Below are 57671 nucleotides of genomic sequence, written 5' to 3' on the forward strand. Positions count from 1 at the left end.
TCCTTCAAGGTCCTCATCAAGGAGATGCAGTCGCTGTGCCTGAATGTCGAGGTCCTCTCGAGCGACGGCATGTCCATCGAGATGCGCGACACCGATGAGGACGTCTTCCGCGCGGCGGAAGAGCTCGGTATCGATCTGTCCCGGCGTGAGCCGAGCAGCGTGGACGAGGTCTGATCGATCATCCGGGGGAGGGCGCGCCGCCGGGCACGTCATCGGGCACGCCATCGGGCGTGCCCCTGAGTGCGTCGGCGGGCGCCCCGCCTGGGCGCACCGCCGGCGACGCCGCCCACCCTCCGCGATCACCACGCTGATGACGCGTTTCATCCTCACCGGCACTCCCGGTGCGGGAAAGACCACGATCCTGCACGGCCCGGCCGCGCGCGGCCACGCCACCGCCGAGGAGGCGGGCACCGCGCTCATCGCCGCCGAGCAGGCGCGCGGCGACGCCGCGCCGTGGACCCGCCCCTCGGTCATCGGCAAGGTCGCCGAGCTGTAGCGGCGCCGGCAGGAGCAGGCCGGCGGCGGAGTGCGGTTCTTCGACCGCTCGCCGGTCCGCACCCACGCACTCAGCAGGCACGTCGGACACCCCGTGCCGCCCTCGCTCACCGCCGAGATCGAGCGGATCACCCGCGAACGGGTCTATGACCGGCACGTGTTCTTCGTCCGCAACCTCGGCTTCCTGGAGCCGGCCGACGCCCGCAGGATCGGTTTCGAGGAGTCCCTGGAGTTCGGACGCCTCCACGAGGAGACCTACCGGGCGTTCGGCGACCACCTCATCGACGTGCCCGCAGGGCCGCCGGACGAGCGGGTCGCGCTGGTCGAGGAGCCGGCGTACCGGCCGGCGGGCGGCGCGGGCCGCCTCGCCTGCTCGTAGAGGTCCCTAAGGGACGCCCGGCGTCATGGGGTCACCGGCGCGGCCTGGCGGACGGCGGGGGAGAGCCACGACAGTGCGAGCGCCGTCGTGGCGGCGGCGAACGCGGTCAGGATCGGCAGCACGGAGGCGACCTCGTACAGCGCGGTGCCGAGCAGCGGGCCGACGATGAACGTGGCGCCGATCGTGGCGTTGATCAACCCCGCCACGGAGGCGTGCTGCCCCGGCTCGGCCACCAGCGTCGGCGCCGCGGTGAAGCCGGGAGCCGCCAGCCCGAGGCCCAGCCCCAGCACCACGAACGAGGCGACGATCAGCCAGAGCGTGTTGGCCGTGGCGAGCATCGCGAACGCGACGGCCGTGATCGGGGTGCCCACCCGCATCAGCCGCAGCACCGGCCAGCGCAGCACCGGGATGAGCGCGCCCTGCACGGCGACGAGGATCAGCCCGGCCGCGACCAGCGTGACGCCCACCGCCCCGGCCGTCTCCTGCGGCCCGAGGTGCAGGCGGTCGGAGACCAGGAAACCGACGACCACCTGCACCAGGCCGAGCGACAGGTAGAGGCAGAAGCCGATCGCGAGCAGCGGCCACATGCGCGCGTTCCAGGGACGCAGCTTCGCCGGGGGCCGCTCGGGCGGCGGGTCCGGTGCCGCCGCCGGCGGGCGCACGGTGGCCAGCACCCACGCCGTGAGCAGCAGGCAGATGACGGGCGCCAGATAGACCGGCAGCATGAGCGAGACCACGGCCAGCGCGCCGCCCCCAGCCGGGCCGAGCACCAGCGAGAGGCCCTGAGCCGCGCCGATCAGGCCCGTGGCGCGGGTGCGCTCGGCCTGGGTGCTGGTGGTCGCGGCGGCGACGGCGAGCGTGGCCACCGGCAGCGCGGCCAGCCCCGCGCCGAAGATGAGGCTGCGGGTGACCAGCAGCAGGCCGAACAGCAGCGGGGACGACAGGCGGCCGTCGAGCCCCAGGGCGGCGACGACACCGAACCCGGTCATGCCCGCCGTCGCCAGGCCGAGCCCGCACACCAGCACCAGGCGTAACCCGAGCCGCCGCAGCGCGAGCCCCCACAGCGGGCTGGAGACGGTCAGCGCCGTGGCGGCGGCGGTGACGACGAGGCCGAGCTGGGTCTCGGTCAGGTGCAGCTCGCGGGAGAGCGGGGCGAGTACGGGAGTCAGAAGTTGCTGGGCCGAGAAAACCACCAGAACGGTGAGAAGTAACGGGATCAGGGCCTTGCGCACCAGATGGTCCTTTCTCCGAAAGGTCAGGGACAGCGTACGTGTGCGCAGGAATAACGACAATCATTTCCCGACATGGTGGTGTTCATCAGCACAACACCATTTACGGAAAAAATGGGAAATGGGGTTTTTCATTTGGCGCGAAAACTCAGGGCTTGCGCGGGCTGCTCCGGAGTCCGCTTCCCGGACCTCGGCGCGATCCCACGACGCCGCCCCGCTGCGATGGGGTGGCGTGTCCGTGGGGTGATGAGGTGGCGCGTCCGGCGTGCTGGGGTGGCGTGTCCGTGGGGTGCTGGGGTGGCGCGTCCGGTGTGATGGGGTGGCGTGTCCGTGGGGTGCTGGGGCGGCGTGTCCGGGCGTGATGGAGCGGCGCGTCCGGGTGTGATGGCCGCGGGACGAGCTGGGGAAGGATGCCGCGTATCGCCGGGGTGGTGAACGCGCGCGGCACCCCGTTCAGGGACGCTGGCAGGACGATGGCGCCCCACGCAGAAGCATCGCGGCGACGGCGCCCCGCGTGTGCGATGAAGAAGAGGCGGAACGACCGCTGCCGAAGAGGCGTGGACACCAGGGCCGTCTGCCACGCCGGTCGATCTCGCCGTCCACCGAGGCATCGTGAACGGTGGACGGCGGGATCGATGGTTTGTGCCGGGCGTTCGTCAGCGGCCGTTCAGCACGTTGAGGAAACGCTGCTCGAAGGCGGCGGTGTCGGCCGTCGTGGCGTACTGGATCACGCGTCCGGTGGGGGAGAGGACCGTCCGGCCGGCGGAGGGGCCGTCCGTCACGACGTCGATCCTGCCCCGCGTGAACCCGACGTGCCCGGGACGGACGGCGCTCATCGCGGCCAGCGGGTCCCACCAGTACAGCAGCCGGTCGGCGATCAGCGGCCGCACCTCGGGATGCGTGACGATCTCCAGGACGGTGTCCGCGGCCGGCGTGCCGTGGTCGGCCGCGAGCCGGTCCAGGAACGCGTCCGTGATGAGCACCTCGTTGGCGGCGTCCAGGGACACCATCCTGAACGCGCCCGTGCCCCGCGTGATCGCCGCGCGCGCCGCCGCCGGGTCGAGCCAGTAGTTGAACTCCTGCGTGCCGTCGAACTCCGGCGGCGTGCCGCAGCACAGGTTGCCCGGCACGTGCACCGCGCCGCCCATCGACGTGAGCCGGGCGGGGGAGTACGGCAGCGCGGCGGCCAGGTTGGTCAGCGGCCCCGTGGCGATCACCTGGATGCCGGGGTCCTCCCCTACGAGCCGCCTGATCAGCTCGGGCGCCCGGATGCGCGACGGGCTCTCGTCACCGGCGCATCCCGGCGTCGCGGCCGTCAGCACCCGGTCGAACAGCGCGCGCAGATCGGCGGGGAAGAAGTTCGGGCCGGTACGGGAGTCGTCGGCGATCACCACCCCGCGCAGGCCCAGGCGGTCGGCCAGGCACCTGGCGTGCCTGATCGCCCGGCCCGGCAGGCCCGCGCCGGCGCTCGTGACCGTGATCGCGCGCAGCTCGATGCGGCCCGCCCGATGCTCCTGGGAGAGGTAGGCGAGGGTGGCCGCGTCGTCGAAGTCCATGTCGGTGTCGAAGATGACGGCGGGCGGGCGGGGGCGTGCCGCCGCCGTCGCAGGTGCCGTGAGAGAGGTCAGTGTGAGGGTCAGGGTCAAGACGAGCAGGAGACTTCTCATGGCGCTCCCGTGGTCGGAGACGTTGACGTCCAGTTGAACCGAGCACGATCAGCTTGTGGAGGCGTGATCCCGCAGGGCTCCGAAGCCCACGCTCCACCCGTGCGGGGAGCGGCGCCGCCCGTCTGCTCCACCGTGAGGGCGGCACGCCATGCCCCACCCGTGCGGGGGCGCGCCAGGAGCCGGAGGGTCAGCGGGCGGCCCAGGTGGTGTCGTCCAGCGGCCGGCCCGTGGAGAGGGCGGCGAAGAGCTTCTCCCAGAGCGGCATCACGACCTCGGGCGTGTAGCCGTGGGCGGTCTCCGCGGCGGCGGCGCCCAGGCGGAGGCGCAGGTCGCGGTCGCCCATCACCTGGCCGAGCGAGCGGGCGAGCGCGTCGACGTCCCTGGGCGGCACAAGGATGCCGTCCTTGCCCGGGGTGAGCACGTCGGCGGGACCGGTGGGGCAGTCGAAGGCGACGATCGGCAGGGCGTGGCCCATGGCCTCGATCATGGCCATGGGCAGGCCCTCGATACGCGAGCTGAGCGCGTAGACGGACGCCTTCGCCAGCTCTTCGTGGATGCGGTTGCTGCGCCCCATGAGCTTGATGCGGTCGCCCATGCCGGTCTCGTCGATGTGTTCCTGCAGCCGCTGCTTCGACGGCCCCGTGCCGAAGATGCGCAGCTGCCACTCCGGATGCTCGGCGGCCGCGGCGGCGAACGCCGGGATGAGCATGTCGAAGCCCTTCTGCGGCACCAGCCGCCCCACCGCGATCACGACGGGGTTGCTCTGGTCGGAGTGCTTGCGCCGCTCCATGCTGACGGCGTTGGGGATGCGGACCACCGGCGTGCCGGGCACCAGCTCGCGATATTCGCGGCGGCTGGTCTCGGTGAGCACGGTGATGGCGTCGAAGCGGCCGTAGTAGCGGCCGATGTGCTCGCGCACCGCCTCGTGGTAGGAGGCGAGGTTCATGTGCTCCTGCGCCACCCTGATCACGCCGCCCGTCGCGCGGCGGGCGGAGATCAGGTTGAGCGCGGGGCGGGTGGTGACGAGGACGCCGTCGCGCAGGCCGGAGACGTAGTCGATGGCCGCGCCCTCCACGCGTTCGGTGAAGTATTCGGCGGCGAACTCGCCGTACGGGACGATCTTGCCTCTGGCGCGCCGCCACACCTTGCGCACCAGCGAGTCGGCCGCGACGCCGCCGCGCTGGTCGACCAGCGTGGACAGCCGCACCCGCGGGTCGAGGGCGAACTGCGGCTCGTCACGGCGGCGGACCACGCTGACGATCTCCACGTCGTGGCCCGCCTCGGCCATCGCGCCCGCCTGGTTGAAGACGGTGCGGATGGTGCCGCCCATGCCGTACGCGTGCAGCAGCATGTAGCGGATCTTCACGGGAGGTACTCCCAGGTCCTGCACATGTCCTTGAGCACGTCGGGGATCTCGTCGGGGGAGGGAAGCTCGCGCCCTTTCTGCACGGTGCCGGACTGGATCTTGTCCTTCCAGTCGCCGAGGCCTTTGACGACCACTTCGGGCTTGCCGTACGTGAGGATCCGCGGCGACCAGGGCACCGACAGGAACTCGCAGATCTCGCGCCCGACCCGCTCCGGCTCCGCGGTCAGCTCCTCGTAGCGCACGGTGAGGCCCGGCAGTGCCCTACGGGCCCGCTGCACGGCCTTCATGTACCGCAGGGCGTCGGCCGCGGCCTCCTCGCGGGTGCGCTTGCCCGGGCTGGCCTCGTACCAGGAGGCCGCGATGGAGGCGGGATGGCGCAGCAGGAACACGAACCGCGCGTCCGGCCAGCAGGCCGCGAGGCGCTCGTACGCGAACGCGTTGGCGGGGGTCTTCTCCACGATGAACCGCTTGCCGCTGCGCACCAGCTCGCGGTGGAGCACGCGGTCCCACAGCAGATGTTCGAGGTCGGCCTTGGTGTGCCCGAGGGCTTCCATGGCCTTCTCCGCCAGCGAGGTATCGAATTCCACGCGCAACCGGCGTACGTGCAGCTCATGCGGGGCGTGCAGGTCGGGGTGCGCGTTGAGCATCGCCCGCAGCAGCGTCGAACCCGACCGGACCGGAGAGATGATGAACACCGGCTGCTTGACGAGGCGATCGGTCTCCGGATCCGCGGGCGGCCGGAACGGGGTCTGCGGCCGCTTCTGGGGTGCCGGCTTCGACGGCTTTTGCCCCGGTTTTCCTACTCGGTTGAGCTGGAATCCTGTGTACCTGGCCAGCGCTCCGTTGATAGTGCGCTGCCACTTCATGCCGAGCGAGGCTACCTGTCTTACCTGGGGATTGCCTGAAGGAAAGAAGGGGTCGCCTCCAGATTACCCGCTCGCCGTCGGGCACGTCTGGCCTGGTCAGGGCCTGTGAGGGCGATGAGGAACGGCCTCCGGCGGGTGCAAGGTCCGGGCGTCCCGCCGGTCGGAGCCCGGTCGGATCACTGAGCGCGCCCGGTCACGGAGTGACCGCGAACCACACGACCTTGCCGTTGTCGGTGGTCGTCACGCCCCAGTCGTCGGCTATCGCGCCGACGATCTGCAACCCCCGCCCCGAAATGGCGTCCATGTCCGCCGGCCGCGGGCGCGGCACGCCCTCGCCGGGGTCGAACACCTCCCCGTACACCTGGCCCTCGCGCTTCTCCAGGCGCAGGGCGTAGGCGGAACCCCCGTGGCGTACGGCGTTGGTGACCAGCTCGCTCACGATGAGCAGGCAGTCGTCAACGACGTGCGTGAGTCCCCAGTCGGTCAGATCGGTCCTGATCAGCTCCCTCGCCCTGCTGACGCCCGAGGGGACGGAGGGCAGAAGGTACTCCACCGTTCGCACCGGTGGGGCCGACAAGGACCCTTGTCGGAGGGCCATACGCATCACATCTCTCGCGTCTTGGGAGCGCTCCCAAACCCACGATAAACGTTCGCCCTCACTCTTGGGAATGCGCGCCGGAAAAGTTTGCCAAACGAGACTTGCGGTGTATCAGGGGATGCGGGCAACGGCTCCGTAGTTGCCGGACTTGCTGGGGTCGTCCTGGCAGGCGAGATCGTCGCCCATGGGCCGCCACTCCGGCACCCAGACCAGGCCGGGCGCCACCAGATCGAGTCCCGCTAAAAGGGCCGCCACCTCGTCCCGCGACCGTACCGCGAGATGGGGCAAGGTCATCGCGAGCGTGTCGCCGATGGCGGGCAGCAGCTCCTGCGGGACGCCGTCGAACGTGGTGTGCAGAAGCGCCAGGAAACTGCCCGCGGAAGCCGAGTGACGGAGTCGCTTGATGACATAGTGGGCATACTCCTCATCGTGGAGGCTGTAGGCCGACAACAGGAGCACCGCCACCGGTCGTTCCCAGTCGATGAAGGTCGTGACGACGTGATCGCTCAGGATCTCGTCGATCTCCCGTACGTCTCCCTCCACCACCCGCACCAAATCCGTGAACGGCTCGATGGTGGCCTGGGCCAGGGTCACCACCATCGGGTTGTTCTCGACGTACAGCACTCTGGGGTACGGGCAAGCGGCGTGTTTCGCCATGTCATGCAGCCCCTGGCCGGCGGACAGGCCGCTCGGGATCCCGCTGCCGACGATCACGAATTGCTCCACGTGTTCCTGGACCGCCAGATAGCGGATCACCCGCGAGCAGAATTCGAGAACCGCGCGGGCGGCGTTCGTCAGGGTGGGGGCCGCTTGATCAAAATGGCGCACCGCGTCCTTGTCGGCCTGGAAGTTGTTCTTCCCGCCGGCGGCGGCGTCGAAGATACGCGTGATCCTGGCCTGCGTAGTCTCCAACTTCGCCAAATTTCGGACGGCACGCTGATGCATGAGCGTTGCCCCTTTCCCCTCGCCGCTGACCCTTTTTCGCGGTAAGCGATCTTTGGACCTCACTCAGGACTCGAACCATATGTTCCAACAATTCCAGTCAATGACAACCCGATAGACCCGTTATCTTGGGAAATGTTTGTTACCAGAATCATCGTGGGAAGAAGCGTCGAGTGCGGCGTGATGCCCCGAATGTCGGGGTTCCCGCGAGTCAACGGGTCCATGAACTGGGCGGATGTGGATATCGCGCCCTGTTCGGCCGGTCGCCGGCCCTGCTGAGAAGATGAGCCCGCCGCACCGAGGTCCCCTTCCGAGGCCAGGCCAGGTTAGTCGTGCTGTGCCGGTCGGAGGGGCTGAATGTCGCGGATGGGTTTAGCTAGGTGGCGGCTGCGCAAAATGTCGGCCTTGGTTGTTTTGTTGCGTGCGCCGAACGGTGTGGCTGATGAGACGCATGCGCGCGCTGGGCACACGGAACGAGGCCGGCGGGGCGCACCGACCGTGGGCGCTGGGCTGTGCGCGTCGGTCGATGGCCGTGGTGGTGCGGGGCGCGGGCCGCGCGTGCCCGGTCAGTGGCGGGGTGGTGCGGGGTGAGTGGCGGTGCGGTCTGGGGCCGTTGGGTTGTGCGTGCCGGTTGGTGGTGGGGTGGTACAGGGCGCGGGGCTGGGATCGTTGGGTGCCGAACCGCATGGCAGAGCTTGTCGCCGTGCCGGGCTACATGGCGGGGCGGGCTGTCCCCGGGTGGGAAGGTGTGCAGGCGGGCCGGGACGGTTGGGCTGGTCGCGCCGGGTGGTGGCGCGCGTGGTGGGGCAGCGATGTCTCGGGTGGTGGGGCTGTCGGCGCAAGAGCCGTGCGGGGCGGGAGGCGGGCGTGGTGTGCCGGTCCTGCGGTTCGGGAGACGGGCGTGGTGTGCGTGTCCGGTCCGGTACGGGCCGGGATGGACGGTGGTGCGAGAGCCGGGCGGGAGACCGGTGGTGGTGGATCTGTCGGGCGACGCCAGGTGGGGCGGACGACGACGGCCGGGCTCCCGTGGGGAACCCGGCCGGTGGTCGGTGACACCGAGCCCGAGCGGAGGCCGATCGGGCTCGGCTGCCGAACGAGGTCGGCGGCGGCGCTCGGTGTCCGGATGGCGACTGGTCAGTCGGTGCCGGACTCCATGGCGGCGTGGTCGAGCAGCTCGTCGTCCTCCGGGACCTCCGAGTGGGAGATCGCCTCGCCGCGGGCGGCGATCGCCTCGGCGCCGCCCTCCGTGAGGGAGCCGATGAGGCCGCTGGCGGCCGTCTGCGTGGTCGTGCCGAGGAGCGCCTGGTGGGGGCTGCCCACCATGCCGAGCCCCGCGTACTGCTCCAGCTTGGCGCGCGAGTCGGCGATGTCGAGGTTGCGCATGGTGAGCTGGCCGATGCGGTCGAGCGGGCCGAACGCGGCGTCCTCCACGCGCTCCATCGACAGCTTGTCCGGGTGGTAGCTGAACGCCGGGCCGGAGGTGTCGATGATCGAGTAGTCCTCGCCGCGCCGCAGGCGCAGCGTGACCTCGCCGGTGATGGCCATGCCGACCCAGCGCTGCAGCGACTCGCGCAGCATCAGCGCCTGCGGGTCGAGCCAGCGGCCCTCGTAGAGCAGCCGGCCGAGCTTGCGGCCCTCGGTGTGGTACGCGGCCACGGTGTCCTCGTTGTGGATCGCGTTGACCAGCCGCTCGTACGCCGCGTGCAGCAGCGCCATGCCGGGAGCCTCGTAGATGCCGCGGCTCTTGGCCTCGATGACGCGGTTTTCGATCTGGTCGGACATGCCGAGCCCGTGCCGGCCGCCGATGGCGTTGGCCTCGAGCACGAGGTCGACGGCGGAGGGGAACTCCTTGCCGTTGATGCTGACCGGGCGCCCGCGCTCGAAGGCGATGGTGACGTCCTCGGCCGGGATCTCGACCTCCGGGTCCCAGAAGCGCACGCCCATGATGGGCTCGACGATCTCGATGCCGGCGTCGAGGTGCTCGAGGGCCTTGGCCTCGTGGGTGGCGCCCCAGATGTTGGCGTCCGTGGAGTACGCCTTCTCCGTGCTGGCGCGGTAGGGGAGGCCGCGGGCGAGCAGCCACTCCGACATCTCCTTGCGCCCGCCGAGCTCGCTGACGAACTCGGGGTCGAGCCACGGCTTGTAGATGCGCAGCGACGGGTTGGCGAGCAGGCCGTAGCGGTAGAACCGCTCGATGTCGTTGCCCTTGAAGGTGGAGCCGTCGCCCCAGATCTGCACGCCGTCGTCGAGCATGGCGCGTACCAGCAGCGTGCCCGTGACGGCGCGGCCGAGCGGGGTGGTGTTGAAGTACGTGCGGCCACCGGACCGGATGTGGAACGCCCCGCAGGCCAGCGCGGCCAGACCCTCCTCCACGAGGGCCTCCCGGCAGTCGACCAGGCGGGCGACTTCGGCGCCGTACGCCGCCGCGCGCCCGGGCACCGAGGCGATGTCGGGCTCGTCGTACTGGCCGATGTCGGCGGTGTAGGTGCAGGGCACCGCGCCCTTCTCGCGCATCCACGCGACCGCCACGGAGGTGTCGAGGCCGCCGGAGAAGGCGATCCCGACCCGTTCGCCTACTGGGAGGGAGGTGAGCATCTTGGACACGAGTAGAAGTATATACACACCAATGCATGATCATTCAAAGTCCGCCCCATGAAATGGCGTGTCCGGGGCGCGTCATGCCTGGTCGGTGGTCGTTTGCGGCGGTTTGGTGGGCTCGCCGTTCCGGGCGCATCCGGCAGGCGGTCGTCTCGTCTCCTGCGGCGTTCTTCGGGGCCGCGCCAAGCGCGTGCCATGGCCGGGCAAAACTTAAAGCAGTTGCTTGACTTACGTTCACCGGCTTGATTCTCTGAAGGTGTCCGAACCCGACAAAATCGGGTCAGAAGGCGTCAACCCTCGAGTGAGGTGACCGTGGTCGCCAGGACGGCCCGCGCCGAGCGCGTCAACGCCACCCGCGAGCAGATACTCACCGCCGCCGAGCGGCTCTTCGCCGAGCGCGGCGTGTACGCGGTGTCCAACCGCCAGGTCAGCGAGGCCGCGGGCCAGGGCAACAACGCCGCCGTCGGCTACCACTTCGGCACCAAGGCCGACCTCGTGCGCGCGATCCTGCGCAAGCACTCCGGCCGGATCGAGGAGCAGCGCCGCCGCATGCTCGCGGAGGTGGAGGGCTCGACCGAGGTGAGAGACTGGGTGGGCTGCCTGGTCCGCGCGCTCACCGGGCACCTGGAAGCCCTCGGCAACCCCACCTGGTACGCCCGCTTCGCCGCCCAGCTCATGGCCGACCCCGCGCTCCGCCAGATCGCCCGGGAGGAGGCGCTGACCTCGCCCGCCTTGACGCGCATCATGGAGGGCCTGCGGGGCTGCCTGCCCGAGCTGCCCGCCGACGTACGCGCCGAACGCCACGAGATGGCGAGCCAGCTCCTCGTCCACATGTGCGCCCAGCGGGAGCGCGCGCTCGCCGAGGGCCTGCCCACCCCACGAACCACCTGGCACGACGCCGGGACCGGCCTGATCGACGCGATCGCCGCGATCTGGTCCGCCCCGGTCACCAGAGAAGCCAAGGAAGGAAGCGCCTCATGAAGGTCACCGTGGACCGGGACAAGTGCTGCGGCGCGGGACAGTGCGTGCTGCTCGCGCCCGACGTGTTCGACCAGGGAGAGGACGACGGCATCGTGCTGCTGCTCGACGCGGAGCCGCCCGAGTCGCTGCACGCCGCCGTACGTGAGGCCGCGGCCGTCTGCCCGGCGGGCGCCATCGACGTGAGCGAGGACGCATGACCGACACCGTACGCGAAGCCGCAGCCGGGACCGAGATCCCGCGGTTCCCCGGCGTCAGGGCCGCGAAGTGCCCCTTCGACCCGCCGCCCGAGCTGCGGGCGCTGCAGCAGGAGGGGACGCTGGCCAAGGTGCGGCTGTGGAACGGCAGCACCCCGTGGTTCGTGACCCGGCACGCCGCCCAGAAGGCGGTGCTGAGCAACCCGAAGGTGAGCGCCGACATCACCAGGCCCGGCTACCCGATCCACACGCCCGCCGCCGGCGCGGGCGGGATCAGCTTCATCCTCATGGACGACCCCGAGCACGCCAGGCTCCGCCGCATGGTGCAGGCGGCGTTCACGGTACGCCGGGTGGAGACCATGCGCCCGGCCATCCAGCGCATCGTGGACGACCTCATCGACCAGATGCTCGCCGGGCCGAAGCCGGTGGATTTGGTGGAGGCGTTCGCGCTGCCGGTCCCCTCGCTGGTCATCTGCGAGCTGCTCGGGGTGCCGTACGACGACCACGACTTCTTCCAGCACAACAGCAAGACGATCATCAGGCGTACGGTGACGCCGGAGGAGCGCGCGGCCGCCTTCGGCCGCCTGTACGACTACCTGGACGGCCTGGTGGGGCGCAAGCTCGACGCGCCCGCCGACGACCTGCTGTCGAAGGTGGCCGCCCGGGTCGAGGCCGGCGAGCTGACCCGCGACGAGGCCGCCAGGATGGGCGTGCTGCTGCTCATCGCGGGCCACGAGACCACCGCGAACATGATCGCCCTCGGCACGCTGGCCCTGCTCCAGCACCCCGATCAGCTCGCCCTGCTGCGCGAGAGCGACGACCCCAAGCTGGTCGCGAGCGCCGTGGAGGAGCTGCTGCGCTACCTCAACATCACCCACAGCGGGCGCCGCCGCGTGGCCCTGGAGGACATCGAGATCGGCGGGCAGGTCATCCGTGCCGGCGAGGGCATCATCATCCCCAACGACATCGGCAACCGCGACCCCGAGGTGTTCCCCGACCCCGACCGGCTCGACGTGACGCGCGACGCCCACCGGCACGTCGCCTTCGGCTTCGGCGTGCACCAGTGCCTCGGCCAGTCGCTGGCCAGGGTCGAGCTGCAGGTCGTGTACGGCACCCTCTACCGGCGCATCCCCACCCTGAAGGCGGCGGCGCCGATCGAGGAGATCCCGTTCAAGCACGACGGCCAGGTCTACGGCGTCTACGAGCTGCCCGTCACCTGGTAGCCGGCCGTGCCGCCGATGATCTGACCGCCGATAATGAGGGGGCCGGGCGGGTGAACGGGGGTGCGCGATGGGCGCGGAGCTGGTCGAGCGGGTGCGCGGGCTGTGCGAGGGCGAGGATCGGGTGCTCGTCGGCATCGCCGGCTGCCCGGGCGCGGGCAAGTCGACGCTGGCCTCGTGGCTGGCGGCGGCGCTCACCGAGGCCGGGCTGCCCGCCGTCCACGTGCCCATGGACGGCTACCACCTCGCCGACGCCGAGCTCGAACGCCTCGGGCGGCGCTCGCGCAAGGGCGCCATCGACACCTTCGACGCCCACGGCTACCTGGCGCTGCTGCGGCGCGTGCGCACCGAGACCGGCTCGATCGTGTACGCGCCGTCCTTCGACCGCGAGATCGAGCAGCCCATCGCCGGCGCCATCCCCGTCCTGCCCGAGACCCGCGTCGTCGTCAGCGAGGGCAACTACCTGCTGTCGCCCATCGACCCCTGGCCGGCCGTGCGGGCCGCCATGACCGAGGTCTGGTACGTCGACCTCGACGACCGCGTCCGCCTCGACCGGCTGACCTGGCGGCACGTCCGGTACGGCAAGACGCCCGAGGAGGCGGCCCGCTGGGTCGCGACCGTCGACGAGCCCAACGCCGCCGCCATCCGCGCCACCCGCGACCTCGCCGACCTCCACATCGACTTCGACGCGCTCACCCTGTCCTGAGCGCCCCGCGCACCCGCCGGTCCCGCCGGGCCGGGTCGACGTGCCGCATGCGCCCAGGCGGAGACGCGCCGGAGGCCGAGAGGCCGGGCGGCGCGCCGCTGCGTCAGTGGTGCGTGACGGCGGGAATCAGCAGATACCGGTACACCTCGTAGCCGACGAAGGCCAGGACCGGCAGCCCGGCCACGATCAATAAGCGGCGTGGCAACGGCAGGCCCGGGTCGGGCCGGCGGACCTGTTCGACGGGTAAGGAGGGCACCCTGGCGGGCGGCAGCGGGTCGGCCGCCGCCAGCTCGGGATGGCGGTCGAGGTAGCCGGGCGGGAACGAGGTCAGCCGGGACGAACCGCACGCCGGGCAGCACGTCCCCGACCAGGGCGGCTGCACGGGAACCCCATGCTTGGACCAGACCTCGACGGCGGCGCCGTGGCCGTCGGCGAGGTGCCGGACGACGTACGGCTCCTCCCAGACGTGGAAACAGCGCAGGCACTCGAACGGCCAGGACACGCGGGATTCGAACTCTTCGCGCAAGAGGAAGCACCCCCTGGCAGGCTCCGGCGATCGGCGTTCGCTTCGAGTGTCCGCCCGCCGGCAGATGCACCTTCAAGGGGAGATGGCGACACTTTCCGCTACACAATGGTCACCGTTTGTCATGTTGCGCGGCCATACGAGCTGATCTCTGACTCCGAGCGGAGCACGTTTGTGCAGGTCAGGCGTGCGGTATGTGCGCTACTGGCCGCCCGGGGCAGGGCCGGTGCGACAGGAGGGGGACCGATGCCGGAGATGCGGGGGTACGAGGGCGAGCTCTGCGCCGAGTTCGCCGAGGTGATCGACGAGCAGGCGGCCGGGCGGCGGGTCGAGGCGGTCCGCGTGCGCATCGGGGCCAGGCACGGGGTGGACGCGGAGGCGTTCAGGCGGGCCTTCGCCGAGGCGGCGCGCGGCACGGCCGCTCAGGACGCGGCGGTCCACCTGGTGCTCTCCCCGGTGACGGTCGAGTGCGAGGCGTGCGGGCAGCGTACCGAGACGCTGGATCCGCCGCTCAGGACGCCCGCGCACGCGCACACGGCGGCGCGGGGCGCCGCCGGAGCGCCGCCACCGCGCCCCTGGGCAGGGGACGCGGGGGACGATCCCGGAGACGAGGCCGCGTACGCCTGCCCGCGCTGCGCGAGCGACCGCGTGACCGTGACCGGCGGCGACGAGCTGGCGCTCGAGGCCGTCTGGTTCCGCGCGGAACCGGCGATACCGCCTCAGCGGCCCCCTCAGACCAGGTAGCTCAGCCACAGGTACGGCGCGCACAACCCGATCGTCACCGCGGTCACGATCAGCCCGTACCGGGTGAACTGCCAGAAGCTGATCGGGGTGCCGTTGCGCGCCGCGATGCCGATCACGACCACGTTGGCCGCCGCCCCCACGGCGGTGGCGTTGCCGCCCAGGTCGGCGCCGAACGCGAGCGCCCACCACAGCACCTGCGCGTGCTCGTGGCCGCCCGCGGCCTGGACGAGGTCGGCCACGATGGGGCTCATGGTGGCGACGTACGGGATGTTGTCCACGATCGCCGACAGCAGGCCGGACGCGCCGAGCAGCACCATCGTGGTCAGCCCCAGCCGGCCCTGGGTGGCGTCGGCCGCCGCCTGCGACACCTGCTCGATCACGCCGGTGTGCACGAGCGCGCCGACCATGATGAACAGCCCGGCGAAGAACACCAGCGTCGGCCACTCGACCTCGCGGATCGCGTCCGAGGTGGTGACCTTGGTGGCCGCCACCAGCACGCCCGCGCCGAGGATCGCCACCACGGACGGCTCGTAGTGCAGCACGGGGTGCAGCACGAACGCCGCCATGACCAGCGCGAGCACGGTCAGCGACTGCCACAGCAGCCGCCGGTCGGCGATGGCCTCACGCTCGTCGAGCGCCATGACCTCGGCAGCCCGCGCCGGGTCGTAGGTGAACGCCTTGCGGAACAGCACCCGGCACAGCCCGATGAAGACGATCATCAGGGTGATCACCATCGGCGCCATGTGCACGAGGAAGTCGTTGAAGCTGAGCCCGCCCCGGCTGGCGATGATGATGTTCGGCGGGTCGCCGACCAGCGTGGCCGCGCCGCCGATGTTGGACGCCATCGCCTCGGCGATGAGGAACGGCACCGCCGGCAGGGCCAGCCGCTCGCACACCAGGAACGTCACCGGCGCGATCAGCAGCACCGTCGTCACGTTGTCGAGCAGCGCCGAGGCCAGCGCGGTGATCACGACGAGCAGCACCATCAGCCGGTACGGCCGCCCCTTGGCCCGCTTGGCCGCCCAGATCGCGAGGTATTCGAAGACCCCGGTCTGTTTCAGCACGCCGACGATCACCATCATGCCGAGCAGCAGGAAGATGACGTTCCAGTCGATGCCGGTCTCTTCGGAGAAGAACGCCGCGCTCGCGTCGGTGGCGTGGATCAGCAGCATGATCCCGGCACCGCCGAGCGCCGCCGCCACGCGGTGCACCTTCTCACTGGCGATCAGCGCGTACGCGCACAGGAACACCGCGACGGCGGCCCACGCGAGGACGGTCACGGGCGGATCCCCGGGGAGAGCGTGCTCGGCATGCGGTGAAGCCTCCTTGAGTGAACGACGACGACGACCATCGCCGACCAGACTTCCCGGCACACCCGATCACCAACGTATCAATAAGCACCGAACAGCACAGCACCGGATGGCCGTAAGGTGATCGCATGGCAGACGCGCACTTCGAACACCCCCGGCTCGCCGCCGTCTACGATCCCCTCGACCCCGACCGCGGCGACCTCGACGCCTACGCGGCCATCGCGGCCGAGCTGGGCGCGCGGCGGGTGCTCGACCTCGGGTGCGGCACGGGCACGTTCGCGCTGATGCTGGCCGGGCGCGGGCTCGAGGTGACCGGCGTCGATCCGGCGGCGGGCTCGCTCGAGGTGGCGCGCGCCAAACCGGGCGCCGACCGGGTGCGCTGGATCCACGGCGACGCCACGGCCGTCGAGCCCACGCTGGAGGCCGACCTCGCCACGATGACCGGGAACGTGGCCCAGGCGATCGTCGATCCCGATGACTGGGCGGCCACGCTCGACGCCGTGCACGCGGCGCTGCGGCCGGGGGGACACCTCGTCTTCGAGACCCGTGACCCGGCCAGGCGGGCCTGGCTGGAGTGGAACAAGGAGCAGACCTATGTGCGGGCCGACATCCCCGGGGTGGGCGTGGTCGAGCACTGGGTGGACCTGCTCGACGTCAGCGGGCCGCTGGTGACCTTCCGCGGCACGTACGTGTTCGCCTCCGACGGGCAGGTGCTGACCTCCGAGTCCACGCTGCGTTTCCGCGAGCGCGACGAGGTGAGCGCCGACCTGGCCGCACACGGCTACGCGGTCAAGGAGGTCAGGGACGCGCCCGACCGGCCGGGCCGCGAGTTCGTGTTCCTGGCCGAGCGCCCCGCCAGCTGACCGCCCGCGCCTCCCCGCCGCCCGGGCCGCCCCCGGTGCCGGGCTCCGCACGGCGCGCTCGCCTCCCGGCCCCGGCGCCCCGCACCTTGGTCCCGGTGCACCCGCCTCCCGGCCCCGGCGCACCCGTGCGGCGTCCCGCGTTCCGCTCCCGGCAGGCTCCCGTGCGAGCGCCTGGAGCCCGGTGCTGACGGGCTCAGCGCGGCGCGTCCGCGTTCTGGCTTTTCAAGGCTAGGGTGAGGCGCGAAGGGAGGGGAGCGACATGCGCGACCGGCTGCCGGCCGTCCTGCTGCTGCTCCTGTCCTGGTTCCTGCCTGCCGGCGCGCACGCCGAGGCCGTCCAGCAGATCGCCGCGCACGCGCAGGCCGTCCAGCAAACGACCGCGCATGGGCGGGCCGTTCAGCAGGCCGACGCCGTCGACGGGCGTGGCGGTCCGCCGCGCGACGTCCCGGCGGTCCACCCTGCCGCCCACCCTGCCGCCCACCCTGCCGCCCACCCCGCCTCACAGCCTGCCGAGCAGCGGCACGCCGCGCTCCGGCACGTCCCGTATCCGCCGCCCGCCGTACGCGCCTGGTCGCCGCCCGGCGTCGCAGGCGGCGTGCCCGGCGTGGCCGACGTGCCGCCCGCGCAGACCGGCTTCAGGCATCCGTGGGCCGTCGTCGTCCCGCGCTCCGCCTGCGGCGCTCCCGCGGGCTGCCGGCCGCCCGCCACGCCGCCCCGCGCCCCGCCCTCCACACGGCACTGACACCGTCCCTTTTCCGGAACGACCCGCCGCCGCACGTCGCCCTGGCGCGTCCGTGACCCTCCCCGGGCACGGCGAGGGTGCGCGGCCGACGGTGAGCGCCGACGGTGAGCGCTGGCAGTGTGCGCCGACTGTGTGCGCTGACTGTGTGCGCTGACTGTGTGCGCTCAACGTGCCCTGAGTGACGCGCGCCGGCGGCGGGCCAAGCCTGTGGAGGCTCCCATGAAACGTGCGCCGCTCTGGCGTGCGCTGGCGGCCTGTGCCGTCATCGCGATCTCAGTGATCATCAGCTTCACCAACAGCCCCCGCCTCGGTCTCGACCTGCGCGGGGGCACCCAGCTCGTGTTCGAGACGAAGGACTCGCCCAAGGTCAAGGCGGACGCCGCCGCCACCGACCGGGCGATCAACGTGCTGCGTCAGCGCGCCGACGCGCTCGGCGTGGTCGATCCCACCCTGGTCCGCTCCGGCGAGCGGCGGATCATCGTCGAGCTGCCAGGCGTGCTCGACCCCCGGCAGGCCGCCGAGGTCATCGGGCGTACCGCGCAGCTCTCCTTCCACGCCGTGCTCGGCACCGCGGAGGAGGGCGACAAGTCCGCCGTACGCGACGAGAGCGGCGCGCCGATCAAGGTCGGCCCCGCCGTGCTCACCGGCGACGGGGTCACCGACGCCGTCGAACGCAGCGACCCGCAGCGCGGCCCCGGCTGGTGGGTCAGCATCGACTTCCGCGACGGCGAGGCGTGGGCCAAGCTCACCGGGGAGGCCGCCTGCCAGCCGTACGGCGATCCCCGGCGCCGGGTCGCCATCATGCTCGACAACGAGGTGATCTCCTCACCGTCGGTGGACCCGTCCGTGGCCTGCGGCGTCGGCATCACCGGCGGCAGCACCGACATCACCGGGTCGTTCACTCACGAGGAGGCGCGCGACCTGGCCGTGCTGATCAAGGGTGGTGCGCTGCCCGTGCCGCTCGACCTGGTCGAGCAGCGCACGGTCGGCCCGACCCTCGGCGAGGCCGCCATCAAGGCCAGCGCCGAGGCGGCGGTGACCGGGCTGCTGCTGACCGCCGTGTTCATCGTGGCCGTCTACCGCCTGTCGGGGCTGCTGTCCACGATCGCCCTGCTGTGCTACGGGCTCATCTCGTACGCGGCGCTCGTCGCGATGGGCGCCACGTTCACGCTGCCGGGCCTGGCCGGTTTCGTGCTCGCCATCGGCATGGCCATCGACGCGAACGTGCTGGTCTTCGAGCGGGCCAGGGAGGAGTACCAGCAGGCGCCCAGGCGCGGGCTGCGCGCGGCGCTCGTCCGCGGCTTCAAGAACGCCTGGAGCGCCATCGCCGACTCCAACATCACCACCCTGATCGCGGCCGGGCTGCTGTTCTGGCTCGCCTCGGGGCCGGTGAAGGGGTTCGGCGTCACGCTGGGCGTCGGCGTAGTGGCCTCGCTCGTGTCGGCCATGGTCATCACCCGCGTGCTCACCGAGGCCGTCATGAACCGGGCGGGGCCGCGCCTGTCCGGCCTCGGCTCACCGGGCGCCGTCAGGACCTGGCTCAACCGGCGGAACCCGCAGGTCATGCGGGCACGCGGGCTGTGGCTCGCGATCGCGGGCGCCCTCGCGGCGGCGGCCGTGGCCGGGCCGGCCGTCCAGGGGCTGAACTTCGGCGTCGAGTTCACCGGCGGCAGGCTCGTCGAGTTCGGCACCTCCAAGCCGGTCTCCACCGAGGCGGCGGGGCAGGCCGTCGCCCGGGCCGGGTTCCCGTCCGCCGTGGTGCAGACCGGCGACGACGGCGTCACCGTACGCGCCGCACGGCTGGGCCTGGAGGAGACCGCCAGGATCGAGCAGGAGCTGAAGAAGGCCGACGCCGGAGAGGTCACCAAGCGGCGCGAGGAGTTCATCGGGCCCAGTCTGGGCGAGGAGCTGCGGCGCAACGCGCTCATCGCGCTCGGCGTGGCCGTGGGCATGCAGCTCGCCTACCTCGCCTTCCGCTTCCGCTGGACGTTCGGCGCGGCCGCGGTGACCGCCCTGGTCGTGGACGTCGTCCTGGTGGTCGGCATGTTCGCCTGGCTGGGCAAGCAGATCGACGGCGTGTTCCTGGCCGCGATGCTCACCATCGTGGGCTACTCGGTCAACGACAAGGTGGTGGTGTTCGACCGGGTCAGGGAGCTGTGGGCGGCGCGGCCCAAGGAGCCGTTCGCCCAGGCGGTGAACGCGGCGATCCTGCAGACCCTGCCGCGTACCGTCAACACCGGTCTGGGCGCGCTGTTCATCCTGGTCGCGCTCATGGTGTTCGGCGGCGACTCGCTGCGGGACTTCGCGATCGCGCTGGTCGCGGGCATCGTAACGGGCACGCTGTCGTCCGGCTTCGTGGCCGGGCCGGTGGCGATCCTGCTGTCGCGCTTCGACCGCAGGCCGCCGCCCGCGCCGCCCGCCCCTAAGCCCAAGCGCGAACGCCACGGCACGGGCGCCGTCGTCTGACGGCGCGCCCGGGGGAGCGGGCGCCTGATGACGTGCCGGGGGAGACCGGGTGTGTGACGGCACGCTGGAGGGGCCGGGTGTGTGACGGCCCCTGCGAAGCCGGGCGTCTGACGGCGGCGGGGAGGGCGGGCCGCGCGCGTCCGGCCTCCCCGCCCGGCGCTCATCGGCATTCCCGGCCTGGCGCGGGGAACAGGTCGGGAATGGAGGTGCTGAGCAGCCGCGTACTGCTGCGTCCCCGCGACCCCGAGCGCAGCCGCCGCTTCTATGCCGAGACCCTCGGCCTGGCCGTCTACCGCGAGTTCGGCCCGCCCGAGCAGCCCGGCACCGTGTTCTTTCTCGGGCAGGGCCTCCTGGAGCTCTCGGGCACCGCGCAGGGCGGGGCGGGCGACCCGGCGTTCTCCCTCTGGCTCCAGGTACGCGACGTCGCCCGCGAGGAGCGGCGGCTCCGCCAGGCGGGCGTCACCGTGCTGCGCGAGGCGCGCAAGGAGCCCTGGGGCCTGATCGAGCTGTGGATCGAAGACCCCGACGGCCACCGCATCGTGCTCGTCGAGGTGCCCGCCGACCATCCCCTGCGCCGCGACACCCGCTGATCGCTAGGCGGGCGGCGCGCCGGCGTTGCGCAGCAGCAGCACGGCGATGTCGTCGAGGCGCTGCTCGATCACGTCCGCTCCGGTCAGCCCGTCGGCGAGGAGGTCCAGGGGCCTGCCGGGCTCCGGGCGGAATCGGGCGGCCAGCGCGGCGATGCAGTCGCCCAGGTCGAGCCCCGGCTCCTCGACGAGACCGTCGGTGTACAGGGCCAGCACCGATCCCGGCGGCATGGGGATCTTGGTGGTGGTGTACGTGGCATCGGGGTCCACGCCGAGCAGCGGGCCCGGCACGGTGCCGACGACGCTGCCGGGCCCGCCCGGCCGGCCGAGCACCGGCGGCGGGTGCCCGGCGCTGGCCATGTGCGCGGTCTGCTCCGCCAGCTCGATGCAGACGTACAGGCAGCTCGTGAAGCGGTCGGGGCTCACCTCGGTGAGCAGCCGGTTGGTGTGCGCGAGCACCTCGCCGGGGTCGGCGCCCGCGGTGGCGTGGGCGCGCATGGCGGTGCGCACCTGCCCCATGAGGGCGGCGGCGGTCACGTCGTGGCCCTGAACGTCGCCGATGACGGCTGCGGCCGCGTCGTCGCCGAGCCGGATCAGGTCGTAGAAGTCGCCGCCGATGTCCATGCCGGGGGTGGCCGGCACGTACCGGGCGGCGACGTCCAGGCCGCGGATCCGGGGGAGCGCGTGCGGCAGCAGCTGCTCCTGCAGGCACTGGGCGAGCTCGTGCTTGGCGTCGTAGAGCCGGGCCCGCTCGAATGCCTGCGCGATCAGCCCGGCGAGCGCGGTCAGCGTGGACCGCTCGTCGACGCCGAAGTGGTGCGGCCGGTCGTAGGCGAGGACGCACGAGCCCATGGGACGCCCCGAGGTGATCAGCGGCAGGAACGCCCACGCGGACATGTCGTCGAAGCGCAGCGAGTCGGGGTAGGCCGCGCGCAGCTCGTCCCAGCTGGAGAAGAACTCCGGCCGCTGCCCGCCCGGCGGCGCGGGCTTGACGTCGGGGCGGTCGTGGAACGTCTCCACGGCCTTCCTGCTGAAGCCGCGCGAGGCGGCCACCCGCTTCCTGCCGCCCGCGCTGGTGAGGATGGCCAGCGCCTGCACGTCGTAGACGGGCATGACGTGGTCGGAGACCAGGTCGATCACTTCTTGGACGGTCACCGCCCTGGCCAGCGCGGCGGCGAGGTGCAGCATCTCGTGCACGGCGATGACGCGGGGCCGGCGCGCTCCGGGCGGGCGGCGCACGTCCATGGCGGGCGTGATGCGCAGGGTGACGCCGGAGGGGCCGGGGAACATCTGGAACGACACCGCGCGCCCGCCGGGGTCGCGGGTGGTGACGTGGGTGATCTCGCGGCCGACCACGGCGGCGCGGTAGCCGTCCTGGAAGGCGGTGTCGCGCAGCCACGGCAGCGCGTCCCACAGCCGCGCGCCGACCACGTCGGCGGGCGAGCGGCCGAGCAGGTCGGCGGCGGGGGCGCTGAGCAGGGTCACGTGGCCGTCGGTGTTCAGCGCGCAGTGGCCTTCCGGCAGCCGGTTGAGGCAGTCGAGGGCGACGAGGCGCGGATCGGCCTCGTCCGATGGCGGCGGAGGCAGCACGCGCGGCCGGGGGCCCGCGGTGATGGGCCGGCCCGCGAGGTGCGCCCGGTGGATCAGCAGGCCGATCTCGTCGCAGGCCCGCTGGATGACCTCGCGCTGGCGTACGGTCAGCTCCCGGGTGCGCCCGGCGGGCCACAGCAGCATGACGCCGCCGCAGATCCGGCCGTTGGCGCGCAGGGGGGACAGGGCGGTGGCGTAGTGGTACGGCAGGGTCAGCGCGGCCTCGGGGAACTCCCTGGCGAGCTGTTCACGCCCGGTGATCCAGACCAGCCGGTCCTCGCGGACGGCGGCGGCCATGGGCATCGGGTCGCCGGTGCGGATGCGCGCCCAGGCGCGGGCGATGGGGGCGGGCATTCCGGTCGCGGCGGCCATCTGGAGCACTTCGCCGGTCTCGTCCAGCAGGTACGTGGCGCCGATGTGGACGCCGGCCCCGGTGACGGCCTCGATCAGCAGCCCGTCGAGGCGGGACGAACCGTTCGCCGCGCCGCGGGCCTGACCATGATCACCGAGCACCGGCTCAGCGTGCCTCACTCACATCATGTGAACACGGCTGCCAGAAGAAACCTCGCATACGTGAAGAATACGCCCACGAGGGGAAATAATCGGTTACGTTCCGCTCATTTCCTTTCCGTCACCTCCGGCGGGACCGCCGTTATACCTGAGCCGCATCATCGCGAGCGAGGGCGGAACGCACTGAACAGGAACGGGGAGGAGGAGGCGGGTGAACGCGGGCGCATTCAAGACATGCCGGGACGTGGGCGCGGGCCGTGAAAGCCTCGTTGCACGGGCCGGCGCGGGCGGGGCGCACCTGAGACGCGCCGTCGCGGGTCAGGGCGCGGGGTCGGGGAGGCGGAGCTCTCGTTGCATGAGCTGGTGCAGGTGCGCGCGGAAACGGCCCAGCTGCTCGGGGCCCTCGATGCCGCGCCGCGTCCCCGTGCCGTCGAGCACGCCGCTCAGCGCGAAGCCCTGGATGCACCAGATCATCGTGTACGTCGTGTGCAGCGCGTCCGCCCCGGCCGGCTCGGCCACGGTGGCGATGGCGTCCACGATGCTCTGGGTCAGCGGCTGCGTCCCCTTGAGCTCCAGATCGACCACGTCGCTGGCGTCGGACAGCCAGCGGTGCGCCCACAGCGCCGCCACCTCGGGATGGTTCGCGCATCCGTCGATGTAGGCGTCGATGAGCCCGCGCAGCGCCTCGGCCTTGTGCTCGGGCGGCGCCTCCCGCAGCTCGTCGGCCCGCGCCTGCAGCGGCCCCGCCAGGTTTTCGCGGGCCCGCTGCATCACCTCCAGGTACAGCTCCCGCTTGGCGGGAAAGCAGGCCGAGACCTGTGCCGGTTCCAGCCCCGCCGCCTCGGCGATCTGCGCCATCGAGGTGACGTCGTAGCCGAGGCCGGCGAACAGGCGGGTGGCCGTCCGCAGGATCAGCTCCCGGCGCTCGCCATCAGGAGAGTCCATGAACGCGACCCTAGGCGCAGGCACGCGGCCCTTCCTACGCCGTAACCGGCAGGATCCGGTAAAACCCCACCCGGTCAGGACGAGACGGTGAAAGGTCCGATAAAGTGCCGAAAATTTCGCGTGTCGATGGGAGGCCGTTCGCATGGGCCAGGCGCCGATCCGTCCCGCCCGGCACTGGGTGACCACCTGGACGGCCATGCCCCAGCTCACCGAGCCTGACAACATGCCGCCGCCCCCGTACGCCAAGCAGGGCCTGAGCCTGTACGACACGACACTGCGGCAGACGGTCAGGGTGTCGGCCGGCGGGCGGCGCATCCGGCTGCGGCTGTCGAACGCCTTCGGCGGCGCGCCCCTGCCGCTCACCCGCGTCTCCGTGGCGCTGCCGCGCGGCGGCGCGGCGGGCACCGGCGCGATCCTGCCGGGCACGTCGCGGCCCGTGACGTTCGGCGGGCGGGCATCGGCCGTCGTGCCGGTGGGCGCGCACGTGGTGTCGGACCCGGTGGAGCTCGACCTCGCGCCGGGGTCGGTGCTGACGGTGAGCGTCCACCTGGCGGAGGGGCTGGCGTCGGACGCGCTGACCTCCCACCCGGGCTCGCGCACCACCTCGCACCTGATCGGCGGCGACCACGTGACGGCGGAGGACATGCCCGGCGCCACCCCCGTCGACCACTGGTACCTGATCAGCGCCGTCGAGGTGTGGGCGCCGCGGAGCATCGGGACGCTCGCCGTCCTGGGCGACTCGCTGACCGACGGCAGGGGCTCCACGACCAACGGCAACGACCGCTGGCCCGACCTGCTGTTCGACCGGCTGCCCGGCATCGCGATCGCCAACCAGGGCGCGGGCGGCAACCGGGTGCTCAACGACGGGCTCGGGCCGAGCGCCCTGGCCAGGCTCGACCGCGACGTGCTCGCACAGAGCGGCGTCCGCTGGCTGATCGTCTTCGAGGGCGTCAACGACCTGGGCACCGCACCCGCGACCCGCGAGGCGCAGCAGGAGGTGGCCGGCGCGCTGATCGCCGCCTACGAGCAGATCGTCGTCCGGGCGCGGGCCAGGGACCTGCTGGTGTACGGGGCCACGCTGACGCCGTTCGGCGGCCACGACGGCTACGACGACCCCGACGGCCACCGGGAGGCGGCGCGGCGGCGGGTCAACGACTGGATCAGGACGGCGGAGCACTTCGACGCGGTGATCGACTTCGACGCGGCGGTCCGCGACCCGGCCGCGCCGCACCGCCTCGGGGCCGCGTACGACGAGGGCGACCACCTGCATCTCGGCCCGGCCGGCTATCGGGCACTGGCCGCCGCCGTGCCAGAAAATCTGTTCGAATGATGCCCGCGTGACGTCCGGGTGGCGCGCTTCATCGCGTTCGCGCAGCTCTGTGGGCTGTCTGCGGATCGATAACGATTATCTGAGAATCGTCTGAGAAATCCGGCCCCGACCCGTGACCCTCCGCCCACTCATGGAACGCTACCTGCGGAATGCACACGGTTCATGAGTCAGGGTGAGTAACGGGTGGCATCGGACAACGGAGGATCGTTCTGGCGCGGGCTGGGAAGGGGCGTGCGGAGGGCGGCCGTCGCCGCGGGCGTCACGGCCGTGGCGGTCGTGGTCGCCGGCTGCGGCCCACAGGGCACCGGCGAGGTGGGGGCGCCGCCGCCGCAGCAGACCTCCGCCGCGCCCCGGACCCAGAGCGCGGCTCCTGAAGGCGACACCGTCAAGCCGCCGCCCGTGCCGGACGGCTGGCCGCGCTGGGGCCTCACGCACACCGGCGTCAGCGCCAACAACGTCACCAGGCGCTTCGAGCAGGTGGTGGCCGGCTGGCTGGGCCGCACGCCGATGCTGCAGAACCAGCACATCATGGGCTTCGGCGCGGTCAACCCCGAGCCGTACCCCGGCGAGTTCTACTGGGAGGACCTCGACAGCCGGCTCAACCTCATGAAGCAGTCGGGCGCCACGCCGATCATCACGCTCTGCTGCGCGCCCGACTGGATGAAGGGCGGCCCGAAGGGGCCCACCGAGGAGTCCGCCTGGGCCGAGCACCTGGAGGACGCCCCCTACCCCGAGCACTTCGACGACTTCGCCGAGCTGGCCGCCGCCGTCGCCGAGCGCTACAGCGACGTCAAGTACTTCCTCGTCTGGAACGAGCTCAAGGGCTTCTGGCGGGACCACTCCAAGCCGGCCGACTACAAGGGCTACACGGAGCTCTACAACAAGGTCTACGACGCGGTGAAGAAGGTGCGGCCCGACGCCCAGATCGGCGGCCCGTACATCGGGTTCGACAGCAACCGCGAGGGCGGCTCCGAGCTGCGCGGCGACTGGGGCGTGGTCAACCAGAACGTGATCGACGCCTTCGACTACTGGTTCGAGCACAAGAAGGGCGCCGACTTCATCGTGGTCGACGGCGCCTCGCCCACCGACGCCCACGAGCTGCTGCCCGACGAGTTCGGCGCGCTGTCGAAGTTCGCCGACGTCACCGCCTGGCTGCGGAAGAAGACCGGCGACATGCCGATCTGGTGGTCGGAGTGGTACTTCGTGCCCGAGGACGGCACCCAATGGGAGGAGCCCAAGCGGCTCGCCGTGCAGGCCGTCTCCATGATGGAGCTGGCCCGCGGCGGCGCGGCCACCGCCCTCTACTGGAACCCGCAGACCAAGGAGGGCGCGTGCGCGGGCTGCATGTGGGACCCGCGCACCGGTGGCCAGACCCCGACGGGGGAGCTGATCGCGAACTTCACCCGGTGGTTCCCGGCCGATGCGCCGCTCGACCCCGTGACCTCGTCCGACCCGGCCGTGCGGGTGCTGGCGCAGCCGGAGCAGCTCCTGCTGGTCAACACCAGTGACGGGCCCGTCACGACGACCGTGGACGGCAAGGAGTACCGGCTCGAGGCGTACGAGATCAAATGGAGTGGCCGCTGACCGGCCGTGACTTCCGAGCCGACCACGGCGCGGCCCATGAATGTGCAGGTCAGACCGGATCGGTATGGCTGCGCGAGCCCCGGAACTCCGGTGGCGGGCTGATCGTTGACGCCAGCGGCACACAAGTCGATCTTCGAAACAGGGAGAACAAGAGCCGTGGTCTTCAAGAGGATGCTGGGAGCGCTCGGCGTCGGCGCACCCTCGGTGGACACCGTCCTGTCCACGCCGCGGACCCAGCCGGGCGGCACGCTGGAAGGTGAGGTGCGGCTCAAGGGCGGCGAGTTCGACGCCGAGATCGAGCACGTCACCCTCGGCCTGATCGCCCAGGTCGAGATCGAGCACGGCGGCGGGGAGGCGTCCGGGCTCGGCGAGTTCTCCCGCGCTCAGGTCTCCGGCCCCTTCACGCTGCGCAAGGGCGAGGACCGCGTCATCCCCTTCCACATGCCGGTGCCGTGGGAGGCACCGATCAGCGAGATCGGCGGGCAGCCGCTGCACGGCATGGCCGTGGGCGTGCGCACCGAGCTGGCCATCGCCAAGGCCGTCGACAAGGGCGACCTCGACCCGGTGGCCATCGAGCCTCTGCCCTCGCAGCTGCGCATCCTGGAGGCGTTCCTGCAGCTCGGCTTCGCGTTCAAGTCGGCCGACCTGGAGGCGGGGCAGCTCTACGGCGTCCACCAGGAGCTGCCGTTCTACCAGGAGATCGAGTTCCTCCCCGGCGGAAACTACGCGGGCCTGGTGGGCGAGGTCGAGGTGACCTTCGTCGCCGACCCCGCGGGCCTCGAGGTGGTGCTGGAGGCCGACAAGCGCACCGGCCGCTTCTCCTCCAGCGACGCCATCGGCCGCTTCACCATCAGCCACGACGACGCGCTGCGCACCGACTGGCCGGCCGAGCTGAGCCGCTGGCTCGACTCCCTCGCCCAGTACGGCCCCGCCCCCTATGGTCACCACGAGGCCCACTACGGTCCCTATGACCACCACGGTCACCACGGTCACCACGGCGGTCCCGGGATCGGCACGGTGGTCGCGGCGGGCGCCGCCGGCTTCGTCGGCGGGCTCGTCGCCGGCGAGGTCGTGGAGGAGCTCTTCGAGGGTGACGACGACGGCGGCGACGACTGGTAACCGCCACCACCGCCTCGCCCGTCACCGCCCCCGGATGCGCGCCGCCGGGGGCGGTTCTCGTTCTCGGGGAAGGACGCGGACCTGCCGTCACCCTCCTCCCCCGCGCCCGCGCCCTCCGCGGTCGCGCCGCCCGGGGCGCTTCGCGGTTTCTCTGGGCAGGGCGCGGGCCGGCCGTCCACCCGCGCCCTGCCGCCCGCGCCCTCTGGAAGCGCGCCGCTTGCAGGCGTCCTGTGCTCTCGGCGAAAGCGCAGGTCATCAGGGGTGCGAAGCGTTAATAACCGTGCAATCGGGCTGAAAGTACGAAGAAAGCGCCCTGAATAGGTTGGCTCACTGTCCGTAGAGCCGACCTCAAGGAGCCGACGTAAACAGCACGACTGTGTGGAGCGAGCTGCACATCACCTCCACGCCTCAGCTGTCACTCTCGATCTCCCCGCAACTCACGGCGCTGGCCTGGCTGGCCGACGCGCTCGCGGGCCGCCGCCGCGGCCTGCCGGACCTGTGGCGCAAGGCCATCGGGGCGCGCGTCTCCCGGCTCGGCCATCAGGCCGTACGCCCCCTCGCCGCCCCCGGCACCGCCACGGGACCCGACTGCCTGGTGCCCCGGCTTCCCCGCGAGGGCGACGCCACCATCCAGGACCAGCTCGCCGCCCTGCGCGACATGCCGCCCGACCGGCTGGTCAGCGACCTGGAGCAGGTGTTCGGCACGGGGCCGCTGCCCGTCCAGTGGCGCTCTGCCGCGGAACGTCCCCGGCAGTGGCTGCACGGCTACGCCGGCGCCGTCGCCGACGTCTGGAGCATCGCGGAACCGCTCTGGAAGCGCGCCCGCGCCCTGCTGGACCGCGAGATCGCCAGGGTCGGTGTGGCCACCGTGCGCGGCGGGCCCGAGCTGGTGCTCGGCACGCTCAGCGACCGCATCGTGTACGGCGAGCGCGGCCTGCGCATCAACGGCCTGGACGGCGGCCGCCACGACCTCGGCGGCAGGCGGATCGTCCTGGTGCCGATGCTGGCCGGCAAGGACGCGGTCATCGCCGGGCTCGACGGCCCAGGAGCCGTCTGGATCGCCTACCCGCTGCCCGGCGCGCAGACGCTGTGGAACAGGCCCGCCGCCCCGGCGCACGACGAGTTGTCGGCGCTGATGGGCCCCGTGCGGGCCGACCTGCTCTGCGCGATCGCCCGCCCCATGACGATGAGCATGCTGGCGGCCGACATGAAGATCACGCCGAGCAGCATCACGTACCACTGCGACCGGCTGCGGGACGCCCGGCTGATCACCAAGGAGCGGCGCGGCCGCGAGGTCTGGGTGGGCCGCACCCGCCGCGCCGAGGAGCTGCTCGAGCTCTACCACCGCCGCTGACACAGGGGACGAAACGAAAGGGGCGCGCCGGTCCGCAGCAATCCGGCGCGCCCCTCGTGCTGTCGTCGCTCAGCGGCTGAACTGGTACAGCAGCGGCCCGTCGAGCTTCCAGCCCGGCTCGTTGGCCAGGATCTTCTCGGTGTGGGAGGCGATCGCGAGCCGCCACCTGCCGTTGTTGGACAGGCGGAACACCTTCACGTCACCGCCCGCGCGGGCCGACCCGGGAGCGTAGCCCAGAATGCCGTCATAGCGGAACTTGCCCGACGAGACCAGGCGCTCCCGCTCGTCGACCGACGCCGTGATCAGGTAGCTGGCCTTCTTCTCCCAGCGCAGCCGGAAGAGCGGCTTGCCGCCGGGGAAGGGGCTGCGCGAGATGTAGTACAGCGGCGTCTGGGTGGTCGACCAGCCGTGCTTGGTGATCGCGGTCTTCTTCTCGGACTCGCTGCTGGTGTAGAAGAAGCCGCCGTCCTTCGTCACCAGCTCGTAGACCTTGACGTGCTCCGCGGCGACCGTCGTCCTGGCGGTGGCGGCCTGGGCAGGGGCCAGGCCGGTGGAGAGCGCGGCGCCCAGCGCCACCGCCAGCGCGAGGCCGGCGGAACGGGTCATACGGCCGAACGGCAAGGCCATCGTGTGTTACCTCCGTTGCTGATCGGGACGTGCCCAGCAAACACCCTCCGACCGGCTCCGGATCGTCATTTCGGTTATGTTCCAAGCGTCGAGTGCGGTACCCCTGAACGGCCGGCCCGGTCAGAACGTCACCAGCGGATCCCCGACGAAGTCCGCGATGAAGTTGACGAAGAAGAACCCGAAGAACAGCACGTTGAGCACCAGGATCACGTAGTGCCACGGCCGCGGCCTGGCCGGGCGCGGCAACCTGCTGTTGAGGTACATCAGCAGGAACGGATAGATCAGCGCCCCCAGGTTCGACATGTTCGCCGACCACTCCACCAGCCCCACGGGCAGCGACTGGAAGATGATGATCGAGATGACGACCAGCAGCAGGATCATGAACGGGTAGTAGAAGCGGCGCGGGTCGCCCTCGATCAGCCGGCGCAGGCGCGGGCTGGTGGCGTTGGCCGCGTCGGTGGTGACCCGGACCATCGCCTCGAAGATGCCGAGCTGCGTCGAGAACAGCACCAGCACCCCGACGACCAGCGCGATGTAGAAGACCACCCGGCCGTACTCGTCGCCCAGGGCCGAGGCCACGAACGTCGGCACGTTCGCCCGGGTCGGCCCCTCGCCCGCCAGCGTGACCGCCTGGGCCATGAGCAGCGTGGGCAGCAGCATGCCGAGGATCGCGCCGGCGAAGAACACGCCCCACATGTCCACCATGAGCAGCCGGTACCAGCGCTTCCACAGGCCGCGGTTCCTCGCGTCGTCGGGGAACGTGATGCCGCTGGCCAGCACCGTCGTACGGGTGCCGCGCAGGCCGGAGATGTAGCCGACCCGGTGGCCCATGCCGTAGCCCTTGTCGCGGTAGTGGCCCATGACGTACCAGTTCAGGCCCGAGGCCAGCGCGGTGAACCCGGCCAGCGCTCCGAGCTGCGTGGCGGTGATCCCGGCGGGCGGCGCCGACGGCGTCAGGAAGCCGCGGATGCCCTCCCACCACTGGCTCCACGGCACCACCAGCAGGTCCACGGCGAGCAGCGCGATCAGGATGCCGCCGATCATCACCCAGTTCGCCAGCTCCAGCGCCCGGCTGATCTTGCGGGCGCCCGCGGTGATGAGGAAGACCAGCACCAGCAGCGCGATCGCCCACAGGCGCGGCTCGACCGCGTCGTCCGCCGGCGGGACGCCGTGCACCAGCGCGTACACGCCCTGACCCGCCGAGGCGGCCCAGCCGACGCCGACGAACCCGTACTGGCCCACGCTGAGCGGGCCGAGCAGCCATTCCCCGCTGCCGATCGAGATGCCGAGGGCGATCAGGCTCGGGCCCACGGCGTACTTGAGAATCTCCCTGAAGCCGATCTTGGAGACCTTGAAGACCTCCTCCGGCGCGGGCAGGTCGGCGACCTCGAGATCCGGGCGGCTGACTCCGAGTGGGTGCGACATCTCACTGCCTCCTGCCGTCAGCGCGATCCCGGACGGCTGCCGCAACAAGACCCAAAATGCCCGCCGTATCCGGCGATCCGGCGACTCCGCCGCGGCCCCGCCGCGGGACGAACCGGTTGGGGCGTGGCGGTTGCTCACCGCTCGGAACGATTACGTAGAGTAGTGGTCGATGTCACAGAGTGACTACAGGGGGAAAGATCATGAAAGGTAAGCTCATAGCGGCGGGCGGTGCGCTGGCCACCGCCGTGGCTCTCGGCGCGATGGCCGCGCCGGCCGAAGCCGCCATCAGGCGTTGCGACCTCGGCATCGGCGACCGTACGCAGTGGCTGAGCATCGACCCGTGGGGCGTCCACGCGGGCAAGCGCAAGGCCAAGGCGTGCGAGAGGCGCCGGGTCTTCCACGACCGCTTCGTCCGCGACTTCCAGGCGTTCGGCGACGACGCCGACGAGCTCGACGACGCCGCGTCCGGTGACGACGAGCTCGACGATGAGAACTTCGAGGAGGCCGACGCCCGGCCGCACTGGAGCGCCTGGGGCCACCGCGGCTTCGGCGCCGCCCGCTACGGCAACTGGAACGGCTACAACTGGCCGGGTCCCTCGTACGGCCTGCAGTGACGCCATCGGCCGTGCCCGCTCGTAGGCCCGGCCGCCGCCCCGGGGCGCTCATGCGGCGCCCCGGGCACCCCTCCACCCCCTGTAGCACCCGCTGAGCCGCGCTCAGCGGCCACGCGCCGGCCTCTCAGGAGGCCCGCCCCCCCTCAGCGCGCCCCCCTGACCGCGCCCCCTGACCGCGCCCCCTCACCGAACGTCTCCGGCCGCCCCGACGGCTTCGCGCCGTCACACCTGCGGCCGCTGCCGTGACGCGGCACGCCCGCGGCCGTCGATGTGATTCACCGCCCCGCCCACGGCGGTCTCCCAGGCGCGCCGTGCGGCGTGTGGGGCGGTGCGCCTCGGAGGGAACCCGAGGCGCACCACGCTGCGTCAGCGGTCGACGATCTCGTTCTTGCCGATCACCACGACCCCGCCCCGGGTCAGCGCGAACCTGCTGCGGTCGTACTCGGGGTCGAAGCCGATCCGCGCGCCGTCCGGGATGACGACGTTCTTGTCGATGATCGCCTTGCGGACGACCGCGCCACGACCGACCTTGACGTTCTCCATGAGCACGGAGTCCTCCACCAGCGAGTGCGAGTGGAGCACCACCTTCGGCGACAGGATGGACCTGATCGCCGTGCCGCCGGAGACGATCACGCCGGGCGAGACCAGCGAGTCGATCGCCCGCCCCACCCGGTCGCCGTCGTTGTGCACGAACTTCGCCGGTGGCAGTGGGTCGTGCCCGGTGAAGATCGGCCACTTGTCGTTGTACAGGTTGAACACCGGATGCGCCGAGATGAGGTCCATGTGGGCCTCGTAGTAGGCGTCCAGCGTTCCGACGTCGCGCCAGTAGCCGCGGTCGCGCTCGGTCGAGCCGGGCACGACGTTGTTGGCGAAGTCGTAGACGTCCGCGCCGCCCGACTTCACCAGCATCGGGATGATGTTTCCGCCGAGGTCGTGCTTGCTGGAGGGGTCGAGCGCGTCCTCACGCAGCGCGTCGATCATCGCCTGCGTCTTGAACACGTAGTTGCCCATCGACGCGAACACCTCGTCGGGGGAGTCGGCCAGCCCCACCGCGTCCTTCGGCTTCTCCCTGAACGCCACGATGCGGCGCCCCTCGGGATCGGTCTCGATCACGCCGAACTGGTCGGCCAGCGACAGCGGCTGCCTGATCGCGGCCACCGTCACGTCCGCACCCGACTCCTCGTGCTGCTCGACCATCTGCCGGGGGTCCATCCGGTAGATGTGGTCGGCGCCGAACACGATGACGTGCTCGGGCTCCTCGTCGTAGATCAGGTTCAGGTTCTGGAACAACGCGTCGGCGGAGCCGGAGAACCAGCGCGGACCGAGCCGCTGCTGCGCCGGCACCGGCGTGACGTAGTTGCCCAGCATCGCCGACAGCCTCCACGTACGCGAGATGTGCCGGTCAAGGCTGTGGTTCTTGTACTGCGTCAGTACGACGATCTTCAGGAACCCGCCGTTCGCGAGGTTGGACAGCACGAAATCGATGAGCCGGTACATGCCCCCGAACGGCACCGCCGGTTTCGCCCGATCCGCCGTGAGAGGCATGAGCCTCTTGCCCTCTCCACCTGCCAGCACAACCGCAAGCACCCTCCGGGACCTCATGTCCAGGACGCTACCCGCAAATGGCCGATCTATCGACGAAACCCGCAGTGGGATCCTCCCGTGTGTCGGTATTTGCGATGCAATGTACGAACCGGAGTTGCCGAGCTTTGGTTTGTCGCTGTGTTCGCTGTGCACAGCCAGCCCGTAGTGTCGTCTCATGCGCGTTGATCTGCTCAGCCGGGAATATCCGCCGGAGGTGTACGGCGGGGCCGGGGTGCACATGGAATACCTGGCCAGAGAGCTGCGGAAGCTGGCCGACGTACGCGTGCGCTGCTTCGGCGCGCCCCGCGTCGAGCCCGGCGTCTCCGCCTATCGCGTCCCCGACGGCCTGGCGGGCGCGAACGCGGCCCTGCAGGTGCTGGGCGTGGACCTGGAGATGGCGGCCGCGTGCGAGGGCGCGTCGATCGTCCACTCCCACACGTGGTACGCCAACTTCGCCGGGCATGTCGCGAAGCTGCTGCACGGCACGCCCCACGTCGTCACCACCCACAGCCTGGAGCCGCTGCGGCCGTGGAAGGCCGAGCAGCTCGGCGGCGGCTACGCGATCTCGTCGTGGGCCGAGCGCACCGCGCTGACCGCCGCCGACGCGGTCATCGCCGTCTCCGAGGGCATGCGGCGCGACGTGCTCGCGGCCTATCCCGAGATCCCGCCGGAGCGGGTCAGCGTGATCCACAACGGCATCGACACCGCCCAGTACGCCCCCGACCACGGCACCGACGTGCTGGAGAAGCACGGCGTCGATCCGCGCAGGCCGTACGTCGTCTTCGTCGGCCGCATCACCCGCCAGAAGGGCCTGGTCCACCTGCTGCACGCGGCCCGCTCCTTCGACCCGGCGGCGCAGCTCGTGCTCTGCGCGGGCGCCCCCGACACGCCGGAGATCGCCGCCGAGGTGACCGAGCTGGTCCGCGGGCTCGGCAGGGACGGCGTGTTCTGGATCCAGGAGATGCTGCCCAAGCCGGAGGTCATCCAGCTCCTGACGCACGCCACCGTGTTCGTGTGCCCGTCGGTCTACGAGCCCATGGGCATCGTGAACCTGGAGGCCATGGCGTGCGAGACCGCCGTGGTGGCGACCGCCACCGGCGGCATCCCCGAGGTGGTCGCCGACGGCGAGACCGGCCTGCTCGTGCCGATCGACCAGGCCGCCGACGGCACGCCGCACGATCCCGAGCGGTTCGCCGCCGACCTCGCCGAACGGGTCAACGCCCTGCTCGGCGACCCGGAGCGGGCGCGCGCGATGGGCGCGGCGGGCCGGGTGCGCGCCATCGAGCACTTCTCCTGGGAACGCATCGCCCACCGCACCGTGGAGCTCTACGAGTCACTGCTGACCTGACGGCGCGCCGAGGGCACACCGGCGTCCCGGGCGGCCGCCCGCGGGCGCCCGGTGCTCTCGCGGCGCGACGAGGGGGCCTCGCCGCGGCGAGACCCCCTGACGGGCGCGGGGCGCATCGGCCGATGGCGTGGAGGCGTCAGCCGATGCGTTCGAGCACGACGACCGGGATCTCCCGGTCCGTCTTCTTCTGGTACTCCTCGTAGTCGGGCCACGCCCTGACCATCGTCCGCCACATCTCGGGCTTCTCCGAGGGCTCGGCCGTACGCGCGCGGGCGCGGAACTTATCGGCCTTGACCTGTACCTCCACCTCGGGGTTCGCGAGCAGGTTCTTGTACCACTGCGGATGGTCGGGAGCGCCGCCCTTCGACGCCACCACCAGGTAGTCGTCGCCGAAGCGCTGGTAGATGAGCGGGGTGGTGACGGGCTTGCCGGACTTGCGGCCCTTCGTGGTCAGCAGCAGGACGGTGGTGTTGTTCCAGTCGTGGCCCTCGGCACCGTCCGTCTCCTGGTACCGCTGCACGTGTTCCTTGCCGTAGAGCATGCGACGCCTCTACCCATCACGCGCGCCGCCTCACAGCGCCAACGGCGGCCCTGCCACGTCCGGCTGTACGCCGCGGCACGTCGATGAGAGTCTTTGCCCATGACCGATCCGGCCAGGGCGCTGGCAGCCCGCATCGAGCGGTTCGAACAGGCCGCGGATCCCGAGCTGATCTGGGATCCCGAGGCGCTGTCCGAGGCCGAGCAGGCGATGCTGGCCTGCGCGGGAGACCGGACCGACGCGGCCACCTGGCGGCTCATCGGCATGCTGCACCTGGCCCGCTACCGGCTCGACCCGCGCACCACCCGCGACGCCGCCGTGGCGGGCGCGTTCTTCGCCGCCGTCGCCGTCGCCGACCCCGGCAGGCTGCCGGAGAAGCTGCGCGGCACGAACCTCCCGCCAGGAGAGTCGGCGGGCACCTGGGCGGGGCTGGTCGAAGAGGTGTGCCGGCACGTCGACCCCGGCGCGTACCGGCATGTCGGGCTGCTCATCCACGCGCTGGTCCGCCGCGCCATGGCCGAGCCGGTCGCGGACGTGTCCGAGCGGCTCGGCGAGTTCCTGCTGCAGGAGTCCGTACGCTCGTCCGACCCGTCATGGGCGCCCGGCGCGCTGGGGCCGCTCGGCGCCGGGCTGCTGCGCCTGTACGAGGCCACCGGCGAGCGCGAGATCATCGACGACGCCGTCCACGTGCTGCTGCGGGCCGCGCTCGGCGAGCCCGCCTACACCCGCGACCTGGCCGCCGCGCTCGCCCTGGCCGCACCCGGCGACGACGAGCTGGCCCGCGCCTATCTCGCGGCGGCCGAGTCCGGTCCCGGCGGCCCCGACCGGTCGCGGGCGCTGCTCGAGCTGGTCGAGCTGACCCGGGCGCGGGCGGTCGCCTCCTGCGCCGACGACGACCTGCTCGCGTTCATCCGGGTCGGGCAGTGCGCGCTCGACTTCTGGCACGAGCGGTGGGCCCATCCCGGGGTGCTGGCGCCGTACGCGTCGGGCCTGATCGAGTGGTACGTCGTCACCGGCGACGAACGCTCGCTCGAAGCCGGCATGGAGATGCTGGACGCGCTGCGCGTCACCCCCGACGAGGACGTGCGCGAGCTGCCCGACCCGCTCGTCCGGCTCCGCCTGCTCGGCGACCGCCGCATGCGCCGCTACGAGGTCACCGGCGATCCCGCCGACCTGGAGTCCGCCGTCGAGGCCCGGCGCGAGGCCGCCGCCCAGGTCCCCGACGGGCATCCCGCCAGGGCCGCGCAGCTCGCCTCGCTCGCCGGCGCCCTGCTCAAGCTGGCCGCCGCGACGGGCGGCGACGCCGCCGAGCCCATCGCCGCCGCCCGCGCCGCCGTGGCCGCCCACGACGAGCAGGACCCCGCCAGGCCCGACGCCCTGCTCCTGCTCGGCCGGGCCCTGACGCTGCGCCTGCAGCACGCACGTGCTGCTGAGGGGCCGTCTGCGCCCGGCGAGTCCGGGTCTCCTGGCGGGCATCCTGGTGTGGCCGCTTCCTCCGGCGGGTCCGTGCCGTCGGCCGGCGACGCCGACGAGGCCATCGCGGCGTTACGCGAGGCGCTCGCGGCCGGGGAACGGCTCGCCGGGCGCGCCGAGGCGTACGGTCTGATGTCGGAGGTGCTGCGCCGGCGCGCCGCCCGCGCCGACGGCGACCGCAAGGCCGCCGACCTGGGCGAGGCCGTACAGGCCGCCAGGCGCGCGGTGGAGGCGGCCGCGAAGGACGCGCGCGGCCGGGCCGCCGCGCGGCGCGCGCTGGAGGACGCGCTGCTGGCGCGCTACACCGCGTACGGCGACCCCCGGGACCTCACGGAAGCGCTGTCGCTCGAGACCGAACACCTCGCATCGGACGCCTCCGGAGAGACGGCGGCGCCCGCCGGGAGGCCCGCGCCCGGGAGCGTCCGGAACGGCACGCCGGGCACGGCCCCTGACCACGCCGGCGAGAGCGCGAGCACTCTGGACGCCGTGCTGGAGCGCGTGGCCGGCGGGGCGGCCGAGGTGGACGAGCCGCTTGCGTCCGCCGCGACCGAGCTGGCGCTGCGCACCCCGGACGACGATCGGGCGCTCACGCTGCTCCAGGTGGCCGGGCGGCGGGCGCAGCGCCCGGCCGAGCGGGGCGAGTTCCTGTTCGAGGCGGCGACACGGCTGGCCGATGCGGGACGCGCGGGCATCGCGGGGCGCGTCTTCGAACGGGCGGCCCAGGCGTTCGAGGCGGCCGGCGAGCGTTCCCGGGCCGCCGACATGCTGGCCCGGCTGGCGCGGCTGTCCGCACCGGCCGCCCCGGATCGGGCGTTGGAGGCGTACGAGCGGGCGGCGGCCGTACACCGCGATCTCGGCGACCCCGGCGCGGAGGCGCGCGAGCTCACCGGTATGGGACTGCTCCACCTCGCCTCCGGCGACCCCGCCCGCGCGGCCGAGCTTCACCTGCGGGCCGCCGCCCTGTGCGAGCAGGCCGGGCTGCCCGCGGACGAGGCCGTGCACCAGCGCCACGCCGCCGAGGCGCAGCTCGCCGCCGGAGACCAGGACGCGGCCGTCGCCTGCGCGGCGCGCGCCCGCGACCTGCACCGCGACCTCGGCGAAGCCGTACCGGCCGCGCTGGCCCTCGTCATCGCCGCCCGCGCGGCGCTCGCCCAGGGGGACCTCACCGCCTCTGGCGAACGCATCACCGCCTGCGCCATCGAGCTGGAGGCCGCGGGGGCCTGGGAGGAGGCGTGCCGGGTGCTCGACGCCCACGCCGTCCTGCTCGCCGGAAGCGGGCATCCCGGGCAGGCCGCCGCCTGCGAGACCCGGCTCGTCGAGGTCGTACGGCGGCACGGGCTGCGGCGCGAGCCCGCCGACGAGTGGTACCGCATCGCCCAGCGCCGCCGCGCCCGGGGCGACGCCGCCGGCGCCCGGGTCGCCTTCGAGCTGGCCCTGCGCGAGTACGACGCGCTCGGCAACCCCGACGGCGCCGCCTCCGTGCGCTACAACCTGGGCGTCCTGGCGTACGGGGAGGGCGAGGCCGGGCAGGCGATGGAGGCGTTCGGGGCGGCGGCCGAGACGTTCGCCGAGCTGGACGACCCGGTCAAGGAGTCCATCGCGCTGACCATGCGGGCCGCCTGCCTGACCGCGCTCGGTGCGCCGGACGACGCCCTCATCGACCTCGACCGCGCTGTGGAGGCGGCGGGCTCGGATCCGTACGCGCGGCTCATCGCTACCCTCGGGCGCGCGGCAGCGGACGTCGAGCTGGGCGATCTGCAGGAGGCACGGGAACGGCTCCGCGCGGCGCTGCCGCTGGCGGGTGACGACCGGCTGGCCGAGGGCGTCGTACGGGACCGGCTGGCCGCGCTGCACGGGCTCGCTGGCGAGCCCGACGCCCAGGTGCCGGAACTCGAAGCGGCCCTGTCCGCCTTCCACGACGCCGGCCTGCCCCGGCTCGCCGCCCTCGCCGCCGTCAAGCTGGGTTTCGCGCTGGAGGCCCGCGGCGAGCTCCGCCGCGCCCGCCGCACGCTGGAAACCGCCCTCACCACCCTCCACTCCGCCCCGCCGCCCGGCGCCTCGCAGGGGGACGATCGGACGGGGGCGCCCCGGGGCCGCGCTCCGGCGGCGTCTTCCTCCGGCACGCCGTCGAGTGGTCGGGTGCCCGGCTCTTCCGGCACGCCGGTGCGCGGGTGGGCGGTGGCGTCCTGGCCCCGCCCGGCGAGCACCCCGGCGACCGCCTCCGAGGGCGGAGCCCGGAGCGTTGCCGGCGGGGTCCTGGAGGAGGCGCCTTTCGAGCTGATCGCCGTCATGAACACGGACCTCGATGTCGCGGCCCTGTCCCGCCTGGCCGCCCTCCACCTGACGCTCGGCGACCTCGCCGGCGGCCGCACCGCACTCGCGTCCCTGCGCGCGGGCGGGCGCCGGGATGAGGCGGTCGCCCGGCTGGAGCTCTGGCTCCGGCTGGCCGAAGCGGAGGCGGCCGGCGACTTCGCCCAGGCCCGCGAACTCGCCACCCAGGCCCTCACCTCCAGTACGCCCGGGGGCGGCTCCGTCGCGTCAGGGGTGGTCCGGGGCGGCCTCACCGGCACCGGTCCGGGAGAGGCTGACATCGCTGTCAGCGAGGTGGGGGAGCGGTCGTACCTGCTGGGCAGGCTCTCCGTCCACTGCCGGGCGCTGGGGGACCTGCCGGCCGCCTACGCGTACGCCGCGCAAGGGTGCGAGCTGCGGGACGAGCGGGAGAGCGAGCACCTGCGGAACCTGGGGGCGGCGGCGCTGGAGCTGGGCCGGGTGGAGGAGGCGATCACGCACCTCGGCGCGGCCGCCGAGCGGGCACGGGAGGCGTCGCCGATCCAGCTCGCCGGGGCGCTTGCGCTCCTAGGCGACGCGTGCGGTGACGCGGCCCGGTGGGAGGAGGCCGCGCAGGCGTACGAGGAGGGGCTGGCCGTGACCGCACCCGCCGTGTGGCGGCCGCTCCGCATCCCCCTGCTGACCGGACGCGCCGCCCTCCATCTCAGGCTCGGCGAGCTGGACGAGGCCGCCGCCCGCTACCGCGAGGCCATCGCGCTCGGCGAGGAGCCGGCCCGCCACGGCGACCTCGCCGCCGCCTACGCCGATCTGGCGCTCGTTCACGAGCTTCGCGGCGACCGCGCCGGAGCCCGCCCCCTCGCCGAGCGGGCCCTCGACCTCGCACGCGCCCACAACGACGCCCGCGGCACCGTGCTCGCGCTCATCGCGCTGGCCCGCCTGGGCACTCCTGAGGCCGGCAGGCGGCTGGAGGAGGCGGTGGAGCTGGCGCGGGAGGCCGGGTACCGGGCGGGAGAGGCGGTCGCGCAGCGGCACCTGGCGGCGCTCGACCTGGCTTCAGGCGCGTACGACCGGGCCCGCCACCGCCTCCGTGCCGCCATCGACGTGCTGGACGGCCTGGGCCACGACCTGGAACTCCGCGAGGCGTACCACCTGAGCTCCGCCGCCGCCGAGCAAGGCGGCGACCTCCCCGCGGCGCTGGCCGGCGCCGAACGCGCCTGCGCCCTCGGCCACGCCCCCGCACGGGACCGCGCGCTGCGCCTGGCCATCAGCCTGGGACGGGGAGCCACCGCCTGGACGTACGCCGAGCAGGCCAGGCTCGCCGTCCTGGCCGCGCAGCTCGGCGACCGCCCCTGGCCGCCGCCGCCCGGCGTGCCCGCCGACCTCCTGCAGGCCGAGCAGGACGCCCTGGAGGTCGTCGGCACCCTCACGTCGGCCGCCGCCCGCACCCGGGACCCGGACCGGGCCGCCCGCCTCGTCCGGCGTGCCCGCGCGGCGCAGGCCGACCTCGAGGCCCTGTGGCGGCGCATGGAGCCCTCGGCGCCCCACCACGTCGCCTTACGCCGCCTCGCCCGCAGCCCTCAGGAGCACGCGGCCGACGGTCCGGTCGGGATGCTCGCCTTCCACCTGGACGAGGCGACCGGCACCACGACCGTGCTGGCCCACCGTACGGGCTGGCCGGAACCGCGCGCCTTCACCACCGACGTCGGCCGGGAGCCGCTCGACGACTTCCTGCACGCCACGTACGCCCCCCGGCCCGGCCTCCTCGACATCGAGGCCCGCCGCCGGCGCGCCGGCGCCTGGCGCCGCCTCGGGGACGGCCTGCTGGCCGACGCGCTGCCCGCCCTGGAGGGCCAGGACGGCGACCTCGCCCGGCTCCACCTGCTGCCCGGCGCGGGCTGGCACGGCGTCCCGCTGCACGCGCTCGCCCCCTCGGGCGCAAGCCCGCTCATCGAGCGCTGCCCCGTCACGTACGACACCGTCACCAGCGCGGACGGCGGGGCTCCGGCGCGGCGCGGGGCGTCCCTGGTGGTCGGGTTCGGGACGGACGGCGGCGAGCGCCCGGCCGTGGAGGAGGCGGGGGCGCTGCTCGGCACGTTCCCCATCACCGGCAGGGACGCCGTCTCGGCCCGCCTGCCCGGCGTCCGGCCCGTGCTGCACCTGGCCGTCCCGGTGGTGCTGGACGAGCGGGATCCGTTCGGCTCGGGCGTGCGGCTGGCGGACGGCCTGCTCACCGCCCGCCACCTGATGACCATGAACCTGGCGGCGGACCTCGTCATGCTCACCCCGCACACCGCGACGGCCCCGGCCGGCACGGGTGCGGCCGTGTCCGCGCTGGCGCACGCGTTCCTGCACGCGGGGGCCCGCCGGGTGCTGCTCGCGCTCTGGCCGGTCGCCCCGGAGATCACCGCCGCCCTCGTACGCGACCTGCTCTCACGGATCCGCTCGGGCGACGAGCCCGCCCTGGCCTTGCGCGCGGCCGTGCTGGGGCTGCGCGAGCTCTACGGCCCCGCCGAGCCCGACCTGTGGGCGTCGTACGTGCTCATCGGCCCGCCGGACGGCCCGCCCGTCCGCCTGACCGGCGCGAGGTGACCACGGCCACGTGATCGGGCGCGTGGTGTCCGAGGCCGCGCGGCCCATGCGGGCGACGCCGGGCTGGAGGGGACGCCGGGCTAGAGGTAGGAGCGGGTGGCGCCGGCCAGTTCGACCGCCCCGTCGCGGGTGTCGACGTAGATGGCGGTCTCCGGGGTGCGCTCGCGGACGTCCTGGTCGCGGATCGCGAACACGGCGGGCGGCACGCCCACGTCGCCGTACCGCGCGGTGACGGCGGCGCCGATCGCCCGCCGCGCGTCGGACACCACCTCGCGCGACCCCTGACCGGAGCCGGAGGCGGCGAGATAGCCGAGCATCCCGGCGAAGCGCAGCTCGGTCTCGGCGGCAGGCCGCTGGCCCGGCAGCACGGGACGGTCGAGCCAGAACACGTTGCCCGCAAGAAAAGCGGGATAGCCGTCGCCGAGCGTGCGCGCGGTCTCGGCGAGCAGCTCGCCGAACTCGGCCAGATCCGCCCCGGGCGGCAGGTCCGTGGTGACGAACAGGGGCACGATCAGCGCGTCGAGCATGTGACTATCCCTCCGTGAGGTGCCTCATCGTAGGATGCCCGACCGACGATCTCAGCGTCCGCAACTCCGCGCGAGCTTGACCTGGCGGCTGCCAAGCGGAGGGAATGGGGCCGGCGCTCGGGTCAGCGCTCGACCCACTCGTCTTCGAGCGCGGAGTGCACGATGGAGTCGCGCCAGCCGTCCGGCGTGTGCAGGTGGTGGCGGATGCGGCCCTCCTCGACCATGCCGGCGGTGAGCATGGCGAGCTGGGCGGGCAGGTTGGCGGGCGAGCGTGCGCCCCAGATGCGGTGCAGGCCGAGCCGCTTGAACCCGAACGACAGCAGCAGGCGTACGAGGTCGGTGCCGATGCCGCGCCCCCACTGCTCGGGGTGGAGGCCGAAGCCGATCTCGGCGCTGTGCGGCAGCTCGGCCTCGATGCGCAGCCGCGCCACCCCGACCACGTCGCGGCGCCGGGCGTCGAGCACGGCCAGCAGGTAGAGCAGGCGCGGCTCGGCCGCGGCGGCCTTCACGGCCTCGTCGACGAGGCCGGCCACCTCCTGGAGGGAGAGCGGCCCGAAGGGCATGTGCCGGGTGGCGGCGGGGTCGCCGTAGACGCCGTGGAGAGCGGCGACGTCCGCCTCCGTGACGTCACGGAGGCAGACGCGTTCGCCTTCGCAGACCACGCGGCGCATGCGCCGACGGTAACGCGACTCCCGTGATCTTCACAAGCCCCTGTCAAGAGGCGAGTTGACTACCGTAAGCCCTGGCGACAAGCTCTGCGACGGCGCTGTGCGAGCCGAGCGGCTCGGCGTGACCGGCGTTGATCGCCGCCGCGGCCTGCTCGACCAGCGAGCGCGGCGCCTCGTGCCCGATCATGCAGGGCGCGATGGCCAGCCGCTCCGCGCCCGCGGCACGCAGCCGCTGGGCCGCGACCGCCACGCCGGGCTCGGCGTCCAGCGCCGCGGCGACCACCGGCAGCGTGAGCCTGGACGCGAGCAGCACCGCGGTCGCCTGCACGGCGTGCACGGCGCGGTCTCCGCCCACGGTGCCGAGGATCACGGCGTCGACCGGGCTGGAGACGTTGAGCAGGCGCACCCGGTCGGCCCTGGCGAGGCCGCGCTCGGCGAGCCGGATGTGCAGGGCCTCGGCGAGCAGCGGGTGCGGGCCGAGCGCGGGGGTGACGGCGGCGCCGGATCCGGCGGCGGCGACGGCCTTGCCGATCTCCGCGAGCACGACCGGATCGTCCCAGGTGAGCAGCGGTACGATGACGGCGTCGCGGCCGGAGGGCAGGGAGTCTGCCAGGTCGCTCACGCTCGTCAGGAGCACCTCGATCTGGGGGTTGTCGACGCGTACCACGGCCGCGATCTCCTCGGCCACGCCTTCCGTCGGGCCCGGGGTGGCGAGCACGAGCACGGGGGCGTCGGGCGGCAAGGACGTAGGCACGGGACGGCGGTGACGACCGCCGCCCGGCCGGCGGGAACGTTCTCGTACAGGCAGGCTCACAGGCGGGCAGTTTATGCGCATTCCGAAACGGTTGTTCGGTGAATCGATGGCGATACGGTCACAACCCCGTTGACATGGGCGCGATCGTGGCCCGGAGCGCACGCAGCGGGACGGTCTGACGACCGACTGCGGGTTGCCGGGGCGTAGACGGTGATGCCCTGCGGCAGCGCCTTCGGCTTCTCGATCTCGGCGCACGACGGGCACGTGTCGTAGCCGTCCTGGCGCGCCTTGTTCGCCTTCGCCTCCGCCTCGGCCTGAGCCACTTCGGCCTGCGCCTCGGAGACGGCCACCATGGCCGCGAGCGGCTTGTTCACCGCCTCCTGCACCTCGCCGGGCAGCGTGATCCGCGCCGGCGTGAAGCGGACGTCCATGAAGAAGTTCCCGCTCAGCGTGTCGGACGGGCCGCGGTCCACATCGCGTACGCGACCGCCGCGACGACGTTCCCGCCCAGCGTGTCGGGCGGGAACGTCGGCCAGCGAGGCGTTGACCGCGTTCTGCACCCGCGCGATGGCGGCGTTGCCGTCCTGCGGCTTGAGCGTGGTGCTCTCCGGCAGCCCGCAGGAGGGCACCGGCTCGGCGCGGCGCAGGGAGCCGATCTGGCTGCGCGGCGCGTTGTCGATCACGGGCGCACGGCCTGGCCGAAGACGGCGGAATCAGCCCCGACCCGGGGTCGATGACCTGGCGGACCCGGTCGTCATCGAGGGGCCTCCGTCGCGGACGACGGCCACCTCTCCGCCGTCGGTGTTCCTGTAGCCCATCACGGCCCCGACGAGCAGCGGTCACGCGATGATCGCCGCGATGACGGCAAGGGCGGTTCTCATGAGGCCCCTTCCGCGGGCGGCGTCGGCAGCCGCCGCCCGCTGTTTCCGCGGCATTTCCTGCGATGGTGCTCCGTGGTGCTGCTCGTCGTGCTTCGTGGTCTTCTGCGTCGTACGTACCCGCGCCGTCGTCCGTACCCGCCCCGCCGGGCCGTCAGGCGAACGGCCCCACCGCCCGGGCCTTGCCCACTCCCTCGTCCTCGGGCATGGCGGCCAGGTCGATGTCGCGAGTCTCGGGCGCGATGGCCAGGCCGACGGCGGTCACGGCCAGGGCGACGACCACGTACACGGAGACCGCGATCGTGGACTGGAACGACTCGTACAGCTTCAGGGCGATGACCGGGGCGAGCGCGCCGCCCGCGATGCCCGCCACCTGGTAGCCCATGGAGGCGCCGCTGTAGCGCAGGCGCGTGCTGAACAGCTCGGCGATGAACGCGGCCTGCGGGCCGTACATCGCGGCGTGGGTCACCAGCGCCACCACGGCGGCCAGCGCGATCACCGGGAACGAGCCGGTGTCGAGCAGCGGGAAGAAGGCGAACACCCACACCGCCGCGCTTGCCACACCGGCCAGGTAGACCGGGCGGCGGCCGTACCGGTCGGACAGGGCGCCGGCCAGCGGGATCAGCACGAGCTGCAGCGCCGAGCCGATGAGCACGGCGTTCAGTGCGTACGAGCGCGGCAGATCCAGGTTTTCGGTGATGTAGACGACGATGTACGCGGTGAACGTGTAGAACGCGACGTCCACCCCGATCCGTGCGGTGAAGGCCGACAGCAGTGCCCTCGGGTGCGTCTTGAGCACCTCGAGCAGCGGCATCTTGGCCTTCGCGCCCCGCTGCTCGACCTCGGCGAACAGCGGTGACTCGGTGATCTTCAGCCGGACCCACAGGCCGACGAAGACCAGCAGGCCCGACAGCAGGAACGGCACCCGCCACCCCCACGACAGGAACGCCGCGTCCGACATCGTGAACGACATGATCGTCAGCAGGCCGGTGGCCAGCACGTAACCGGCGGGCACGCCGACCTGCGGCCAGCTCGCGTTGAAGCCGCGGCGGCGGCCGTCGCCGTGCTCCAGCGACATGATGATCGCGCCGCCCCACTCGCCGCCGAGCCCCAGCCCCTGCACGAACCGCAGCAGCGCGAGCAGGATCGGCGCCAGCGCGCCGATGGCGGCGTGGCCGGGCAGCACGCCGATGAGGAACGTCGAGACGCCCATCATGAGGAGCGTCACCACCAGCACCGTCTTGCGGCCGACCCGGTCGCCGAAGTGGCCGAACACCACCCCGCCGAGCGGCCTGGCGACGAACGCCACCGCGTTGGTGAGCAGCGAGACCAGGAGGGCCGTGAACGAATCGAGCGACGGGAAGAACAGCTTGGGGAAGACCAGGGTCGCCGCAGTGGTGTACAGGAAGAAGTCGTACCACTCCAGCGACGTGCCGATCAGGCTGGCGAGGATCACCCGCCGGGTCTGTTGCGTGGAGCCTGACATCGGATCGCTCCTTGAATCGGGTGGGGGATAGTCTTCAACGTAAGGATCGTTCAACAATTCGACAAGAGGTTTGCTCCATGATTATCTGTTAAATGTGGATAACGTGGTCGCTGACCTCTCTCAGGACCGGCCCCGCCTGGGGCGCAGCAGCACGGCCGAGCGGGTGGCCGACATCCTGCGTGACCGCATCAGCGAGGGCTTCTTTCAGCCCGGCCAGCGGCTGTCGGAGGAGTCGATCTCCGAGGCGCTCGGCGTTTCGCGCAACACGCTGCGCGAGGCGTTCCGGCTGCTCGGTCACGAGCGGCTGCTGGAGCACCGGCTCAACAGGGGCGTGTTCGTCCGCCTGCCGTCCGCCGAAGACGTCTCCGACCTCTACCGCGTGCGCCGCGTGCTCGAAGGCGCCGCCGTGCGCCGCCCGCCGTCCGACCGCGCGCTGGCCCTGATCAAGGAGGCCCTGCAGGACGCCGAGCGCGCCGCCGCCGAGGACGACTGGCAGGGCGTCGGCACCGCCAACATCCGCTTCCACCAGGCGCTGGTCTCGCTCAACGAGAGCCCCAGGATCGACGAGGCGATGCGCCAGCTCTTCGCCGAGCTGCGCCTCGTCTTCCACGTCATGGAGAACCCGCGCGCCTTCCACGAGCCGTTCATCGAGCGCAACCACGCTCTGCTCGAGCTCATTGAGGCGGGCAAGCCCGACGAGGCCGCCGCCTATCTCGACGACTACCTCGACCATGCCGAACGCCTGCTGATCCACGCCTACGAGCCCACTCGGTAACGTTGTCGGCCATGGACCGGCTCTTCACCGTGGACGAGGCCCGCTTGCTGCTGCCCGGCGTCATGAAGGACGCCGCCGAAGTGATCGCCGCTCGCGCCGACATGGCCGAGATCGACTTCGCCCGCCGCACCGGCGTCCGGTCCGAGCTGGGCGGCCTGCCCGAGCTGAAAGGGCTCCAGGCGCGCATCGACGAGATCATCACCGAGTGGAGCAGGCAGGGCATCGAGGTCAAGGGCATCGCGCCCGTGCTCATCGACTTCCCGGCCGTGCTCGACGGCGTGTCCGTACGGCTGTGCTGGATCGAAGGGGAGCGCCGGCTCGGCTGGTACCACCGCACGGAGCTCGGCTTCGCCGGCCGCCGCCCCCTGTGACCCGCGCGGACCCTCATCCGCACTCATCGGCCCGCCTCCCGGATCGGCCCGCCGCCCCGACCTGTCCGCCGTCCCGGCCGGCGCGCGCACTCCGGCCGGCGCGCCGCTCTGATCGGTGCGCGGTCCCGGTCGCCGGGTCGCTCCGGCCGGCCCGCCGTCCCGGCCGGTGCGCCGCCTCGATCGGCCTATGGCACCGATCGGCCCGCCACTCTGTTCGATCTTCAACGCCGATCGACCTGACGTCCAGGAGCGGCCCGCGACGTCAATCGAAAAGATGTTTGAAGAATGACGTAGACTCGGCTTCATGACAGCCGCGTTCCAAGCATCTCTGCTCTCCTTCGGTGAGGAACTCGGGCTCGGGCCGCTGGCGGGCACCGTCCGCCGCACCCACCTCGGCCACGGCGCCTGGATCGACCTGCGGCCGGGCTGGCTGAGCGGCGCCGACACGCTGTTCGAGCGGCTGGCCGAGCAGGTGCCCTGGCAGGCCGAGCGGCGGCGCATGTACGACCGCGTCGTCGACGTGCCGCGCCTGCTCGCGTTCTACGGCGAGGGCGAGACCCTGCCCGACCCGGTGCTCGACGACGCCCGGCGCGCGCTCGACGCCTACTACGGCGAGGAGCTGGGCGAGCCGTTCCGCACCGCCGGGCTCTGCTTCTACCGCGACGGCCGCGACAGCGTGGCCTGGCACGGCGACACGATCGGCCGGGGCGGCACCGAGGACACGATGGTCGCGATCCTCTCGGTCGGCGACCCGCGCTCGCTCATGCTCCGCCCGCGCGGCGGCGGCCCCTCCATCCGCCACGACCTCGGTCACGGCGACCTCATCGTGATGGGTGGAAGCTGCCAGCGGACGTGGGAGCACGCCATCCCCAAGACCAGCCGGCCCGCCGGGCCGCGCATCAGCATCCAGTTCCGCCCGAGAGGCGTCCGCTGACCCTTGAGGTCCTGCGTGGCGTGCGGTCCTTTCGTGGGCGGGCGATGCGGAGGCCTCCGCGTGGCCGGTCGGCGGCCGGACGGGCCTCCGGTCCGCGAGGGCGCGGGCCCTCCGGGGGGATGGTTCGGAGTCCCGGTTCGCTGATCCGGTCACCCTGCAGGAGCCTGCGGCCCCCGCGATCCCCCCGCTGAAGGACGGCGACCGCAGGGGACCAGGGGCGTGGGCGGAGCGGGTGGCTCTGCGCCGGCTGAGCTCTCTTCGGGCTTCGAGAACGGGTCAGGCGCGTTGCTGGGCGGCGCCCCAGTCGAGCAGGTTCTCGGCGGTGCTGAAGCGGCGGCTGGAGCTCGACTCGTCGAGCAGCACGCCGACCAGCAGCCGCCCCCCGCGCTCGGTCGCGAACGCCAGGCAGTAGCCCGCCGCCCGGGTGAAGCCCGTCTTCAGGCCGATCGCGTCGGTGTTCTCGATGAGGCGGTTGGTGTTGCGCCACAGGTACGAGCGGTGCTGATCGTTGCCGTCGAGGTAGTGCCTGCGGGTCCCGGCGACCTTGCGGATGAGCGGCACCTTCAGCGCGGCGGCGGCCAGCACGGCCTGGTCCCTGGCGGTGGAGTAGCCGTCGCCCCTGGGGGTGGGCAGGCCGTCGGCGTTGACGTACTCGGTGTCCTTCATGCCCAGCTCGCGGGCGGTGGCGTTCATCTTGGCGACGAAGCCCTTGACGCCCGGCCCGTACGTGCGGGCCAGCGCGTGCGCGGCGTCGGCCCCGGAGGGCAGCATCAGGCCGTACAGCAGCTCGCCGACCGTGAGGCGGTCGCCGGGCCGCAGGTCGGCGGTGGTGCCGCCGCCGGCCTCCGCGTACTCGACGTCGGCGGCCGTGATCCGCACCACGTCGGTGGGCTTGGCGCTCTTCAGCACGACGTAGGCGGTCATGGTCTTGGTGAGGCTGGCGATCGGCATGCGCTTGCCGCCGGCCTTGTCGAGCAGCACGTCTCCGGAGCTCGCGTCCATCAGGTACGCGGCCCTGCCGTAAACGGCGGGGGCGTCCCGGTGAAGGGCGGAAGCCGTCCGGGAGGAGACCCCGGCGGCGGCCGTGTCCGAGGTCGCGGTGGTGGCCTCGGCGGGCGCCGTGAGCCCCGTGACCAGGGCAAGTGCGCCTGCCGTGGCGGTCAGAAAAGCTTTCCGGTCACGCATGCGGACAGAGTGCCGCTTTCTTGGACCTGCTTTTGCCGAAATAAACCCTTTTTTGCGCGCTCCCATCCGGAAACCCCGATATTTCCGGGGAAACGGAATGGTAAATCTTTTGGGGGAAGCCGTGGGAAGCCCTCCCGGCGGCCGGAGAGAGATCGCGGGGGTCCGGTCGGGGAGCCGGGCCGGGCCGCGGGCGAGACCGGCCGAGCCGCTACGGGCCGGTGGGCGGGTCTGGTCGGGCGGCGTGGGGAGCCGGTCGAGCGGTCAGGGGAGCCGTCCGGGCCGCCGGGGCGGCCGGTCAGCGGGACGGCCAGAACGTGTCCGAGACGCACTCGCCCGCGGCCAGCTCCGAGAACAGGTCCTCCCACAGCGGCATCACGTGCTCGGCCGCGTACGCCCGCGACGTCTCCTGCGCCTCCTTGCCCATCCGCACCCGCAGCTCGCGGTCGCCGATCAGCCGGCTCAGCGCGGCGGCGAACGCGTCGACGTCCTCCGGCGGCACCAGCAGGCCGTCCACGCCGTCGGTCAGCACATCGCCGGGCCCGGTCGGGCAGTCGAAGGCGACGACCGGCAGCGCGTGCGTCATCGCCTCGATCATCATCATGGGCAGCCCCTCATAGCGGGAGCTGAGCGCGTACAGGGAGGCCCCGGCCAGCTCCTGGTGGATGCGCGCGGCGGGGCCGGGCAGCGACACGCGCTCGCCGAGCCCGTACTGCTCGACGAGGCCCGCCAGCTCGCCCCGGCGGGGACCGGTACCGAAGACGCGCAGCCGCCACTGCGGATGCTCGGCCGCGACCCGCGCGAACGCCTTGATCAGCAGGTCGAACCCCTTCTGCGGCACCAGCCGCCCGGACGCGATCACGACCGGTTCGGTGTGCCGGGACGGCCTGCGGTCGGCCTTGGCCACGGCGTTGGGGATGCGCACGATCGGGGTGCCCGGCAGCAGCCGCTGGTACTCGTGCATGTTGGCGCGCGTCAGCACCGTGACCGCGTCGAGCGCGCCGTAGTGGCGGGCGATCTCCCTGCGGATCGTCTCGGGGTACGCCGACAGGTTCATGTGCTCCTGGGCCACCTTGATCACCGGCTTGCGCGCGCGGCGGGCGGCGATCAGGCTGAGCGCGGGCCGGCTGGTGACCAGGACGCCGTCCCGCAGCCCCGAGCAGTACTCCATCGCGGCCCACTCCACCCGCTCGGTGAAGTACCCGGCCGCGAACTCGCCGCGCGGCACCATCTTGCCGCGCACCCGCCGCCACGCCCGGCGGGCCAGCGAGTCGGGCCGCCGCCCGGCGCGCTGGTCGACCAGCGTGGTGACGGTGATGCGGGGATCGACGGCGAAGTGCAGGCGGTCGCGGCGGCGCACCAGGCTGACCAGCTCGACGTCGTGCCCGGCGGCGGCCATCGCGTTCGCCTGGTTGACCACCGTTTTGACGGTGCCGCCCACGCCGTACGCGTCGAGCATGAGGTAGCGGATCCTCACCGGCCGCACCTCCGTGCGGGGGCGGGGCGAAGGCGCCGGGGCGCGCCTCGTCTCAAGGCCGTGACCAGCGCGTTGTCCATCGTCATCGGCACGTTCATGCGGACGAAGGTTACTGTCCGTTCCTGGTAGTTGGCTGAGAACGCCCGGCCCGCGACGGCCGAGGGAGTTGACCGCGTCCTTGACATGACCGCTAAGATCGCGCACTCGCGCGCCCGGCCTGTTAGCGTTATCGCTGAGGGGGTGAGCCGCGGTGAAAAGCAAGCCCGGCCGGCCTGCGGTGCTCATGGACGTCGCCATGCTGGCCGGTGTCTCCACCATGACCGTCTCGCGGGTGCTCAACACGCCTGATCGCGTGCGCGCCGAGACCAGGGCCCGTGTCCTGGCCGCCGTGCGCGAGCTGGACTACCGCCCCAACCAGGCGGCGCGCCAGCTCGTCACCGGGCGGTCCGGCGTGCTCGGCGTGGTCAGCATCGACACCACGCTCTACGGCCCGGCCACGACGCTCTACTGCATCGAGCAGGCCGCCAGGAACGCCGGCTACACCGTCAGCATCGCCAGCCTCAGCTCGCTCAACCGCACCTCCATGGAGGAGGGCGTGCAGCGGCTGCGCACCCAGGGGGTCGACGGCGTGATCATCGTCGCGCCGCACGAGTCGGCCGCCGACGGGCTGCGTCACCTGCCTCCCGAGATGCCGGTGGTCGCGGTCGACGCGGCCGATGACATCCCCGTCCCGGTGGCGAAGGTCGACCAGGCCGCCGGAGCCGCCCGTGTCACCCGCCACCTGCTCGACCTCGGGCACCACACCGTGTGGCACGTCGCGGGCCCGGCCGACTGGCTCGACGCCAACGGCCGCATCGACGGCTGGCGCGGCGTGCTGGAGTCGGCGGGACGGCCGGTGCCCGATGTGCTGCGCGGCGACTGGAGCGCGCGCTCCGGCTACCGGCTCGGCCGCCGCCTGGCCGAAGAGCGCGACGTCACGGCGGTGTTCGTGGCCAACGACCAGATGGCGCTCGGCGTGCTGCGGGCGCTGCGCGAGGCGGGCAAACAGGTCCCCGAGGACGTCAGCGTGGCGGGCTTCGACGACATCCCCGAGGCCGCGTACTTCTGGCCGCCGCTGACCACCGTCCGCCAGGACTTCCGCGAGGTCGGCAGGCACGCCTTCCACATGCTGCTCGACCGCATGGCGGGCGCGGAGCCCGAGAGCCGCCGCCTGATCGAGCCGGAGCTCGTCGTCCGCGACAGCACCGCCCGCGCCTGAGCCCCGGCACCCGCCTGCGCGGGGCCGGGGGAGCGCCCTGCCGGGCCGGCGCCCCGCCGGGTGCGGGGCGGCGCGGCCGGAGGAGGTCGCCGGGCGGGACGGCTCAGGGGGTCGTCAGGCGGATGACGTTCCAGGAGACCGGGGGCAGCAGCACGCGCAGCGGCTCGTGCTCGACGTCCGGGTTCGGCCTGGGCGCCACCCGGTCGGGCTCGTCGGCGGTGTTGCGGGCGTAGACGTCGGGGTCGGTCATCGTGGTCGCCTCGGCCACCCGCACCGCGCCCAGCGCCCGCGCGTCGATCTCCAGCGACAGCGGCCCGTCCATCGACCGGTTCACGGCGAAGATCGTCGTGCCGTCCTCACCGTGCGTGGCCACCGCGTGCACCAGCGGCACCTCGCCGTACGCCTTCGTCTCGTACAGGGGGGAGACCGGCTCGACCCTGAGCACGTCGCCCGAGGCGTACCGGGAGGTCTGCGCGAACGGGTGGAACGTGGTCTGCCGCCAGGCCCGCCCGCCCGGCTCGGTCATGATGGGCGCGATCACGTTGACGAGCTGGGCCAGCGACGCCGCCGTCACGCGGTCGCTGTTGCGCAGCAGCGTGATGAGCAGCCCGCCGAACGTCACCGCGTCGGCCAGGTGGTAGTGGTCCTCCAGCAGCCGCGGGGCGACCGGCCAGTCCTCGGGGGCGCCGGCGTCCTTGAAGCGCGACTGGTACCAGACGTTCCACTCGTCGAAGGAGATGTCGATCCGCTTGCGCGACTTCAGCCGCGCCCCGACGTGGTCGGCGGTGGCCACGACCGACGAGATGAAGTACTGCATGTCGGTGTCGCTGGCGAGGAAGCTGCCGAGGTCGCCGTCGTGCTCCTCGTAGTAGGCGTGGCAGGAGATGAAGTCGACCAGCTCGTACGTCTCCTCCAGCACCTCCGCCTCCCACGCGCCGAAGGTGGGCATGCTGGAGCTGGACGAGCCGCACGCCACCAGTTCGAGCGCCGGGTCCACCATGCGCATCGCGCGGGCGGTCTCGGCGGCCAGCCGGCCGTACTCGCGGGCGGTCTTGTGGCCGGTCTGCCAGGGGCCGTCCATCTCGTTGCCCAGGCACCACATCCTGATGCCGTGCGGCTCCTTGGCGCCGTTGGCGACGCGCAGGTCCGACAGGGCCGTACCGGACGGGTGGTTGCAGTATTCGAGCAGGTCGAGCGCCTCGGCGATGCCGCGCGTGCCGAGGTTGAGCGCCATCATGGGCTCCACGCCGGCCTTACGGCACCAGCGGACGAACTCGTCCACGCCCACCTCGTTGGTCTCCGTGCTGTGCCAGGCCAGGTCGAGCCGGCGCGGCCGCTGCTCCTTGGGGCCGATGCCGTCCTCCCAGCGGTAGCCGGAGACGAAGTTTCCGCCGGGGTAGCGGACGGTGGACACGCCCAGCTCCCTGGTCAGATCCAGGACGTCACGCCGGAAGCCGTCGTCGTCGGCCGTTGGATGGTCCGGCTCGTAGATGCCGGTGTAGACGCACCGTCCCAGGTGCTCCACGAACGCGCCGAACGTGCGGCGGCGTACGGGGGCGACCGTGAAAGCCGGGTCGAGGGTGATGGTGGCCTGGTGCACGGAGGCGACTCCCTGATATTTCCGTGACGTTACGTGGTTCCCGATTGTTAGCGTTATCAACGTCCCAGGTCAAGAGCCGGAAAGCGGTTGCCCGCTGGGCCTTGACAGGTCTCTTGTTACCGCTAACACTCGGGTGACCCCGCTGAAACGCGAGACACGCGCGGCGGCCTCCGCGACCCGGACGGCCCGCCATGTCCGCCTCCGCACGGGAGGCGTGCCCGGCTGCCCTGAATCCTTCTTCGCCGCCCAGAACCGTCAGAGAAATCCATCCGGTGCAAGGAAGAGGCCCATCAATGCACGGTCCCCCTGACATCAACCGCCGGCACCTCCTAGGCGGCGGTCTCGCCCTGGTCGCCGCCGCAGCGTCGGGATGCGCGCTCCCCGTGGGGTTCGGCTCCTCCCAGACCCGCATCAGGTACTGGCACTTCCTCGGCGCCAGCGACGGCATCACGATGAACGGAATGGTCCGGGCGTTCGGCAAGGAGAACCCGGACATCTTCGTCGAGGAGAACGTGCTCCAGTGGGGCGAGCCCTACTACACGAAGATCGCCATGGCCGGGGCCGGCGGGCGCTCGCCCGACCTGGCCACGTTCCACCTGTCCCGGCTGGCCGGCATCGGCGCCGGGCGCATTCTCGACCCGATCAACCTGGACCTGATGGCGGAGGCCGGCCTGCAGGCCTCCGACTTCAGCCCGCCCATCTGGCAGCGCGCGCACCTCGGCGGCGTCCTCTACGCCATTCCGCTCGACGCCCACCCGATGGTGCTCTACTACAACACCGAGATCTGCGAGAAGGCCGGCCTGCTCGGTGAGGACGGCAAGCTGCGGCCCACCACGGGCGTGGACGAGCTGATCGCCGCGCTCACCAAGGCCAAGGAGGCGATGGGCGGCAAGCCGCCGCTCACCATGGACGCGCTCGGCCTGGGCACCGTCGGCCCCTGGCGGGTGTGGTGGACGCTCTACTCGCAAGCCGGCGGCGCGCTGCTGACGCCCGACAACACGGCGGTGGCCATCGACGACGCCAAGGCGCTCGACGCGCTGCGGCTGATGCAGCGGCTCGGCACGGAAGGGCTGTGCGACCCGCGCACCGACTACGGCGCCTCCGTCGCCAAGTTCACCAACGGCGAGGCGGCGTTCCTGTGGAACGGCGACTGGGAGACCACCGGCTTGAAGGAGCGCGGCACACCGTTCAGCATGACCCGCTTCCCCAACGTCTTCGGCACCGGCGCTGCGCAGGCCGACTGCCACGCGTTCGTCCTGCCGCACCAGCGCGACCGCGACCCCGAGATCGAACGGGCCACCTACCGCTTCATCGCCTACCTGGTCAAGAACAGCGCCGACTGGGCGGTCGCCGGGCACGTGCCCGCCTACCTGCCCGCGCTCCAGGAACCCGACTACCTGGCGCTGCACCCGCAGTCGGAGTACCGCTCGGTCATCACGGAGGTCGCGCTGGACCCGCAGGTGTGGTTCACCGGGTCGGCCTCGCGCCTGTGGATCGAGTTCGGCGGCGCGTTCTCGCCCGTCATCAGCGGCGAGCGCAGCCCCGAGGACGGCCTGGCCGCCGCCAAGGCGGCGCTCGACCGGCTGCTCAAGGCACCGAACCCCTTCCCCGCCGAGGAGCGCTCATGACCGCCACCGTCGCGCCTTCCGCGCCCGCCGCCGCGGCCGTGAAATCGAAGGTCCGGCGCGCCTGGACGGAGCACGGCCTGCTGTTCGTGGCCCCGTTCCTGCTGATTTACGCGATCTTCCTCATCTGGCCGACGCTGCTCGGCTTCAAGATGAGCCTGTCCAGCGTCAACGTCGCCGGCACCAACGACCACTTCATCGGCTTCGACAACTACGCCGAGGCGTTCGCCGACCCGCGCATGTGGCGCTCGCTGTGGAACACGCTGGTCTTCACCGTGCTCAGCACCATCCCGCTGGTGCTGCTCGGCCTGGCGCTCGCGCTGCTGGTGCACCACCTGCGCTTCCTGCAGTGGCTGTGGCGGCTGTCGTTCTTCGGGCCGTTCCTGCTGCCGTCCGCCGTGGTCTCCATCCTGTGGCTGCAGATGATCTACCCGCCCGAGTACGGCCTCATCAACGGCACGCTCGGCACCGACATCGTCTGGCTGGGCGACCCGTCCATGGCCATGTGGTCGGTGGTGCTGACCACCGTGTGGTGGACGGTCGGCTTCAACTTCCTGCTCTACCTCGCCGCCCTGCAGTCGATCCCGCAGCACCTGTACGAGGCCGCCTCGATCGACGGCGCCTCCGCCTGGGACAAGCTGCGCTCGATCACCCTGCCGCTGCTGCGCCGCACCACGGCCCTCATCGTGGTGCTGCAGCTCGTGGCCTCGCTGAAGGTCTTCGACCAGATCTACCTGATGACCGGCGGCGGCCCCGAGGACGCCACCCGCTCCATCATCGAGTACGCCTACGACATCGGCTTCACCGGCTACCGCACCGGCTACGCCTCGGCCGTGTCGTACATCCTGTTCGTGATCATCGTCATCATCTCCCTGGCGCAGCTCCGGCTGTTCCGCAAGCGCGAGGAGGCCGTGTCATGACCAGGCGGTTCAGCTTCAGCCAGCTCGTTCTGCTCGTCGTGGCGCTGGTGCTGGCGGTCCTGTGGCTCGCCCCGATCGCCTGGGCCGTCGCCACATCGCTCAAGCCGGAGTCGGAGACCACCAAGCTGCCGCTGGAGTGGTTCGGCAGCAGGATCACCTTCGAGTCGTACGAGCTGGTGCTCGGCACCGGCGGCATCGTCAAGTGGGCGATCAACTCCACGGTCACCGCGGTGGTGGTGACGTTCCTGACCGTGCTGTTCTCGGCGATGGCCGCCTACGGGTTCGCGCGAACCCGGTTCAAGGGGCAGCGGGCGCTGCTCGGGATCATCCTGGCCGGCATCATGGTGCCGCCGCAGGTGCTCATCGCACCGCTGTTCGCCGAGATGGTGGCCTTCGGGCTGGTGGACACCTGGTGGGCGATCATTCTGCCGCAGGTGGCCGCGCCGCTCATCGTCTACATCCTGGTGAAGTTCTTCCAGGACGTGCCGGAGGAGCTGGAACAGGCGGCCTTCGTGGACGGCGCCGGGCGGTGGCGGGTGTTCTTCACCATCGTGCTGCCGCTGTCGCGGCCGGTGCTCGCCGCCGTGTCGATCTTCACGTTCATCAGCACCTGGAACAACTTCCTCTGGCCGTTCCTCGTCTCCACCGACCCGAACACGATGACGCTGCCGGTGGGCCTGGCGAACGTCGTCCAGGGCACCTTCGGCCTGCGGTACGCGCAGATCATGGCCTCGGTGGTGCTGGCCGGGCTGCCGCTGCTGGTCGTGTTCGTGCTCTTCCAGCGCCAGATCATCCGCGGCGTCGCCCACACCGGCCTCGCCGGTCAGTGACCCGGCGGCCTCCGCGAGCAGGGACCTCCACCGGTGACGCCGCTTTCGGCCACACACCCTCGCCGACCGGCGCCCCCTCGGCCACGCACCCTCGGACGCGGTGTCCTCTCGGGGGCGGTGTCCTCTCGGGGGCGGTGTCCTCTCGGAGGCGGTGTCCTCTCGGACGCGGGGACCGTCAGGCGCGGTGCCCTCTCGGACGCGGGGACCGTCAGGCATGGGGCCCGGCCACGGGGACCGTCAGGTGCCCGGGCGGGGAGACCGCCAGGCGCGGAGGCCCTTGAGCGCGAGGCCCTCGGCCGGCCCGTGGCCTCGGGGGTGTGCTCCGGTCCGTGGTCTCCGGGGCGTGAGGGCGTCTCGTCGGTCGATGGTCTCCGAGGTGTGAGGGTCTGCCCTGTCGGTGGCCTTCGCCGGGTGGGCGTGAGGGCGTCCCGGCCGGCGACCCCGGACGTACAGGCACAGGCCTCTCCTCGCTGCGATGAGGCGTGCGGGTCGCACGGGTCTTGCGGCGGCCGGACGCACGGCCTCGTGCGGCGGCGGGCGCGCGCCCGCGAAGACCGCATGGGCGTGCGTGGGCACGGCCCCGCCAGGTGGCGGCGCGCCCGCGCAAGCCAGGCGCACGCTCTCGGCGGCGGTGAGGCGCGCCCCGTGAAGGCCGTGCGGCAGGGTCCTCGGCAGGTGGTGGGGGGTGCTGGGTGAAGGCCGTGTCGCATGGTCCTCGGCATCGGGTGGGGCGCGCACCGTTGAGGGCTCGGGTGGGTGGCCGGGCGCGTGGTCTCGCCATGCGCGCTGAGGTGCGCGCCGGCGACGCTCTCTTCGGACGGCGGGCGAAGCCGTCCCGGGAGTCCGGCGCAGCTGTTTCCGGACTCGGGGGAGGCGTCTCCGGACTCGGGTGAAGCCGTTTCTGGACGGCGAAAGGTCGTCCGGCGGCAGGGGTGATTTCGGACGGTGAGGCGCGTACGCGAAAGCCCCCGGCCGGATGGCCGGGGGCTTT

At 72.3% G+C, this 57671-nt stretch carries 46 protein-coding genes and 1 pseudogene; 24 read left to right on the top strand and 23 right to left on the bottom strand.

Going from position 1 to position 57671, the window contains the following annotated elements; translation table 11 throughout:
* Positions 1-310: 310 nt before the first annotated feature.
* A pseudogene (locus ACGFIM_RS35870) lies at positions 311-874 on the top strand (AAA family ATPase).
* 23 nt (positions 875-897) lie between these two features.
* Here ACGFIM_RS35870 and ACGFIM_RS35875 read toward each other — a convergent pair.
* The 7 genes from ACGFIM_RS35875 to argG all read right to left on the bottom strand — a co-directional run bounded on the left by ACGFIM_RS35875 (position 898) and on the right by argG (position 10146).
* Complete coding sequence (locus ACGFIM_RS35875; RefSeq protein WP_393210119.1) at positions 898-2106, bottom strand: MFS transporter; 1209 nt, start codon at positions 2104-2106, stop codon at positions 898-900.
* Between the two features lie 653 nt (positions 2107-2759).
* The gene (locus ACGFIM_RS35880; RefSeq protein WP_393210122.1) at positions 2760-3749 is read right to left on the bottom strand and encodes a nucleoside hydrolase; all 990 of its coding nucleotides are present in this window, start codon (positions 3747-3749) and stop codon (positions 2760-2762) included.
* Between the two features lie 208 nt (positions 3750-3957).
* A complete protein-coding gene (locus tag ACGFIM_RS35885; RefSeq protein WP_393210124.1) occupies positions 3958-5136 on the bottom strand; it encodes a glycosyltransferase family 4 protein in 1179 nt (392 codons plus the stop codon).
* Positions 5133-6002, bottom strand: a complete 870-nt coding sequence (locus ACGFIM_RS35890) for a sulfotransferase family protein (protein WP_393210127.1) — start codon at positions 6000-6002, stop codon at positions 5133-5135. The genes ACGFIM_RS35885 and ACGFIM_RS35890 overlap by 4 nt, the downstream gene beginning before the upstream one ends.
* Before the next feature lie 193 nt (positions 6003-6195).
* Positions 6196-6555: an ATP-binding protein gene (locus ACGFIM_RS35895; protein WP_393210130.1), complete on the bottom strand. Its 360-nt coding sequence runs from the start codon at positions 6553-6555 to the stop codon at positions 6196-6198.
* Positions 6556-6711: 156 nt separating this feature from the next.
* Positions 6712-7521, bottom strand: coding sequence for an SAM-dependent methyltransferase (locus ACGFIM_RS35900; RefSeq protein WP_393210133.1), 810 nt, complete (start codon positions 7519-7521; stop codon positions 6712-6714).
* A 1155-nt stretch (positions 7522-8676) separates the two neighbouring features.
* Positions 8677-10146 (bottom strand): argininosuccinate synthase, encoded by a 1470-nt coding sequence (argG, locus tag ACGFIM_RS35905; RefSeq protein WP_393210136.1) that lies wholly within the window; start codon positions 10144-10146, stop codon positions 8677-8679.
* 300 nt (positions 10147-10446) lie between these two features.
* Between argG and ACGFIM_RS35910 the strand changes: the two genes are divergently transcribed.
* From ACGFIM_RS35910 to ACGFIM_RS35925, 4 genes are all read left to right on the top strand, one after another.
* The gene (locus tag ACGFIM_RS35910; RefSeq protein ID WP_393210139.1) at positions 10447-11121 is read left to right on the top strand and encodes a TetR/AcrR family transcriptional regulator; all 675 of its coding nucleotides are present in this window, start codon (positions 10447-10449) and stop codon (positions 11119-11121) included.
* Positions 11118-11318: a ferredoxin gene (locus ACGFIM_RS35915; RefSeq protein ID WP_364066397.1), complete on the top strand. Its 201-nt coding sequence runs from the start codon at positions 11118-11120 to the stop codon at positions 11316-11318. Before ACGFIM_RS35910 ends, ACGFIM_RS35915 begins: the two co-directional genes overlap by 4 nt.
* Positions 11315-12538: a cytochrome P450 gene (locus ACGFIM_RS35920; protein ID WP_393210143.1), complete on the top strand. Its 1224-nt coding sequence runs from the start codon at positions 11315-11317 to the stop codon at positions 12536-12538. Before ACGFIM_RS35915 ends, ACGFIM_RS35920 begins: the two co-directional genes overlap by 4 nt.
* Positions 12539-12605: 67 nt before the next feature.
* Positions 12606-13241 carry a nucleoside/nucleotide kinase family protein gene (locus tag ACGFIM_RS35925; RefSeq protein ID WP_393210146.1) on the top strand — a complete coding sequence of 212 codons (636 nt, stop codon included), beginning with the start codon at positions 12606-12608 and terminating at the stop codon, positions 13239-13241.
* Between the two features lie 103 nt (positions 13242-13344).
* On the opposite strand, the gene ACGFIM_RS35930 is transcribed toward ACGFIM_RS35925, so the two are convergent.
* The gene (locus ACGFIM_RS35930; RefSeq protein WP_393210149.1) at positions 13345-13767 is read right to left on the bottom strand and encodes a hypothetical protein; all 423 of its coding nucleotides are present in this window, start codon (positions 13765-13767) and stop codon (positions 13345-13347) included.
* Between the two features lie 243 nt (positions 13768-14010).
* Between ACGFIM_RS35930 and ACGFIM_RS35935 the strand changes: the two genes are divergently transcribed.
* The gene (locus ACGFIM_RS35935) at positions 14011-14508 is read left to right on the top strand and encodes a hydrogenase/urease maturation nickel metallochaperone HypA (protein WP_393210152.1); all 498 of its coding nucleotides are present in this window, start codon (positions 14011-14013) and stop codon (positions 14506-14508) included.
* Here the strand turns inward: ACGFIM_RS35935 and ACGFIM_RS35940 are convergent.
* On the bottom strand, positions 14496-15788 hold the full coding sequence (locus ACGFIM_RS35940; RefSeq protein WP_393210155.1) for an ArsB/NhaD family transporter: 1293 nt from the start codon (positions 15786-15788) through the stop codon (positions 14496-14498). The genes ACGFIM_RS35935 and ACGFIM_RS35940 overlap by 13 nt on opposite strands.
* Before the next feature lie 158 nt (positions 15789-15946).
* Here ACGFIM_RS35940 and ACGFIM_RS35945 point away from each other — a divergent pair, with 158 nt between their 5' ends.
* The 4 genes from ACGFIM_RS35945 to ACGFIM_RS35960 all read left to right on the top strand — a co-directional run bounded on the left by ACGFIM_RS35945 (position 15947) and on the right by ACGFIM_RS35960 (position 20479).
* Positions 15947-16681, top strand: a complete 735-nt coding sequence (locus ACGFIM_RS35945) for a class I SAM-dependent methyltransferase (RefSeq protein WP_393210158.1) — start codon at positions 15947-15949, stop codon at positions 16679-16681.
* Between the two features lie 259 nt (positions 16682-16940).
* Positions 16941-17423 carry a hypothetical protein gene (locus ACGFIM_RS35950; RefSeq protein ID WP_393210161.1) on the top strand — a complete coding sequence of 161 codons (483 nt, stop codon included), beginning with the start codon at positions 16941-16943 and terminating at the stop codon, positions 17421-17423.
* A gap of 219 nt (positions 17424-17642) precedes the next feature.
* Entirely contained in the window at positions 17643-19889 is a 2247-nt protein-coding gene (gene secD, locus ACGFIM_RS35955; protein ID WP_393210164.1) for a protein translocase subunit SecD, read from the top strand.
* Between the two features lie 200 nt (positions 19890-20089).
* Entirely contained in the window at positions 20090-20479 is a 390-nt protein-coding gene (locus tag ACGFIM_RS35960) for a VOC family protein (protein ID WP_393210167.1), read from the top strand.
* 3 nt (positions 20480-20482) lie between these two features.
* Here the strand turns inward: ACGFIM_RS35960 and ACGFIM_RS35965 are convergent, their stop codons facing one another.
* Positions 20483-22579 carry a SpoIIE family protein phosphatase gene (locus tag ACGFIM_RS35965; protein ID WP_393210170.1) on the bottom strand — a complete coding sequence of 699 codons (2097 nt, stop codon included), beginning with the start codon at positions 22577-22579 and terminating at the stop codon, positions 20483-20485.
* Positions 22580-22894: 315 nt separating this feature from the next.
* Positions 22895-23521 carry a TetR/AcrR family transcriptional regulator gene (locus tag ACGFIM_RS35970; protein WP_393210173.1) on the bottom strand — a complete coding sequence of 209 codons (627 nt, stop codon included), beginning with the start codon at positions 23519-23521 and terminating at the stop codon, positions 22895-22897.
* 142 nt (positions 23522-23663) lie between these two features.
* Here ACGFIM_RS35970 and ACGFIM_RS35975 point away from each other — a divergent pair, with 142 nt between their 5' ends.
* The 4 genes from ACGFIM_RS35975 to ACGFIM_RS35990 all read left to right on the top strand — a co-directional run bounded on the left by ACGFIM_RS35975 (position 23664) and on the right by ACGFIM_RS35990 (position 28908).
* Entirely contained in the window at positions 23664-24851 is a 1188-nt protein-coding gene (locus tag ACGFIM_RS35975) for an SGNH/GDSL hydrolase family protein (RefSeq protein ID WP_393210175.1), read from the top strand.
* Between the two features lie 183 nt (positions 24852-25034).
* Positions 25035-26435, top strand: coding sequence for a xylan 1,4-beta-xylosidase (locus ACGFIM_RS35980; protein WP_393210178.1), 1401 nt, complete (start codon positions 25035-25037; stop codon positions 26433-26435).
* 156 nt (positions 26436-26591) lie between these two features.
* Entirely contained in the window at positions 26592-27554 is a 963-nt protein-coding gene (locus tag ACGFIM_RS35985) for a sporulation protein (RefSeq protein WP_393210181.1), read from the top strand.
* Between the two features lie 376 nt (positions 27555-27930).
* On the top strand, positions 27931-28908 hold the full coding sequence (locus tag ACGFIM_RS35990) for an ArsR/SmtB family transcription factor (RefSeq protein ID WP_393210184.1): 978 nt from the start codon (positions 27931-27933) through the stop codon (positions 28906-28908).
* Positions 28909-28977: 69 nt separating this feature from the next.
* Here ACGFIM_RS35990 and ACGFIM_RS35995 read toward each other — a convergent pair whose 3' ends face one another.
* Complete coding sequence (locus ACGFIM_RS35995) at positions 28978-29514, bottom strand: hypothetical protein (RefSeq protein ID WP_393210187.1); 537 nt, start codon at positions 29512-29514, stop codon at positions 28978-28980.
* 141 nt (positions 29515-29655) lie between these two features.
* Entirely contained in the window at positions 29656-30960 is a 1305-nt protein-coding gene (locus ACGFIM_RS36000) for an Nramp family divalent metal transporter (protein ID WP_393210190.1), read from the bottom strand.
* Between the two features lie 200 nt (positions 30961-31160).
* On the opposite strand from ACGFIM_RS36000, the gene ACGFIM_RS36005 reads away from it, so the two are divergent.
* On the top strand, positions 31161-31574 hold the full coding sequence (locus ACGFIM_RS36005) for a hypothetical protein (protein ID WP_393210193.1): 414 nt from the start codon (positions 31161-31163) through the stop codon (positions 31572-31574).
* 366 nt (positions 31575-31940) lie between these two features.
* Here ACGFIM_RS36005 and glgC read toward each other — a convergent pair whose 3' ends face one another.
* Positions 31941-33176, bottom strand: a complete 1236-nt coding sequence (gene glgC / locus ACGFIM_RS36010; RefSeq protein WP_393210196.1) for a glucose-1-phosphate adenylyltransferase — start codon at positions 33174-33176, stop codon at positions 31941-31943.
* Between the two features lie 157 nt (positions 33177-33333).
* On the opposite strand from glgC, the gene glgA reads away from it, so the two are divergent.
* Positions 33334-34506, top strand: coding sequence for a glycogen synthase (glgA, locus tag ACGFIM_RS36015; protein WP_393210199.1), 1173 nt, complete (start codon positions 33334-33336; stop codon positions 34504-34506).
* A 136-nt stretch (positions 34507-34642) separates the two neighbouring features.
* On the opposite strand, the gene ACGFIM_RS36020 is transcribed toward glgA, so the two are convergent.
* Positions 34643-35047: a nitroreductase family deazaflavin-dependent oxidoreductase gene (locus ACGFIM_RS36020; protein WP_393210202.1), complete on the bottom strand. Its 405-nt coding sequence runs from the start codon at positions 35045-35047 to the stop codon at positions 34643-34645.
* 99 nt (positions 35048-35146) lie between these two features.
* On the opposite strand from ACGFIM_RS36020, the gene ACGFIM_RS36025 reads away from it, so the two are divergent.
* The gene (locus tag ACGFIM_RS36025; protein ID WP_393210205.1) at positions 35147-41395 is read left to right on the top strand and encodes a CHAT domain-containing protein; all 6249 of its coding nucleotides are present in this window, start codon (positions 35147-35149) and stop codon (positions 41393-41395) included.
* 80 nt (positions 41396-41475) lie between these two features.
* Here ACGFIM_RS36025 and ACGFIM_RS36030 read toward each other — a convergent pair whose 3' ends face one another.
* From ACGFIM_RS36030 to ACGFIM_RS36050, 5 genes are all read right to left on the bottom strand, one after another.
* A complete protein-coding gene (locus ACGFIM_RS36030; RefSeq protein ID WP_393210208.1) occupies positions 41476-41922 on the bottom strand; it encodes a hypothetical protein in 447 nt (148 codons plus the stop codon).
* 122 nt (positions 41923-42044) lie between these two features.
* Entirely contained in the window at positions 42045-42593 is a 549-nt protein-coding gene (locus ACGFIM_RS36035) for a GNAT family N-acetyltransferase (RefSeq protein ID WP_393210211.1), read from the bottom strand.
* Between the two features lie 43 nt (positions 42594-42636).
* Entirely contained in the window at positions 42637-43344 is a 708-nt protein-coding gene (locus ACGFIM_RS36040) for a sirohydrochlorin chelatase (protein WP_393210214.1), read from the bottom strand.
* Positions 43345-43415: 71 nt separating this feature from the next.
* Entirely contained in the window at positions 43416-44027 is a 612-nt protein-coding gene (locus ACGFIM_RS36045) for a hypothetical protein (RefSeq protein ID WP_393210217.1), read from the bottom strand.
* Between the two features lie 349 nt (positions 44028-44376).
* The gene (locus ACGFIM_RS36050; protein ID WP_393210220.1) at positions 44377-45708 is read right to left on the bottom strand and encodes an MFS transporter; all 1332 of its coding nucleotides are present in this window, start codon (positions 45706-45708) and stop codon (positions 44377-44379) included.
* Positions 45709-45811: 103 nt separating this feature from the next.
* Between ACGFIM_RS36050 and ACGFIM_RS36055 the strand changes: the two genes are divergently transcribed.
* From ACGFIM_RS36055 to ACGFIM_RS36065, 3 genes are all read left to right on the top strand, one after another.
* On the top strand, positions 45812-46483 hold the full coding sequence (locus ACGFIM_RS36055; RefSeq protein WP_393210223.1) for a GntR family transcriptional regulator: 672 nt from the start codon (positions 45812-45814) through the stop codon (positions 46481-46483).
* 11 nt (positions 46484-46494) lie between these two features.
* The gene (locus ACGFIM_RS36060) at positions 46495-46854 is read left to right on the top strand and encodes a DUF2203 domain-containing protein (protein ID WP_393210226.1); all 360 of its coding nucleotides are present in this window, start codon (positions 46495-46497) and stop codon (positions 46852-46854) included.
* A 304-nt stretch (positions 46855-47158) separates the two neighbouring features.
* Entirely contained in the window at positions 47159-47788 is a 630-nt protein-coding gene (locus tag ACGFIM_RS36065) for an alpha-ketoglutarate-dependent dioxygenase AlkB (protein WP_393210228.1), read from the top strand.
* A gap of 276 nt (positions 47789-48064) precedes the next feature.
* Here the strand turns inward: ACGFIM_RS36065 and ACGFIM_RS36070 are convergent, their stop codons facing one another.
* Positions 48065-48973 (bottom strand): D-alanyl-D-alanine carboxypeptidase family protein, encoded by a 909-nt coding sequence (locus ACGFIM_RS36070; protein WP_393210231.1) that lies wholly within the window; start codon positions 48971-48973, stop codon positions 48065-48067.
* A 295-nt stretch (positions 48974-49268) separates the two neighbouring features.
* Entirely contained in the window at positions 49269-50447 is a 1179-nt protein-coding gene (locus ACGFIM_RS36075; protein ID WP_393210234.1) for a glycosyltransferase family 4 protein, read from the bottom strand.
* 283 nt (positions 50448-50730) lie between these two features.
* Between ACGFIM_RS36075 and ACGFIM_RS36080 the strand changes: the two genes are divergently transcribed.
* On the top strand, positions 50731-51705 hold the full coding sequence (locus ACGFIM_RS36080; RefSeq protein WP_393210745.1) for a LacI family DNA-binding transcriptional regulator: 975 nt from the start codon (positions 50731-50733) through the stop codon (positions 51703-51705).
* A 103-nt stretch (positions 51706-51808) separates the two neighbouring features.
* Here the strand turns inward: ACGFIM_RS36080 and ACGFIM_RS36085 are convergent, their stop codons facing one another.
* Positions 51809-53305 (bottom strand): alpha-N-arabinofuranosidase, encoded by a 1497-nt coding sequence (locus tag ACGFIM_RS36085; protein ID WP_393210237.1) that lies wholly within the window; start codon positions 53303-53305, stop codon positions 51809-51811.
* A 293-nt stretch (positions 53306-53598) separates the two neighbouring features.
* Between ACGFIM_RS36085 and ACGFIM_RS36090 the strand changes: the two genes are divergently transcribed.
* The 3 genes from ACGFIM_RS36090 to ACGFIM_RS36100 are packed head-to-tail and all read left to right on the top strand — an operon-like array spanning position 53599 to position 56680.
* On the top strand, positions 53599-54933 hold the full coding sequence (locus tag ACGFIM_RS36090) for an extracellular solute-binding protein (protein ID WP_393210240.1): 1335 nt from the start codon (positions 53599-53601) through the stop codon (positions 54931-54933).
* Complete coding sequence (locus ACGFIM_RS36095; RefSeq protein ID WP_393210242.1) at positions 54930-55850, top strand: carbohydrate ABC transporter permease; 921 nt, start codon at positions 54930-54932, stop codon at positions 55848-55850. Before ACGFIM_RS36090 ends, ACGFIM_RS36095 begins: the two co-directional genes overlap by 4 nt.
* Positions 55847-56680 (top strand): carbohydrate ABC transporter permease, encoded by an 834-nt coding sequence (locus ACGFIM_RS36100; RefSeq protein WP_393210245.1) that lies wholly within the window; start codon positions 55847-55849, stop codon positions 56678-56680. The genes ACGFIM_RS36095 and ACGFIM_RS36100 overlap by 4 nt, the downstream gene beginning before the upstream one ends.
* Positions 56681-57671: the final 991 nt, after the last annotated feature.

This window comes from Nonomuraea sp. NPDC049309 (genome assembly GCF_043196965.1).
GTDB lineage: Bacteria > Actinomycetota > Actinomycetes > Streptosporangiales > Streptosporangiaceae > Nonomuraea > Nonomuraea fastidiosa.

Coding starts and splice junctions, on each gene's coding strand:
- ACGFIM_RS35890 (WP_393210127.1), bottom strand. CDS start 6,002: ATGAAGTGGCAGCGCACTATCAACGGAGCGCTGGCCAGGTACACAGGA.
- ACGFIM_RS35915 (WP_364066397.1), top strand. CDS start 11,118: ATGAAGGTCACCGTGGACCGGGACAAGTGCTGCGGCGCGGGACAGTGC.
- ACGFIM_RS35920 (WP_393210143.1), top strand. CDS start 11,315: ATGACCGACACCGTACGCGAAGCCGCAGCCGGGACCGAGATCCCGCGG.
- ACGFIM_RS35925 (WP_393210146.1), top strand. CDS start 12,606: ATGGGCGCGGAGCTGGTCGAGCGGGTGCGCGGGCTGTGCGAGGGCGAG.
- ACGFIM_RS35935 (WP_393210152.1), top strand. CDS start 14,011: ATGCCGGAGATGCGGGGGTACGAGGGCGAGCTCTGCGCCGAGTTCGCC.
- ACGFIM_RS35945 (WP_393210158.1), top strand. CDS start 15,947: ATGGCAGACGCGCACTTCGAACACCCCCGGCTCGCCGCCGTCTACGAT.
- ACGFIM_RS35950 (WP_393210161.1), top strand. CDS start 16,941: ATGCGCGACCGGCTGCCGGCCGTCCTGCTGCTGCTCCTGTCCTGGTTC.
- secD (WP_393210164.1), top strand. CDS start 17,643: ATGAAACGTGCGCCGCTCTGGCGTGCGCTGGCGGCCTGTGCCGTCATC.
- ACGFIM_RS35960 (WP_393210167.1), top strand. CDS start 20,090: ATGGAGGTGCTGAGCAGCCGCGTACTGCTGCGTCCCCGCGACCCCGAG.
- ACGFIM_RS35970 (WP_393210173.1), bottom strand. CDS start 23,521: ATGGACTCTCCTGATGGCGAGCGCCGGGAGCTGATCCTGCGGACGGCC.
- ACGFIM_RS35975 (WP_393210175.1), top strand. CDS start 23,664: ATGGGCCAGGCGCCGATCCGTCCCGCCCGGCACTGGGTGACCACCTGG.
- ACGFIM_RS35995 (WP_393210187.1), bottom strand. CDS start 29,514: ATGACCCGTTCCGCCGGCCTCGCGCTGGCGGTGGCGCTGGGCGCCGCG.
- ACGFIM_RS36000 (WP_393210190.1), bottom strand. CDS start 30,960: ATGTCGCACCCACTCGGAGTCAGCCGCCCGGATCTCGAGGTCGCCGAC.
- ACGFIM_RS36005 (WP_393210193.1), top strand. CDS start 31,161: ATGAAAGGTAAGCTCATAGCGGCGGGCGGTGCGCTGGCCACCGCCGTG.
- glgC (WP_393210196.1), bottom strand. CDS start 33,176: ATGAGGTCCCGGAGGGTGCTTGCGGTTGTGCTGGCAGGTGGAGAGGGC.
- glgA (WP_393210199.1), top strand. CDS start 33,334: ATGCGCGTTGATCTGCTCAGCCGGGAATATCCGCCGGAGGTGTACGGC.
- ACGFIM_RS36020 (WP_393210202.1), bottom strand. CDS start 35,047: ATGCTCTACGGCAAGGAACACGTGCAGCGGTACCAGGAGACGGACGGT.
- ACGFIM_RS36025 (WP_393210205.1), top strand. CDS start 35,147: ATGACCGATCCGGCCAGGGCGCTGGCAGCCCGCATCGAGCGGTTCGAA.
- ACGFIM_RS36030 (WP_393210208.1), bottom strand. CDS start 41,922: ATGCTCGACGCGCTGATCGTGCCCCTGTTCGTCACCACGGACCTGCCG.
- ACGFIM_RS36035 (WP_393210211.1), bottom strand. CDS start 42,593: ATGCGCCGCGTGGTCTGCGAAGGCGAACGCGTCTGCCTCCGTGACGTC.
- ACGFIM_RS36050 (WP_393210220.1), bottom strand. CDS start 45,708: ATGTCAGGCTCCACGCAACAGACCCGGCGGGTGATCCTCGCCAGCCTG.
- ACGFIM_RS36060 (WP_393210226.1), top strand. CDS start 46,495: ATGGACCGGCTCTTCACCGTGGACGAGGCCCGCTTGCTGCTGCCCGGC.
- ACGFIM_RS36065 (WP_393210228.1), top strand. CDS start 47,159: ATGACAGCCGCGTTCCAAGCATCTCTGCTCTCCTTCGGTGAGGAACTC.
- ACGFIM_RS36070 (WP_393210231.1), bottom strand. CDS start 48,973: ATGCGTGACCGGAAAGCTTTTCTGACCGCCACGGCAGGCGCACTTGCC.
- ACGFIM_RS36080 (WP_393210745.1), top strand. CDS start 50,731: ATGGACGTCGCCATGCTGGCCGGTGTCTCCACCATGACCGTCTCGCGG.
- ACGFIM_RS36090 (WP_393210240.1), top strand. CDS start 53,599: ATGCACGGTCCCCCTGACATCAACCGCCGGCACCTCCTAGGCGGCGGT.
- ACGFIM_RS36095 (WP_393210242.1), top strand. CDS start 54,930: ATGACCGCCACCGTCGCGCCTTCCGCGCCCGCCGCCGCGGCCGTGAAA.
- ACGFIM_RS36100 (WP_393210245.1), top strand. CDS start 55,847: ATGACCAGGCGGTTCAGCTTCAGCCAGCTCGTTCTGCTCGTCGTGGCG.